47 protein-coding genes and 5 pseudogenes (2 of these 52 cut by a window edge) are annotated in these 57,671 nt (G+C 63.5%); 24 read left to right on the top strand and 28 right to left on the bottom strand.

Annotated elements, in window-relative coordinates:
* The 6 genes from ETW23_RS23575 to ETW23_RS23550 all read left to right on the top strand — a co-directional run.
* Positions 1 to 1,025: the 3' portion of a TRAP transporter substrate-binding protein gene (locus ETW23_RS23575; RefSeq protein ID WP_134831657.1), read on the top strand. It extends 208 nt beyond the left edge of the window; 1,025 of the gene's 1,233 nt are visible here — the last part of the coding sequence; its start codon lies off the left edge, out of view; the stop codon is at positions 1,023 to 1,025.
* A gap of 98 nt (positions 1,026 to 1,123) precedes the next feature.
* Positions 1,124 to 1,792 carry a TRAP transporter small permease gene (locus ETW23_RS23570; protein ID WP_134831656.1) on the top strand — a complete coding sequence of 223 codons (669 nt, stop codon included), beginning with the start codon at positions 1,124 to 1,126 and terminating at the stop codon, positions 1,790 to 1,792.
* On the top strand, positions 1,792 to 3,150 hold the full coding sequence (locus ETW23_RS23565; RefSeq protein WP_134831655.1) for a TRAP transporter large permease: 1,359 nt from the start codon (positions 1,792 to 1,794) through the stop codon (positions 3,148 to 3,150). The genes ETW23_RS23570 and ETW23_RS23565 overlap by 1 nt, the downstream gene beginning before the upstream one ends.
* 13 nt (positions 3,151 to 3,163) lie before the next feature.
* A complete protein-coding gene (locus ETW23_RS23560; protein ID WP_134831654.1) occupies positions 3,164 to 3,937 on the top strand; it encodes an IclR family transcriptional regulator in 774 nt (257 codons plus the stop codon).
* A gap of 294 nt (positions 3,938 to 4,231) precedes the next feature.
* Positions 4,232 to 5,128: a phosphate/phosphite/phosphonate ABC transporter substrate-binding protein gene (locus tag ETW23_RS23555; RefSeq protein ID WP_167738213.1), complete on the top strand. Its 897-nt coding sequence runs from the start codon at positions 4,232 to 4,234 to the stop codon at positions 5,126 to 5,128.
* Positions 5,129 to 5,135: 7 nt separating this feature from the next.
* Positions 5,136 to 6,638: an ATP-binding protein gene (locus tag ETW23_RS23550; RefSeq protein WP_167738212.1), complete on the top strand. Its 1,503-nt coding sequence runs from the start codon at positions 5,136 to 5,138 to the stop codon at positions 6,636 to 6,638.
* Between the two features lie 56 nt (positions 6,639 to 6,694).
* On the opposite strand, the gene repC is transcribed toward ETW23_RS23550, so the two are convergent.
* The 4 genes and pseudogenes from repC to ETW23_RS23530 form a co-directional block, all read right to left on the bottom strand.
* Positions 6,695 to 7,936, bottom strand: a complete 1,242-nt coding sequence (gene repC, locus ETW23_RS23545) for a plasmid replication protein RepC (protein ID WP_302658751.1) — start codon at positions 7,934 to 7,936, stop codon at positions 6,695 to 6,697.
* 181 nt (positions 7,937 to 8,117) lie between these two features.
* Positions 8,118 to 9,134 carry a plasmid partitioning protein RepB gene (gene repB / locus ETW23_RS23540; protein ID WP_134831650.1) on the bottom strand — a complete coding sequence of 339 codons (1,017 nt, stop codon included), beginning with the start codon at positions 9,132 to 9,134 and terminating at the stop codon, positions 8,118 to 8,120.
* A pseudogene (repA, locus tag ETW23_RS23535) lies at positions 9,131 to 10,328 on the bottom strand (plasmid partitioning protein RepA). Before repA ends, repB begins: the two are co-directional and overlap by 4 nt.
* A 244-nt stretch (positions 10,329 to 10,572) precedes the next feature.
* Positions 10,573 to 11,961 carry an O-antigen ligase gene (locus ETW23_RS23530; RefSeq protein ID WP_167738211.1) on the bottom strand — a complete coding sequence of 463 codons (1,389 nt, stop codon included), beginning with the start codon at positions 11,959 to 11,961 and terminating at the stop codon, positions 10,573 to 10,575.
* Between the two features lie 381 nt (positions 11,962 to 12,342).
* Here ETW23_RS23530 and ETW23_RS23525 point away from each other — a divergent pair, with 381 nt between their 5' ends.
* From ETW23_RS23525 to ETW23_RS23495, 7 genes and pseudogenes are all read left to right on the top strand, one after another.
* Positions 12,343 to 13,518 carry a polysaccharide biosynthesis/export family protein gene (locus ETW23_RS23525; protein WP_129373340.1) on the top strand — a complete coding sequence of 392 codons (1,176 nt, stop codon included), beginning with the start codon at positions 12,343 to 12,345 and terminating at the stop codon, positions 13,516 to 13,518.
* Positions 13,519 to 13,529: 11 nt separating this feature from the next.
* Complete coding sequence (locus ETW23_RS23520; protein WP_254695257.1) at positions 13,530 to 14,294, top strand: metallophosphoesterase family protein; 765 nt, start codon at positions 13,530 to 13,532, stop codon at positions 14,292 to 14,294.
* Between the two features lie 195 nt (positions 14,295 to 14,489).
* Positions 14,490 to 15,215 carry a hypothetical protein gene (locus ETW23_RS23515; protein ID WP_134831648.1) on the top strand — a complete coding sequence of 242 codons (726 nt, stop codon included), beginning with the start codon at positions 14,490 to 14,492 and terminating at the stop codon, positions 15,213 to 15,215.
* 71 nt (positions 15,216 to 15,286) lie between these two features.
* Positions 15,287 to 15,616, top strand: a pseudogene (locus tag ETW23_RS26980) (Wzz/FepE/Etk N-terminal domain-containing protein); the annotation flags it as partial.
* Between the two features lie 1,276 nt (positions 15,617 to 16,892).
* Positions 16,893 to 17,600 (top strand): CpsD/CapB family tyrosine-protein kinase, encoded by a 708-nt coding sequence (locus ETW23_RS23505; protein WP_368075913.1) that lies wholly within the window; start codon positions 16,893 to 16,895, stop codon positions 17,598 to 17,600.
* Positions 17,590 to 18,111, top strand: a complete 522-nt coding sequence (locus ETW23_RS23500) for a hypothetical protein (protein ID WP_134831645.1) — start codon at positions 17,590 to 17,592, stop codon at positions 18,109 to 18,111. Before ETW23_RS23505 ends, ETW23_RS23500 begins: the two co-directional genes overlap by 11 nt.
* A gap of 129 nt (positions 18,112 to 18,240) precedes the next feature.
* Positions 18,241 to 18,906 (top strand): sugar transferase, encoded by a 666-nt coding sequence (locus ETW23_RS23495; RefSeq protein WP_134831644.1) that lies wholly within the window; start codon positions 18,241 to 18,243, stop codon positions 18,904 to 18,906.
* A 114-nt stretch (positions 18,907 to 19,020) separates the two neighbouring features.
* Here ETW23_RS23495 and ETW23_RS26975 read toward each other — a convergent pair.
* Positions 19,021 to 19,368 (bottom strand): annotated as a pseudogene (locus tag ETW23_RS26975) (transglutaminase-like cysteine peptidase); the annotation flags it as partial.
* Between ETW23_RS26975 and ETW23_RS26445 the strand changes: the two are divergent.
* Positions 19,270 to 19,638: a hypothetical protein gene (locus ETW23_RS26445; protein WP_254695255.1), complete on the top strand. Its 369-nt coding sequence runs from the start codon at positions 19,270 to 19,272 to the stop codon at positions 19,636 to 19,638. The pseudogene ETW23_RS26975 and the gene ETW23_RS26445 sit on opposite strands and share 99 nt — an antisense overlap.
* A 208-nt stretch (positions 19,639 to 19,846) precedes the next feature.
* Here the strand turns inward: ETW23_RS26445 and rfbA are convergent, their stop codons facing one another.
* From rfbA to ETW23_RS23435, 12 genes are all read right to left on the bottom strand, one after another.
* Positions 19,847 to 20,737 carry a glucose-1-phosphate thymidylyltransferase RfbA gene (gene rfbA / locus ETW23_RS23485; RefSeq protein WP_134831643.1) on the bottom strand — a complete coding sequence of 297 codons (891 nt, stop codon included), beginning with the start codon at positions 20,735 to 20,737 and terminating at the stop codon, positions 19,847 to 19,849.
* On the bottom strand, positions 20,734 to 21,582 hold the full coding sequence (gene rfbD, locus ETW23_RS23480) for a dTDP-4-dehydrorhamnose reductase (RefSeq protein ID WP_134831642.1): 849 nt from the start codon (positions 21,580 to 21,582) through the stop codon (positions 20,734 to 20,736). Before rfbD ends, rfbA begins: the two co-directional genes overlap by 4 nt.
* Positions 21,579 to 21,797, bottom strand: coding sequence for a hypothetical protein (locus tag ETW23_RS26440; RefSeq protein WP_254695254.1), 219 nt, complete (start codon positions 21,795 to 21,797; stop codon positions 21,579 to 21,581). Before ETW23_RS26440 ends, rfbD begins: the two co-directional genes overlap by 4 nt.
* A gap of 273 nt (positions 21,798 to 22,070) precedes the next feature.
* The gene (rfbB, locus tag ETW23_RS23470) at positions 22,071 to 23,123 is read right to left on the bottom strand and encodes a dTDP-glucose 4,6-dehydratase (RefSeq protein ID WP_134831641.1); all 1,053 of its coding nucleotides are present in this window, start codon (positions 23,121 to 23,123) and stop codon (positions 22,071 to 22,073) included.
* 32 nt (positions 23,124 to 23,155) lie between these two features.
* Positions 23,156 to 23,710: a dTDP-4-dehydrorhamnose 3,5-epimerase gene (gene rfbC / locus ETW23_RS23465; protein WP_134831640.1), complete on the bottom strand. Its 555-nt coding sequence runs from the start codon at positions 23,708 to 23,710 to the stop codon at positions 23,156 to 23,158.
* A complete protein-coding gene (locus tag ETW23_RS23460) occupies positions 23,701 to 26,004 on the bottom strand; it encodes a glycosyltransferase (protein ID WP_167738210.1) in 2,304 nt (767 codons plus the stop codon). The genes rfbC and ETW23_RS23460 overlap by 10 nt, the downstream gene beginning before the upstream one ends.
* A complete protein-coding gene (locus ETW23_RS25295; RefSeq protein WP_167738209.1) occupies positions 25,913 to 27,286 on the bottom strand; it encodes a hypothetical protein in 1,374 nt (457 codons plus the stop codon). The genes ETW23_RS23460 and ETW23_RS25295 overlap by 92 nt, the downstream gene beginning before the upstream one ends.
* 44 nt (positions 27,287 to 27,330) lie before the next feature.
* The gene (locus tag ETW23_RS23455; RefSeq protein ID WP_134831638.1) at positions 27,331 to 28,398 is read right to left on the bottom strand and encodes an EpsG family protein; all 1,068 of its coding nucleotides are present in this window, start codon (positions 28,396 to 28,398) and stop codon (positions 27,331 to 27,333) included.
* A complete protein-coding gene (locus ETW23_RS23450) occupies positions 28,395 to 29,519 on the bottom strand; it encodes a phosphotransferase (protein WP_167738208.1) in 1,125 nt (374 codons plus the stop codon). The genes ETW23_RS23455 and ETW23_RS23450 overlap by 4 nt, the downstream gene beginning before the upstream one ends.
* Positions 29,520 to 29,527: 8 nt before the next feature.
* Positions 29,528 to 30,799, bottom strand: coding sequence for a lipopolysaccharide biosynthesis protein (locus ETW23_RS23445; RefSeq protein ID WP_302658749.1), 1,272 nt, complete (start codon positions 30,797 to 30,799; stop codon positions 29,528 to 29,530).
* A gap of 86 nt (positions 30,800 to 30,885) precedes the next feature.
* Complete coding sequence (locus ETW23_RS23440; protein WP_167738206.1) at positions 30,886 to 32,121, bottom strand: glycosyltransferase family 4 protein; 1,236 nt, start codon at positions 32,119 to 32,121, stop codon at positions 30,886 to 30,888.
* 389 nt (positions 32,122 to 32,510) lie between these two features.
* A complete protein-coding gene (locus ETW23_RS23435) occupies positions 32,511 to 33,230 on the bottom strand; it encodes a LuxR family transcriptional regulator (protein ID WP_134831634.1) in 720 nt (239 codons plus the stop codon).
* A 210-nt stretch (positions 33,231 to 33,440) separates the two neighbouring features.
* On the opposite strand from ETW23_RS23435, the gene ETW23_RS23430 reads away from it, so the two are divergent.
* The 3 genes from ETW23_RS23430 (at position 33,441) to ETW23_RS23420 (ending at position 36,206) form a co-directional block, all read left to right on the top strand.
* Positions 33,441 to 34,379 carry an alpha/beta fold hydrolase gene (locus tag ETW23_RS23430; RefSeq protein WP_134831633.1) on the top strand — a complete coding sequence of 313 codons (939 nt, stop codon included), beginning with the start codon at positions 33,441 to 33,443 and terminating at the stop codon, positions 34,377 to 34,379.
* Positions 34,380 to 34,524: 145 nt separating this feature from the next.
* Positions 34,525 to 35,097 (top strand): acyl-homoserine-lactone synthase, encoded by a 573-nt coding sequence (locus ETW23_RS23425; RefSeq protein WP_129373358.1) that lies wholly within the window; start codon positions 34,525 to 34,527, stop codon positions 35,095 to 35,097.
* A 50-nt stretch (positions 35,098 to 35,147) separates the two neighbouring features.
* On the top strand, positions 35,148 to 36,206 hold the full coding sequence (locus ETW23_RS23420; protein ID WP_134831632.1) for an NAD-dependent epimerase/dehydratase family protein: 1,059 nt from the start codon (positions 35,148 to 35,150) through the stop codon (positions 36,204 to 36,206).
* Here ETW23_RS23420 and ETW23_RS23415 read toward each other — a convergent pair.
* The 5 genes from ETW23_RS23415 to ETW23_RS23395 are packed head-to-tail and all read right to left on the bottom strand — an operon-like array spanning position 36,203 to position 42,577.
* Positions 36,203 to 37,078, bottom strand: coding sequence for an aminotransferase class IV (locus ETW23_RS23415; RefSeq protein ID WP_134831631.1), 876 nt, complete (start codon positions 37,076 to 37,078; stop codon positions 36,203 to 36,205). The two genes, ETW23_RS23420 and ETW23_RS23415, sit on opposite strands and share 4 nt — an antisense overlap.
* A complete protein-coding gene (locus ETW23_RS23410; RefSeq protein ID WP_134831630.1) occupies positions 37,075 to 38,457 on the bottom strand; it encodes a hypothetical protein in 1,383 nt (460 codons plus the stop codon). The genes ETW23_RS23415 and ETW23_RS23410 overlap by 4 nt, the downstream gene beginning before the upstream one ends.
* Positions 38,450 to 40,156, bottom strand: a complete 1,707-nt coding sequence (locus ETW23_RS23405; protein ID WP_167738205.1) for a class I adenylate-forming enzyme family protein — start codon at positions 40,154 to 40,156, stop codon at positions 38,450 to 38,452. Before ETW23_RS23405 ends, ETW23_RS23410 begins: the two co-directional genes overlap by 8 nt.
* Positions 40,157 to 40,172: 16 nt before the next feature.
* A complete protein-coding gene (locus tag ETW23_RS23400) occupies positions 40,173 to 41,408 on the bottom strand; it encodes a hypothetical protein (protein ID WP_134831628.1) in 1,236 nt (411 codons plus the stop codon).
* Positions 41,409 to 41,410: 2 nt separating this feature from the next.
* Positions 41,411 to 42,577: a 4-hydroxybenzoate 3-monooxygenase gene (locus ETW23_RS23395; protein ID WP_134831627.1), complete on the bottom strand. Its 1,167-nt coding sequence runs from the start codon at positions 42,575 to 42,577 to the stop codon at positions 41,411 to 41,413.
* A gap of 183 nt (positions 42,578 to 42,760) precedes the next feature.
* Here ETW23_RS23395 and ETW23_RS23390 point away from each other — a divergent pair, with 183 nt between their 5' ends.
* The 7 genes and pseudogenes from ETW23_RS23390 (at position 42,761) to ETW23_RS23360 (ending at position 53,166) form a co-directional block, all read left to right on the top strand.
* Positions 42,761 to 44,083: a gamma-glutamyl-gamma-aminobutyrate hydrolase family protein gene (locus ETW23_RS23390; RefSeq protein ID WP_167738204.1), complete on the top strand. Its 1,323-nt coding sequence runs from the start codon at positions 42,761 to 42,763 to the stop codon at positions 44,081 to 44,083.
* Positions 43,996 to 44,882 (top strand): annotated as a pseudogene (locus ETW23_RS26970) (anthranilate synthase component I family protein). Before ETW23_RS23390 ends, ETW23_RS26970 begins: the two are co-directional and overlap by 88 nt.
* A gap of 26 nt (positions 44,883 to 44,908) precedes the next feature.
* Complete coding sequence (locus ETW23_RS23380) at positions 44,909 to 45,709, top strand: outer membrane lipoprotein-sorting protein (protein ID WP_134831624.1); 801 nt, start codon at positions 44,909 to 44,911, stop codon at positions 45,707 to 45,709.
* Positions 45,710 to 45,733: 24 nt separating this feature from the next.
* Complete coding sequence (locus ETW23_RS23375) at positions 45,734 to 46,561, top strand: aminotransferase class III-fold pyridoxal phosphate-dependent enzyme (RefSeq protein ID WP_134831623.1); 828 nt, start codon at positions 45,734 to 45,736, stop codon at positions 46,559 to 46,561.
* A 23-nt stretch (positions 46,562 to 46,584) separates the two neighbouring features.
* Positions 46,585 to 49,920 (top strand): aminotransferase class III-fold pyridoxal phosphate-dependent enzyme, encoded by a 3,336-nt coding sequence (locus ETW23_RS23370; RefSeq protein ID WP_167738203.1) that lies wholly within the window; start codon positions 46,585 to 46,587, stop codon positions 49,918 to 49,920.
* Between the two features lie 5 nt (positions 49,921 to 49,925).
* Positions 49,926 to 52,316 (top strand): RND family transporter, encoded by a 2,391-nt coding sequence (locus tag ETW23_RS23365; RefSeq protein ID WP_134831621.1) that lies wholly within the window; start codon positions 49,926 to 49,928, stop codon positions 52,314 to 52,316.
* A gap of 10 nt (positions 52,317 to 52,326) precedes the next feature.
* Positions 52,327 to 53,166 (top strand): formate/nitrite transporter family protein, encoded by an 840-nt coding sequence (locus ETW23_RS23360; protein ID WP_129373369.1) that lies wholly within the window; start codon positions 52,327 to 52,329, stop codon positions 53,164 to 53,166.
* A 166-nt stretch (positions 53,167 to 53,332) separates the two neighbouring features.
* Here the strand turns inward: ETW23_RS23360 and ETW23_RS23355 are convergent, their stop codons facing one another.
* The 6 genes and pseudogenes from ETW23_RS23355 to ETW23_RS23330 all read right to left on the bottom strand — a co-directional run.
* Entirely contained in the window at positions 53,333 to 53,671 is a 339-nt protein-coding gene (locus ETW23_RS23355) for a RidA family protein (protein ID WP_134831620.1), read from the bottom strand.
* A gap of 9 nt (positions 53,672 to 53,680) precedes the next feature.
* Positions 53,681 to 55,075, bottom strand: a complete 1,395-nt coding sequence (locus ETW23_RS23350) for an NAD(P)/FAD-dependent oxidoreductase (protein WP_134831619.1) — start codon at positions 55,073 to 55,075, stop codon at positions 53,681 to 53,683.
* A pseudogene (locus tag ETW23_RS23345) lies at positions 55,062 to 55,372 on the bottom strand ((2Fe-2S)-binding protein). The gene ETW23_RS23350 and the pseudogene ETW23_RS23345 overlap by 14 nt, the downstream one beginning before the upstream one ends.
* Positions 55,347 to 56,447 (bottom strand): FAD-binding oxidoreductase, encoded by a 1,101-nt coding sequence (locus tag ETW23_RS23340; RefSeq protein WP_134831617.1) that lies wholly within the window; start codon positions 56,445 to 56,447, stop codon positions 55,347 to 55,349. Before ETW23_RS23340 ends, ETW23_RS23345 begins: the two are co-directional and overlap by 26 nt.
* A 69-nt stretch (positions 56,448 to 56,516) precedes the next feature.
* Complete coding sequence (dctP, locus tag ETW23_RS23335) at positions 56,517 to 57,509, bottom strand: TRAP transporter substrate-binding protein DctP (RefSeq protein WP_134831616.1); 993 nt, start codon at positions 57,507 to 57,509, stop codon at positions 56,517 to 56,519.
* Positions 57,510 to 57,555: 46 nt separating this feature from the next.
* Positions 57,556 to 57,671 carry the 3' portion of a TRAP transporter large permease gene (locus ETW23_RS23330; protein WP_129373375.1) on the bottom strand. The gene runs 1,183 nt beyond the window's last position, so 116 of the gene's 1,299 nt are visible here — the last part of the coding sequence; the start codon falls outside the window, past its right edge; the stop codon is at positions 57,556 to 57,558.

Raw genomic sequence — 57,671 nt, 5'->3', positions numbered from 1 at the left:
TTAACGCCCGCAACCTGCTGATCGAACGGGCCGGTGCGCTGGAGTTCGCCCGGGATCTGGAAGCCCGCACTGATGGCGAGATCCGGATCGAGTTCATCGGCGACAACCAGATCTGCGGCCAGCTGAGCTGTGTTGAGAAAACTCAGCAGGGCATCGTCGATATCTACGCGGCATCCACCCAGAACTCGGCCGGCGGCGCGCCTTACCTGAACGTGCTGGACTATGCCTTCATGTTCCCCGGCCGCGCCTCGCAGTATCATTTCCTCTATCACCCAAAGAGCCAGGAAATTCTGCGCGATCCGCTGGAGAAGCGGCACGGGCTGAAGTTCCTGTTCAGCCACTGCGAGCTGCGCGGCATCCAGCTGGGCCTGAAATACAAGGACGCACCCACCATCACCAAGCTGGAGCAGCTGTTCGGCACCAAGAACCGTGTGACCGGCACCCAGCTGGGCCGCATCGCCATGAAGGCGCTGAACCTGAACCCGGTCCCCGTGGCCTGGGAGGAAACCCTGGACGGATTGAAACAGGGTCTGATCGACGGCGCCGAAACCTGGGCCTCTGCCGTGGCCTATGCCAATATGTCGCCGGTCGTAAGTCAGTCCGTCGACCTCAAGTTCTTCTGCGGCACCGAGCATACCTCGATGTCGGCCAAGGTCTTTGACGGGCTTGAAGGCTACCTGCAGGATGCGGTGATGGAGAGCGCCTATTGGGCCCAGGCCCATGTGCAGGCCGCGAACGAGGCAGCACTGGTCAAGACCGTCGGCTTTAGTGATCCGCAACTGCCGGGCACCATGTTTGTCGAACACGGCGTGCGCCCCGCTTTCCTGCCGGACAGCGAAATCCGCATGGCTGAGGAAATGTGTTCACCCGAGTTCCAGCCGCAGCTGTGGGAGCAGTGGCGCGACCGTCTGAATGGCTGGGCCGGCGGCATCGACACCTATCAGGAAATCTACAATATCGCGCGCGAAGTCGACAAAGACATGAAGCCTGAAAACGTGGAGCCGCGCCGCTGGTGGAAAGGCTGACCGCAGCCTAGGCTGAATTAATCCGTTCCCCGGCGTTGCAACAGGCGCCGGGGAATACCCCTCTGGATGGGAGACCGGAGGTTTCATGGGAGGAACGAATGACGCTCTGGTCCGAAATCAGTGCGATTTTCAGCGCATTTGCATCGCAGGATAGCTGGGAAATCCGCAACGCATTGGAAAGCAACGCCGCCTGGGTGCTGGGCACCGCCGCTGCGGCAACCGGTGGCTTGCTGGTAATGCTGATCTACCGGCTGGTGCCGCTGCTGGACCGGCATCTGGAGCGCACCATCATGGTGTGGAGCTATCTGGCCATCGCGTTCATCATCTTCTGGGGCGTGATTGACCGCTTCGTCTTCAAGAACCAGCAGCCCTGGTCCACCACCATTCCGCCCTTGCTGTTTATGGTAATGGCCTGGTTCGGCGCCGCCTTCAACGTCCGGCTGCGCACGCATCTGAGTTTCAACGAATTCCGCACCATCATGCCCCGCTGGGCGCAGCTGGGCTGCCTGACTTTGGATGCGGTGCTGTGGTTCGGCTTTGCCGTCATTGTTTTTGTCACCACTACCCGGCTGACCGCGCTGTCGGCCTCGAACTTCCAGATTGTGCTGGGCACCGACAGCGTGCTGCAATGGTGGTTCCTGATCACCGCGCCCATGTCATTTATCCTGATGATCGCGCGGGTGTTTGAAAACCTGGCTGACGACATCCGCAATTTCCGCAGCGGCGCGCCGCTGATCAAACAGGCCGTGATCGGAGGAGACGTGTAATGGATACCGGAACCTGGGTCACGCTGATCTCGCTGGGGGTCACCTTCCTGTTCATGCTGGGCGTGCCGGTGCTGCTGGTGATCGGCTATTGGGTCATTGGCTGCTCTTTCGTGCTGGGGCTGACGCTCGACAATATGGGCGCCGAGCTCTTGAATGTGTTCAACAAGGGCTTTGCCCTTCTGGCGATGCCGCTGTTCATCCTCACCGGCGACCTGATCAACCAGTCCGGCATCGCCCGCCGCCTGTCCGACTTCGCCTATGCCTGCCTCGGCTGGATGCGCGGCGGGCTGGCGATGGCCTCGCTGGGCGCCTGCGGGTTGTTTGCCGCCATATCAGGCTCTAACTCGGCCACAACGGCCACAATCGGCTCGATGCTGCACCCGGAAATGGTCAAAGGCGGCTATGACGAACGCTTCTCTGCCGCCACCGCCGCCGCGGGCGGCACGGTGGGCATCATCATCCCGCCGTCGATCATTTTCATCGTCTACGGCTTCCTGATGAACCTGCCGATCTCGGACCTGTTTGTGGCCGGCATCCTGCCCGGCGCGATGATGGTCGTCGGCATGCAATTCGCCTGCTGGATTATCTGCCGCCGCAATGGCTGGGGCTTCCTGATCCCGCTGCAGCTGACCCGCGTCCTGAAAACCGCCTTTGGCGCCTGGCTCGGCTTCTTTGCCATCGGGCTGGTGCTCTGGGGTATCTACACCGGCAAGTTCTCCCCCACCGAGGCCGCAGGCGTCACCGTCGGCTTCTGTGTCATCGCAGGCGTGCTGTCCTGGGTGGCGACCAAACTCACCGGCGCCGGCAGCGGCAAATCATGGGAGGAGAAATCCTATGCCGAGATGCTGGTGGTCGAAGGCTTCACCATCCCGCAGATCCCCTCAATCGTCGTGCGCTCGGCGCAGATCACCGGCATCCTGGCGCCGCTGATCGCAATCTCCGTGGTGATGCAGCAGATCCTGTCGCTGCTGGGCGCCCAGCAGACCATCGGCGATTTTGTCACCTCGATGGGCGGCTACCACGCGGTGCTGTTCACCTCGATGGTGATTGTGTTCTTCTCCGGCATGGTGCTGGAAAGCCTGCCGGTCACCATCATCCTGGCCCCGATCCTCGCCCCCATCGCGGCCTCGGTCGGGGTCGATCCGATCCACTTCTCGGTGATCTTCCTGGTCGGCGCCTCCATCGGTTTCATCACCCCGCCCTACGGTCTCAACCTCTATGTCGCATCCGGCGTCACCGGTGTTCCGTATTTCCGCCTGCTTCGCTATACAGTCCCTTACCTTGCAGCCCTGATCGGGGTCTGGGTGCTGGTCTCGCTGGTTCCCGATTTCGCGCTGGTGCTGCTGCCGGGCAAATAGGGATAAGGCGGTGATGGCAGACGACGCGTCCGATAAGAAAGAGGGGCAGATCCCCACCAACCTGCGCCTGCTGGTGCTGCTGGAGGAGATCGCCCGCCGCGGCACCGCCGTCAAACCGGCCGAGATGATCGAGGCGATGGGCCTGCCCAAGCCCACCGTTCACCGGCTGATGCAAACCGCCGAGGCCGAAGGGTTTTTGCAGCGCGACCTTGACGGGCGCGCCTATGGTCCCGGTCCCCGCCTGCGCCGGATGGCGCTGGACACCATGTCATCCGAACATCTGCGCACCGCCCGGCTCAGCATCCTGAAAGGCGTGGCCGAGGAACTGGGCGAGACCTGCAATCTCGCCACCCCCGACCGCGAAGGCATGACCTACCTCGACCGGGTGGAAACCAAATGGCCGCTGCGCATCCAGCTGCCGATCGGCACCCAGGTGCCGTTCCATTGCACCGCTAGCGGCAAGATGTATCTGTCATCGCTGAAGCCCAGCACGCTGCAGGCGGTGCTGCACGCCCGCCCGCTGGAGGCGGTGACCGGGCAAAGCTGCACCGACCCGGATGCCCTCGGCACTGAATTGGCCGCCATCCGCAGCCGCGGCTATTCCACCGACGCCGAGGAGTTCATCTCCGGCATGGTTGCCGTCGCCGTGCCGGTGCGGGACGCGCACAGCCGGCTCCTGGCCACGCTGTCCGTGCACGCCCCGGTGCAGCGCCGCAGCCTGCAGGATCTGACAGATTTCCTGCCCGCTCTGCAAAAAGCCGCTGCAGGCCTGTCTGATCTGGCCTAGGCGCCCTGCCTGTCCCCTCAGCGCAGCCGTTTCCCCGTTTCCTGCGGCTCCGGCTGATTTGAACGGCGGGCGGCGCAACTCCCGTGCCGCCCGCCCTGCCCTCGTTTCTGCCCCCGTCCCGGTCCTTGCCCCGGCCTGTCCGCGCGCGCCGCCGCAGCCGCCTGGATTTAGAATAACCCCCTCCAGGCAGCGGCCGCAGACAAGTTAAAAATCGACCTTTTATCTTTTTGTACGCAATTTGTGCGGTAAAGAAGCACTCATCAGTCGCGCTGTTTTTCAAGAATGAGGCCAGCCATGCATTTCAAAAAACCGGTGTTTCTGCTTTGCCTGTGCCTTGGCCTGTTGACCGGCCAGACCGCCGCTGCCCGGATGCTGGTGATCGGCACCATCAGCGACGAACCGGTCAAGGAAACCCGCACCTTCCTTCCCTTTGCCCGCCACCTCGCAGCGCAGCTGCAGGATCAGGGCATCACCGGCGCCAGTGTGACAATCGCACGGGACATCAGCGAAATGTCCGACCTCCTGCGCACAGGTGCCGTCGACATTTACATAGACAGCCCGCTTGTATCACTGGCGGTCCGCGCCGAATGCGGCAGCCGCCTGCTGGCCCGCCGCTGGAAAAAGGGAATTGCCCAATATCAATCCGTGATCTTTGCCCGCCAGGACAGCGGCATTCAAGCGCTCGCAGACCTCAAGGGCAAGGTTGTCGCCTTTGAGGAACCGTTTTCCTCCAGCGGATACATCCTGCCGCGGCTGGCCATCGGGGACCAGATCGTGCCGTTGGCCGCCCTTCCGAACCTCCGGGCTGAACGTCCGGACAGCGGCACAGCCTATGTCTTTTCCGGCGACGACGGAAACACCCTCGAATGGGTGCTGCGCGGTCTGGTGGATGCCGGCGCCATGTCGCTGCGCGGCCTCAAGATGCACGCCGGCGGCGATTTTGAAGATCTGTCAATCCTACTGGAAACCAATGCCATTCCGCGCCATGTCGTCAGCGTCTCGCCTGATGCCTCCGCCGCATTTTCCCAGACGCTGCTGGCCGTGCTGACCGGCATGGATCAATCCGGCCCCGGCCGCAACGTATTGCAGGACTTTGAAGGCACCACCAAGTTTGATGCCATCCCGGCCTCAACCCAGGAGCTGCTGGACCAATTCCAAGCCCCGGTTGCAATTCTCATCAGCGGAGACTGATTTGTTTGTGTCCAGCCTCAGAACCAAACTGGTTGTCTACACTGTATTGATTGTTCTGGCGGTGGCCGCAGCCATTTCGGGCATTTCTCTGACCCTTGCCTACAAAAACTCCGCTGATGCCTACGAACGGCATGTGACCGATCTCGCCAAAACCTTGGGAGAAGCTATACTTGAACCGCTTTATGAATTTGATATCAAACAGTTAAGGCAACAGGCGGGGTCTGCACTGGCCAGCGAGGGCGCAATAGGCGCGCTGATTCTGGACGCCGGCACCCGGGTGCTGACAGATGGCACCGAGGCCAATCCTCTGCGCGGCCGGCGGTTCGCCGATCCGCTCCTGCGCCCTGCTATTGACCACAAGCAGTGGTCGGTCTCAACCGGCGACGGCCGGATCACAGCCGCAGGCCCGGTTCTGGCAACGGCGGACACCCGGCTTGGCTATGTGGTGCTGGAGTTTTCAACGGCCCGTCTGGACCAGGAATGGATGGCCCATGTCAGCCGGATCCTGCTGCTGTCGGGTCTCTGCGCGCTGTTTGCATCACTTGCTGCCATCATCATGGCCAACAGGATCACCAGACCGGTCAAGCGGCTGACGGACTTCGCGGACAGCATCCGCCAGGGCAGCCTTCCTCAGAACGTCCCCGATTGCGGCCGGGACGAAATCGGCCGTTTGGCACTGGCTTTCGCCGAGGTGCTGACCCATCTTGACCGTAGCAATGCAGATTTGACGGAACTTACGGCCTCGCTTGAGGAAAAGGTAAAAGAACGAACCCGCGCCGCAGAGGCCGGGAACAAGGCTAAATCCGAGTTTCTCGCCACCATGAGTCACGAGATCAGAACCCCGATGAACGGTGTATTGGGAATGGCGTCATTGCTGGAGGAAACGGACTTGGACGAGGACCAGGCGCTTTATGCCCGGACCATTTCGGAGTCCGGTGAAGCCTTGCTGGAAATCATCAACGAGATACTCGATTTCTCTAAGATCGAGTCCGGCAAGCTGGAGCTTAGAAGCCAGCCGCTTGATATTCGCGACCTGCTTTCGGGCGTTGTCCGTATGCTGGAAGCCAATGCGGCAGAAAGCCGGGTGGCCTTGCGGCTGGATTATGAAACGGGTTTGCCTTCTGCCATTCTGGGCGACGAGGGCCGGATCCGGCAGATCATCGTCAACCTGGTCGGCAACGCGGTGAAATTCACTGAGAACGGGGCCGTGACAGTCAAAGTCACCGGAACCGGAATGGCCTCTCAGACCCGGTTTAACATCGCTGTCGAAGACACCGGCATCGGTATACCCGAAGACAAGCTGGCCAGCGTCTTCAACGCGTTTTCCCAGGTCAACAGTTCCGCAACCCGGGATTTCGGCGGAACCGGCCTGGGGCTGGGTATTGCCTCCCGTCTGGCGCATCTGATGGGCGGCGAAATTGATGTGCGTTCCGAACCCGGAAAAGGCTCCACGTTTACATTCAGCTGTACATTCTCCACGGCCAGGGATTTTGTTTCCGGGTCGAGTTGAAACCCGTTTCCGGAGTTCTTCAGAGCAGACAATTGAGGAGTTCACAGCTGTGAACTTTAAGCGGCTTCGCGGCGGGTCAGTGCGATGATCATCGGGCTGCTGGTAAAATGACCAGAAGCTGCCTTGGCGCTGAGGTGCCGCAGATATCCGCCGGGAGAACGGATATCGCCGAAACGCTCCAGCATTGCTGCAATCACCACGGAAGCTTCGGCGGCTCCCATGGCGGTTTTGGCTTCTTCCCAGACAGCGCTGGAAACCCCCATCATCGGGCGCACGGTGTCAGCGGCGCGCAGCAGGTCGGCCCAGTGACGGATGGCGCCATCGGCATAGCCTTGGATTTCGCCGCAGGCGGCGAGGATCAGACGAAGCGGCAGGCTTGGGCCGCACGGGGCAGGGGCCTCAGCCGGTTGGGGAGGTGTTTCACGGTGGGCCGGCCTTTCTGCTGAAGCTTTCTCAGCATAGCCGGGTCCGTCTTTCGATTCCGTATTTGCTGCGTGCGCTGGCTTAACGGCTTGTTCAGATTCAAATGAGTCTTTCTTTGAATTCTGATAGTGGTGCTCAATTTGGGCGTCACTGGTGCTCAGTTTCTGTGCAAATACAGGCTCTAAATGTGTTTGCAGGTCACTGAGAGCTGTGCCGAGCTGGTCCTGAATCCGCTCCAATTCGCCAAGATCAAGTTTACGCCGCAGGCTGCGGGCGGTGAGCTGGGCGAGGTCCTGATACTGGTCCCAGATGCTGAGATCTGACCTTTCCGCCGCACCGCAAAGGGCGAGGTTCAGAAGGTCGCGGCGCATCAGGCTGACGGTCTCGCGCAGTTGCTTGATACGGGCCTGTTGCACGCGCTCTGCCTCGGCAGCCTGAGAGAATTCAGCATAGCGCAGAGCGAGGGGGGAGAGGTCGAAGCCATAGGCAACACGGTCGCCCTGGTAGCGGCGCACGTAGCGTTTGCCGTTGGGGCTGTCACGGCGGATCAGGATGCCGGCCTGCACCAGCTTGGCCATGTGGCGGCGCATGGTGGAGTTGGGCATGCCGTTGAGACGCTCGCAGATCACCCGGTTGGACGGGTGCACCACCGGGGTGCCGGGCTGCGGTTCGATCATCTTGCCGGGCAGGAAGCTGAGAAGCGCCTGCAGTACCGACACATCACGGTCGCTGAGCCCGTAGAGTTTGCGGGCGGCGGCCAGTTCGCGCAGCGCGTCCCATTTGCTGACAGCGCTGGTCAAACCAGCCTGTTCGGCGGCAGCCTGCTGTTTCACCAGCACAGCATCCACCGTTCGCCCAAAAGGCGTGAGGGGCATATATCCCATGTGTTCATCACGAAAGACAAAAAAAGAGCGGCCCGCGAATCACATTGGACTTGCGGAAAACGGCTCCTGCCACTAACTTGAAGGTGCTAGAAACAAGTAGGTCTCGTGGAGCTTCGTCTTTGCGGGGCCTTCTTTTTAGTCTGCTCTGTGCCTCCTAAGTTATTGTTATTAATTAACCTTCCGACCGATTTTGCCAACGGTCGTGAAGTTCTTGGATCAGGGTTTGGGCCTCGGACTCGAACCAGTCGGCAAAATCGCCGCCAGCCAGTTCCAGGTTTACGCCCTTGGCGGAACGGCGCAGGGTTGCGCTGCGTTTGCCGCCGATTGTCAGTTTCTGCGCGGCCGGCGCGGCTTTGGCCGGTGGTTTGGCAGGCTGCGGGGCAGGGGCGGGGACCGCGGCCTTGAACACCGCCTCAAACGCCATCACCGAAGGGTCGGCGGCGGCGCTGTTTGTGCCATCGTCAGTCACCGCGGATATGGCAAAGTCGGTGTAGACCCGCTCGGCGGTTTGGGCCAGCGCGGTGCGGTCCGCACCGGTTTCGTCAATCGCCCTGGCCAGTGCGTCCCAGCGGGGGCGGCCGATGCCCTGGGCCGGGCCGATGGCGCGGGCAAGACCGGGGGTGATGGCCTCGGCAATGGCGATGGCCATAGAGACAGAGGATTTGGTGACGGTCAGAACCTCGGCCACCTGCGATTGGTTGCCAAAGCCGTTTTCGACCAGCTCCAGCGCAAACAGCGCCTTTTCAATGAATGTGAGGTCGCGGCGGGCCATGTTTTCGGAGATCTGCGCCCGGACGGCGGCGTCATCGTCCAGATTGGCCACCAGTGCGCGCACTTTGGCAACCTTGTCCGACGAGCGGATCGCCTCCAGCCGGCGGCGGCCATAGACCAGCAGATAGCGGTCCGGTTCCGTCGGATGGCGGCGCACCAGGACGGGCACGGTCTGGCCGTTGGTCTCAATCGCGTCGCGCAGGTCGACTATGTCTTCGGGATCAAGCCGGTCGGCGATCCGCGTGTCTTCGATCTGATGCGGTTCCAGATCCCAGACCCGGTGCGAATCCACCGCGTCGCGGGCCGAGCGCAGGGCGCGGTTGCTGGTCATCATCGACGACGCCGGGGCAGGGGAGGGCGCTCCGGCTGCGGCGAGGCTGTCGAGCATCGACAGGCGGGATTTCTTGCTGCTGGTCATTTGCGCCCCCATGTTTCCTGAATGAGCTGGCTGATTTCGTCGTTGACGGCGTTGAGGCTTTCGACGGCGCGGTCATAGGTCGAGCGGGTGAAAGCACTGCGTTCGACTTCGTACAGGGTCTGTTTGGTGAGGCCCGCGTCGGAAACCGCGGTGGATTTCAGCATCTGCGCGTTCAGCACCTTTTCGCCGTACATGGTGCGCAGGAAGGCGACGATGCGGTTCTGCGGCGCGTCCGAGGGTTCATAGCGGGTGAGCAGGTAGCGCATCCAGTCGTGCGACATATCGGCGCCGGACTGGGCGATGACATCCATCAGGTCGGCGGTCATGCGCAGGAATTGCGACATCGACATCACGTCGAGCATTTCCGGGTGGATCGTCACCAGCACACCGGTGGCGGCAGAGAGCGCCGACATGGTGAGGAACCCCAGCTGCGGCGGGCAGTCGATGACCACCACGTCATAGTCGGAATCGACCTGCGTCAGCGCCTCTTTGACCCGGAAAAAGAACAATCCGGCATTGCCCTGCGCCAGGGCGCGGGGGTGTCGTGCTCAAACTCCATCAGTTCGAGATTGCCGGGGATCAGGTCGAGGTTCGGAATATAGGTCTTGCGGATCACCGAGCTGATCGGCGCCGGGTCGTCATAGCGGATGGCATCAAACAGGGTGCCGCCGTCTTTGAGGTCGAATTCCGGCTGCACACCGTGCAGCGCGGTCAGCGAGGCCTGCGGATCGAGGTCGATCGCCAGAACCCGGTAGCCTTTGAGCGCCAGGCGCTGTGCCAGATGGGCGGAAGTGGTGGTTTTGCCGGAGCCGCCCTTGAAATTCATCACGCCGATGATCTGCATATGGTCGGCGTAGCCTGCACCCTCTTCCGGATGGAGGCGGCGGCCGGGCAGGTAATCGCCCGGCTTGCGGGCGGTTTTCTCCAGCAGCACCCGCAGTTCCTGGATGTCCTCGGCAGTGTATTGGCGGCGGTTGCCGGCGGTCAGTTCGGGCGAGGGGCCCTTGCCGTCGAGATGCAGCTTGCGCAGGTAGGAATCATTGACCCCCAGCAGGGCCGCGGCCTCACCGGAGGTGAATTTGCGCATCGATTTGGTGGCATTCGGGGGAACAGGCTCTCGCGCTGCGCATGCAGCTGGGCGGCGATCCATTCGGAATGCTGGCGGATGACCGCGTTGAGATCCTCGGGGTGTATGTATGATCCATCTGCCCTATATGCCTGCTGTGCGCTGCCGCTCTGCCGTTTTGATCCGCGCCTGCCCCCGTGTTTTCAGGTGGGGCCGTGTTCACGGAATTTGGCGTTTGCCGCCGCTTTTCCGTGACTATTGGCCAAAGCACGGGATTCGCGCAAGTGTTTTCTATATCTGGCGGGGCAGGGGGCATGAACCGCAAGGCATTGCGGGCAGGCGCAGATTCCCTTGTGCGGGGGAAGCGCGGGGTCAGCGGCGGTGCGGGGTTTCCAGCAGCGAGATTGCGCAGCCGGCACCCAGCAGGGCGGCGCAGTAATAGGCGATGCCGGGGATTTGCAGCGGGAAATCCACCAGCGAATGGGCTGAGACAAAAGCCAGCGCCCCCAGGGTCAGCACCGGTATGGCGCGCAGACTGCGACGCCGCCGCAGGCCGGTGAGGCAGGTTTTCAGCAGCAGCCGGACGCTGAGGCCCAGCAGCAGCAGGGCGGCAGGCAGGCCGAATCCCAGCACCAGCTCAAGATAGGCGTTATGGGCCCGGTGCCAGCTGCCTTCGGTGCCAAGGCAGACCGGATCCCGGTAGCCGGGGAAAACATCCGCGAAGGTGCCAAAGCCGGTGCCGGTCCACAGGTTGTCCCGGATTGCGGCCAATGTGGCGGCCCAGGCGCACCAGCGCGGATCGCCGGCCGCGCCGCCAAGCCGCGAGAACACCGGCTCGCCGAACAGGAGCAGCAGCAGGCCGCCGCCGCCCAGCACCAGCAGCACCCGGGCGGTGCGTCCGTTGCGGTGCGCGTGGGCAGAGACAATTGCCAGGCACAGAACCAGCAGCGGCAGGCTGAGCAGGGCGCCGGCTCGCGACCGGGTTGCGATTATGGCAATCAGCGCCGCAAACAGCAGCAGCCAAAGCGCCGGCTGCACCAGGCTGACACGGGCAGGGGAGGGGGCCGGGCCGGCATGATGCCCGGTTCGCTGCAGCCGATGCGCAGGTTTCAGGATCTGGAGACTGCCGGCCAGGGCAAATGCGGTGAGACCAAAAAATGAAGCGGCAACGTTGCGGTTCACAAACACGCCGGAGAAGCTGCCGTAGCTGACCGGGTAGCTGGTAAAGACCCGTGCCTGGGGAAAAAACACCTCAAGCACTATGGACAAGAGCACAATTGCAGCCCCGGTCAGCGACAGGGCAACCCAGACGCGTTTGGCGGAGCGGGGGGATTGGCACAGGACCAGGGTGCAAAGAAACACCAGCCCCGGCAGGATCAGCGCCGGCAGCGCCGCCAGGGTGCGCAGCGGGCGGACGGAGAGATAGCCTGCGCTAAGGTCCAGCGCGGCACCGGCCTGCTGCCAGACCGGGTGGGTCAGAGGGCCGATGGGCAGAGGAATGATCTGCAGCCCGCCCCAAATCGCCGCCAGAATCAGGATCAGCGCGGTGGATCGCACCAGGCGGCGAAGGCCGGAGGAGGTGGTTCTGACCAGCAGGCAGAACAAGGCCAGCAGGGCCGCCAGGCCTCCGGTCAGTTGTGTGTAGGGCGGCGAAACGGAGCCGTTGAACAGCGCCGCCAGAAACAGGAAAGCTGCCAGACCGGCGCGGCAGAGATCCCGGTAACGGTGTGAAAGAAGCGCAAGGGGTGGTCTATGCAGCACGTTTGTTTCGCCCAGAGTTTGGCCAAGTGTTTCGTCCAGTGTTTCCCCCGGTGTTTCCCCGGTCAGCCGGCAGTTGGATCAGCCTGTAGTCCCGGACCGGCAGGAGGGTTGCCGCCGGGCAGCTGCCTGTCAGGGCGGCTTTGACGGAGAGTGCGGGTTCCGGCAGATCGCATAGAGAACGCTTTGAAGAATACAGTGGTTTTTGATTTCAATTAATTACCGGATCAAATGCCCGTATTCGGATTATACAACCTGATCCGCAAAGGGATCATAAAATTTTATTAGAACTCTTTTTTTCCGGTAAATTCTGCTAGAAAGGCCATTGATGCGGTATGTTTCAGCCTGTGTAAAACGCTTTGGACGAGTGGAATTGAAAACCCGATGATTTGCAAACGGCCCCTTGGTCTTCTGTTTGTGCTGCTTCTTGCGGGGGCGTGCGGTTTTTTACCCCGCAACGGCCCGGATGAGACCGCGATCCTGGAAAAATCCGCCAGCCATCTGCAGGCTGATGAGGCGACGCTGGGTTATGAATATGTGGTTGTTGATGTGAACCGCGAGGTGATCCCGTTTGTCACCAAGGACGACAGCAGCTCGTTTTCGACCTTTGGCGCCAGCAGCGCCGAGGTGCCGAGCATCCGGCTGGGCGCGGGCGACGTGATTCAGATCACCATTTTCGAGGACCAGTCCGGCGGGCTGTTCATCCCCAAGGAGGCCGGGGTGCGGCCGGGCAATTTTGTCACCCTGCCAGCCCAGGAGATCGGCCGCGACGGCATGATCTCGGTGCCTTATGCGGGCAAGATCCGGGCGGCGGGCAACAGCCCTTCGGCGGTGGAGGATATTATCGAGCGCCAGCTGGAGGAAAAAGCGATCAACCCGGCGGTCACGATCGAGGTGGTCGAGGCGAACTATCCGCGCGCCTCGGTGATTGGCGAGGTAAAGGAGGCCGGCGTGTTCACCCTGCGCAACAGCGGCGACCGGGTGCTGGATCTGGTGGCCCAGGCGGGCGGCATCACCGGCGAGGATCACGAGACCTTTGTCACCCTGTCGCGGGGGCGGCAAAGCGCCAAGATCGCCTATGAGGCGCTGACAGCCAACCCGCGCGAAAACGTTTTTGTGGCGCCGGGGGACAACATCAATATCTCCAGCGAGAGCAAGAAGTTCTACGCCTTCGGCGCCACCGGCACGGTGGGGGAGTTCACGTTCGGCGCGGCGGCGGTGGATCTGAACGGCGCGGTTGCCCAGGCGGTTGGGCTGGACGACAACCAGGCGGACCCGGCGCATGTGTTCATCTACCGCACCGAGCACCGCCATGCGCTGAAGGAGATGGGTGTCGATGTCTCGGGCTTTGAACAGCACGATATTCCAACGGTTTACCGGGCCAATTTCCGCAAGCCTGACAGTTTCTTCATGGCCCGGAATTTCGACGTGCGGGACGGGGATGTGGTTTATGTCTCCAACGCGGATTCCGTAGCGGTCAGCAAATTCTTCGGGCTGGCGACCACCATTTCAGGCGACACCGTGCAGATCGACGGCGATCTGTCGAACCTGTCGAACTAAGGCGCGCACGCATGATGCAGGGGTTTTTCAGCCGGTTCCGCACCACGGCAAACAGGCGCAAGGCCGCAGAATTTGCCGCCCTGGCCCCGGCAGAGGATTTTGTGGCGGTGGGGGACATTCACGGCTGCTATGATCTGATGGGCCGGCTGCTGGACCGGATTGCGCTGCGGCCGGAATGCGGGCGGCTGGTGTTTCTGGGCGATTACATCGACCGGGGCGAAAACAGCGCCCAGGTGCTGCAGGCGCTGCACGGGCTGCAGGTCAGCAACCCTGAGGCGGTCTGCCTGCGCGGCAACCACGAGGACATGCTGCTGGGGTTTCTGGACGATCCGCTGGGCGAAGGGCCGGGCTGGCTGCGGCATGGCGGCCGCCAGACATTGGCAAGTTTTGGCATCGCCGCGGTGCATGCGGGGATGCCGGACCTGAACTGGATTGCAGCGCGCGACAGTCTGCAAAACAGGATGGGTGCCGGGCTGATCAGCTGGATCCGCGCCCTGCCGGCCTATTGGCAGACCGGCAATGTGGCGGCGGTGCATGCGGGGGCTGACCCCGCCCGTCCGCTGGAGGCGCAGGAGGATTACCATCTGGCCTGGGGCCACGGCAGTTTCGGGCGGGTTCCGCGCCAGGACGGGGTGTGGATTGTCCATGGCCACACAATTGCCGAGGAGGTGCGCGCCGAAGGGGGCCGGATCTGCGTGGATACCGGCGCTTTTGCAACCGGAAAGCTGAGTGCGGTTGCGGTGCGCAATGACGGCTTTGAGGTATTGACCGCCTGACCGTCCGGGACAGGCCGGGAAATGGACCGGGAAGAGCGTTGGGAAAGGAGCGGGAGCGCAGTTTATCGGGGATTTAATTAAAAGCGCGCCGATCCAGCAGGCTAAGATAGGTATTTATGCACGCAAGGGGTGCATAATCCGGATATAGGCGCGCGGACCTGTCCGCGCCGTGAGTTGGGTATTTGAGGTCATGACATGAGTTTTGCGTTTTCTTCAAGAACCCGTCAGGTGCTGGCGGCTGGTTTTGTTGCAGCCTTTGCAATGTCCCCGCCGCCCGCATCCGCGCAGACGGCGGAAGGCGCGGCGGGGACAGACGGGGCAGGTGGCGCGGGCCGGGCAGAGGCAAGTCCGGCGGCGCTGGCGCTGTTCCTTGCCGATCCGGCAGCGTTTCTGACCCAAGAGGGCGATCTGGCGATGCTGATTGCCTCGGTCGTCCTGACGGATCCCGGCGCCGCCGCCCGGATTGCCGCCCTGGCCTCAGCGGAGGGAGTCAGCGCAGAGCAGGCCGCGGCCATTGGCGCAGGCCTGGCGCAGGCCGCAAGCCGGATGACGGCGGAAGGGAATTTTCAACAGGGCACGGCCATCCTTTTGGCGGTTGCGCAATCGCCCTCTGCCGGGCTGGCGGCGGGGTTCACCGCCGCCTCGGGGGATTTGCAGACGGCGGCCACAAATCCCGCCGCGCCGGGGGTATCCGGCGCCGGGCTTGAGGCTCCGGATGCGGCGGCGGGCGGCGGTGCTGCGGACATCGGCGGCGGTGCTGCGGCTGCAGGCGGCACGCCTGCCACCGGCGGCGGCGTACCGGTCGGCAACACTGCGGGCGGTGTGACCGGCAGCACCCCGGGCAGCACCCAGGGCGGCGGCAGCTCTGGCGGCGGCAGTGCAGGCGGGGTGCCGGACGGCGCTGTCAGCCCGGCCGGCTAGGTGATGTCCCGGCAACACCTGCGTTTGCGGACAGCTGCTGCGGCCGCTGTTTGCCAGTATTCAGGTGCCAAATGCAGAAGATGACCCACGAACCGATGCGGGTGCCGCAAGTGCCGGACGGCGGCGGGGCGCAGGACGACGGACTTGACCTGATGCGGATCTTTGCGGTGGCGCGGCGGCGCTGGCCGGTGCTGTTGCTGGGGCTGCTGGCCGGGCTGCTGCTGGGGATCGCTTATGCAGCGACCGCAACGCCGGTCTACACCGCCTCGGCCCATATCAGCGTCGGCTCAGCGGATGCTGAAAACGCCCGCGAACTGTCCGGGGTGTCGGGCGTCCGGCTGGACGAGGATCAGATCACCACTGAAATCCAGGTGCTGCGGTCCGAGCAGATTGCGGCGCGGGTGGTTGCGGCGCTGGATCTGGTGCAGGACCCTGCGTTTCTGAGCGAACCCAGGACCGGGCCGGGGCGGGCGGCTGAAGGGGTGAAAGCCCTGCTGCGGCTGGCGGCAGCAGCGGCTGTATCCTGGGTGCAGGACGAACCGCCCGCCATTCCGCTGACGCCGCAGGAACTGGCGGAAGCCGCCCGGCAGGATGCTGTCAGCCTGCTGCGGGACAATGTGTCGGTGCGCCAGGTGCAGCGCAGCCGGGTTTTGCAAATCACTTATACCTCGGTCTCCCCGGCCTTGTCGGCGCGGATCGCCAATGCGGTTGCCAATGCCTATATCGAGGATCAGCTGGCCTCGAAATACGAGGCGACCCAGCGCGCCACCAACTGGCTGAAGGAGCGGTCGGACCAGCTGCGGCTGCAGTCCGGACTGCTGGACAAAGCGGTCGACAGCTTCCGGCGCGAGAACAATCTGGCAGGGGCAGGCGGCGATCTGTCGTCGGATATCGAGCTGGAGCTGCTGAACAAGCAGGTGGCGGATCTGCGGGCGGAGCTGCTGGCGCTGCAGGCCCGCAGCAACCGGCTGCATGAGATTGTCGCGCAGAATGACACCTCGGCCTTTGTCAGCTCCACCGCGAGCCAGTCGATCACTGCAAACCTGCGCAGCCAGTATCTGGAGACCTTGCGGGATTTCAACTATCTGCGCAGCAGCCTGGGTGCGAATCACGCGCAGACCCGGCGGCGCCAGCGCGAGCTGATCCAGCTGGAAGGGCTGATGTTCGAAGAGATCAAACGTTCGGAGGTGGTGGCCCGCAACGATGTGCATGAAGCCCGCGAACGGCTGGCCAGCCTGGAGGCCGCGCAGACGGCTGCCGCCGCGCAGCTGGGGGCGGACAACACAACGCTGGTGGAGCTGCGCGAGATGGAGCGCAATGCCGGGACCGTGCGCAGCCTGTATACCAGTTTCCTGCAGCGCTATCAGCAATCGCTGCAGGAGCAGAGCTTTCCGGTGTCGGACGCGCGGATTTTGAACCCGGCGCGGGTGCCTCAATACCCGAGTTCGCCGCAGCTGGCCAAGGTCACTGCCCTGGCCGGCATTCTGGGGTGCTGCTGGCGGCGGGCTGGAGCGCTGTGCGGGAGGCGGTGGACACCAGGCTGCGCACAGAAGATCAGATCAGAGATATCCTTGGGCTGGAATTTTTGGGCGGGCTGGAGAAGATTTCAGCGCCGCAGCCCCGCCGGAGGCGGCGGATGTGCAGCTTGGCAGGCGGGAAGTGCTGTTTCCCGCCATCATGCGCTATGGCGCGGACAAGCCGCTGTCGGGCTTTGCCGAGACGCTGCGCACCGGCAGGATGAGCCTGACGCTGAAGGCGCCGCAGCGCGGTGCCAGCCAGATCATCGGTGTTGTGTCCTGCTTCCCCGGCGAAGGCAAAACAACCACCGCTGCCAATTTTGCAGCGCTGCTGGCGGCGCAGGGCGCCTCGGTCATGCTGATCGACGGCGATTTGCGCAATCCGGGCCTGACCCGGTCGCTGGCGGGCGGTATTGAGCAGGGCCTGGCGGATGTGCTGCTGGACGGGGCGGATTGGCAGGATGTGCTGTGTATTGAGCAGGCGACCGGCGCCCATATCCTGCCGAACCGGCCGGGCCGGGCGGTGCATACCGGCGAACTGCTGGGCGGCCCGGCGATGGAACATCTTCTGAGCACCTGTGCGGCGGTCTATGACTGCGTGATCCTTGATCTGCCGCCGCTGGGTCCGGTGGTCGATGGGCGCGCGGTTCTGCACAATCTGGACGGGCTGTTTTTTGTGGCCAAATGGGGCGCTGCCGATGTGAACCACGCCGCCGCCATCCTGGGCAGCGACCCGCGGCTGCGCGGCAAGTGCTATGGTGCCTTTTTGAATATGTTCGACGCGAAAAAGGCCGCTGCCTATGGCAGTTGCGAGGGGTCGTCTTATGGCTGCGGGAGGGCCTACGGCCGCTATTACGATGACAGCTAAAGCCCTGCTTCTGGCGTTGGCGGCCTTGTGCGCAGGGCTGCAATGGCAGGGTTTGCGCAGCCATCTGGCCCACCAGGCGCATCACCGCCTGGCCGCAGAGGCCGGGGCCGGACGGCTGGAGACGGCGGACAGCGGGTTGGTGGCGGCGCTGCTGGCCGCGCCAGCCGGTGCGGCAGCGCTGTTTGATCCGCATCTGCACCGCAGCAGGGCGGTTTTACATCAATACGCGGCGGATCTGATAGCAGCGGCAAACGGCCTGGACCCGCTGCGGCCTGCGCCGGACCCGGAGGCAGTTGCGGCCCGCAAAGCCGCCCTGCGCCAGCTTGAGGCGGCGGCGGCCCGGCAGCCGCTTGACGGGGATCTTTGGCTGCGCCTGGCTGTGACGGGGCGGACACTCGGCCTGCCGGAACGGCAGCTGGAACGCTATTTGGAACGCTCGCGGCTTTCAGCCCCTTATGAGGGCTGGATTCTGAGGCGGCGGGAAGCGTTTCATTTATTAAACAACTTATGAATGTTTAACTGTTCTCACTTTGAGAATCAATTGACACAATTTTGACATAATAGATAATTGCCTGATGTTTACCCGCCTGATTGCGGCGGATGGTTAAAATTTCCATTAAACCTTGGGTGTTAAAGTTAAATGTTCGACTTTGAAGTCCCGGAACGGGATCTGCCTTGTAATTCAGTTGGTCCGCCGCCCCGCAGCACCCTGTCCGGATTTGTGTTTGCCGGGGTAAAGCGCACGTTTGATCTGGTTGTCAGTTGCGCGATCCTGCTGCCGCTGGCACTGATGTGCGCCGCGGGTCTGCTGCTTCTCAATCCGTTTTGGAACCGGGGGCCGCTGCTCTATTCGCAGCGGCGCATGGGGCGGGACTGCCGCCCGTTCACCGCCTATAAATTCCGGACAATGCGCCCCGCGCCGGAAATCCGCCGCACCGCTGATTGCCCGCTGGAAGAAGAGCGGATCACCCCGCTCGGGCGGTTTCTGCGCCGCGCCCGGTTGGATGAGCTGCCGCAGATAATCAATGTTTTTAAGGGGGAAATGAGTCTGATCGGGCCGCGCCCGGACTATATAGGCCATGCGCGCCGGTTTCTGTCTGACGTGCCGGGATATCAGGAGCGGCACGCGGTGCGCCCCGGCATCAGCGGCTGGGCCCAGGTGGAGCTGGGGTATATCGAAGGCGTTGATGCCACCCGGAACAAGGTGCGCGCCGATCTGCATTATATCGCCAATGCGGGCTTTGCCATGGAAGCCCGCATTGTGTGGCGCACCCTCAGCGTGATTGCGCGGCGCGGCGGCGCCTGACGCGGATGCAGTCTTGCGGCAACGGGGCTCAGGACAACCCGCCCCGGTTTGCGGTGCGGCTACTGAATACCAGGCTTTTGGATCTGTTTCCGATTGGATCTTCAAGAACCGATATCCGGTTTCCCGCCAGGGCCGGATTTCATTTGTGAGATTATCCAAGGCAAAATCGCCACCGCGAAAACGTATAATCAATATGGCGTGGCCGGTGCCGGCCGGTGTCAGCACCGTTGCCAGCCGCAGCGATGCGGACGGCCAGCCCAAATCCATTAACTTTTTACGCTTTAAAAGTGCATAATCTTCGCAATCACCGCGCACCGTATTCAGCCGCCATTCATCGGCAATCTCCTGCAGGGTGCCGTCCGCTTGCGGGGTGATGTCCCGGTTGACCGCCAGATTAACCGCCACCACCCCGGCCAATTGCGCCTGAGCGGAGCCGGCAGGCTGCGGGCTGCCGCCGCGCACGGCGCATTGACCGGGGTGGCGCAGACAGAAACGGGCATGGGCCAGGGGCGGCAGCACTTGCCGGGACACCGGCACCTGAACGGCTGCCGTTTGCGCAGGCGGCAGCGGCTGAACGGCGGCGGCGGACGCGGCTGTCACCACTGCCATCAGGCCGGCGGCCAGCACTGCATGGATGCCGGGCAGCACCCGCTGCCGCATGCGGCGGCCAAAGCCCTGCCCAGTGCGGGTTTCCGTTTGCTGCTGTGCCATTGCGTGCTCCTCGCAGAATGAATCCGGTCGAGGGCAGGTCTATTGGCGCAATCGAGAATGGTTGCGGGACTGCTGTGGCTAGAAAGTGGCTCTTGTTTTCAATTTGTTAGGAATTGCTATCAAACCGTTACCCATACATCCGCAAGCCGCGCCCCGCGCCGCGCAGCGGCGCCGGGCCCAACCGGAAGAGGCTATCTGTGATAGCGGATGACGGGCGGGAGCCTGCCGCCTACTTCAGGAGCCCTTCGAGATAGGCACCATAGGCGTTTTTGGCGAATTTCGCGGCCCGTGCCTTCAACTGGGCCGCATCAATCCAGCCCTGGCTATAGGCGATCTCCTCCAGGCAGCCGGTCTGCAGCCCCTGGCGTTCCTGCAGGGTGCGCACGAAATTACCCGCATCCAGCAGTGAGCCATGGGTGCCGGTATCCAGCCAGGCATAGCCGCGGCCCATGGTTTCAACCCGCAACGACCCTTCCTCCAGATACATCTGCAAAAGGTCGGTGATCTCCAGCTCGCCGCGCGGCGACGGCGCGACCTGCCGGGCCCGTTCCGGCGCCGTGCCATCCAGGAAATAAAGGCCCGTCACCGCATAGTTCGAGGGCGGCACCGCAGGTTTTTCGATGATCTCGCGGGCGCGGCCCTCATCGTCGAACCCGACCACGCCATAGCGTTCCGGATCTGCCACGTGATAGCCGAACACGGTGCCGCCGACGGATTGCGCATCGGCGGCGGCCAGCAGGTCCGGCAAACCATGGCCAAAGAAGATATTGTCGCCCAGAACCAGCGCCGAAGGGGCGCCGGCCAGGAAATCCTCGGCCAGGATAAACGCCTGCGCCAACCCGTCGGGCGAGGGCTGCACCACATAGGTGAGCGACACCCCCCACTGGCTGCCGTCGCCAAGGAGGCGGGTGAACTGCTCCTGATCCTGCGGCGTGGTGATCACACAGATCTCGCGGATGCCCGCCAGCATCAGCACGCTGAGCGGGTAATAGATCATCGGCTTGTCATACAAGGGCAGCAGCTGTTTCGAGACCGCCATGGTGATCGGATAAAGCCGGGTGCCCGAGCCGCCCGCCAGAATGATGCCTTTGCGACCCGCGCCGGGCTTGCCGTCAGTCATGCCAATTCTCCCAAATCTTTCAGAATCTCAGTCAGCCCCATCGGCCAATCCGGCTGCGGGATGCCGAAAACCGTCTCCAGCGATGTGCAGTCGAGACGTGAATTCAAGGGGCGTGCCGCAGGCGTGGGATAGGCGGAAGCGGGAATGTCCTCCACCTCGCAGGCAATCCCGGCCCGGGCAAAAATCGCGCGCGCGAATTCCGCCCAGCTGGTCCAGGGCTCGCCTGCCAGATGATAAATGCCTGATTTGCCCGGATCCTCAGCCAGTTGCCGCGCCATGGCAAGGCAGGCCGCCGCAATGTCCCGCGCCGGTGTCGGCGCGCCGATCTGGTCGGCAACGATCATGAGGCGCTCGCGCTCCTTGCCCAAACGCAGCATGGTTTTCACGAAGTTGCTGCCATGCGCCGAGACCACCCAGGAGGTGCGCAGGATGGCATATGCGCCGCCCGCCCCGCGCACCATCTCCTCGCCTGCCAGCTTGGAGCGGCCATAGGCGTTGAGGGGACTTACCGCATCGGCAGGTTTCCAAGGAGCATCGCCGCTGCCGTCAAAGACATAATCGGTGGAGACGGTGACAAAGGGAATGTTCAGCGCGGCGCAGGCCCGTGCCATGGCGCCGGGAGCATCGCCGTTTATGACAGCGGCCAGTGCCTCTTCGTCTTCTGCCTTGTCGACGGCGGTATAGGCCGCGGCATTGATTACGGCGGCAGGGGCATGGGCGCGAATGGCCGCCGCGCAGGCTTCGGGGTCGCTCAGGTCTGCCTCATCGCGGCCCAGGCAGGTTATACCCTGATGTGCCGCCAGTTCGCGGGCCAGCTGGCCGGTCTTGCCGAAAACTAAGATCATGCGCGCCTCCCTTTGCGCCACAGATACAAGGCCCACCCCCAGATGCCCAGCTCCAGCAGGAAGGTCCAATGCAGCAGGAAGGACAGCACCCAATGGGGCTGGCTGGCGGGCACTTCCACCAGCGCAAAAAGATGACCGCTGAAAGGCGCGCCCCACAGGATGCCGCCGCCAATGCTGTCCAGCACCATGTGCAGGAAGAGAGCCGCAAAAAACACCAGCCCCGGGCCAGCAGGGCGCGGGCCCACAGAGCCAGAACAGGCAATACAAGAGCCGCGACCACGGCCCAGAAGACTGGCACATGCACCCAGTAACGGTGATGATGAATGCTGCCCTGGTCAATGAGATAAAACCACAGCATGTCGAAATCCGGCAGCACCGCGCCAATCAGGGCGGCCGGCAGCAAGAACCGGTGCCCCTCAGGCGCCAGCCGCGCCAGCACATAGCCAGACGGCAGATGCGCAGTCAGCATGGCAGCCGGCCCGGCCGGCTCACTTGCCGGTGCCCAGCCGCTGGCCGACGCCGTCGCGGTCCTGCAGGGCGCGCCACCAGGCCTCATTGTCCAGATACCATTGCACGGTGCGCTCCAGGCCTTCCTCGACCGTCACCGAAGGGCGCCAGCCGAGTTCGTCGCGGATGCGGCTGGGATCGATGGCATAGCGCGCGTCATGGCCGGGACGGTCGGTGACAAAGGTGATCTGATCTTTGTAAGATCCGCCATCGGCACGGGGCCGCTTTTGATCCAGAATCGAACACAGCGTCTGTACCAGCTCCAGGTTCGAACGCTCATTCTCGCCGCCGATATTGTAGCTGCGCCCCAGCGCGCCCTTTTGCACCACCAGCAGCAGGGCGTCGGCGTGATCCTCGACATAAAGCCAGTCGCGCACGTTGGAGCCGTCGCCGTAGATCGGCAGCGGCTTGCCGGCCAGCGCGTTCAGGATCACCACCGGGATCAGTTTTTCCGGAAAGTGATAGGGGCCGTAATTGTTGGAGCAATTGGTCAGCACCACCGGCAAGCCATAGGTTTCGGCCCAGGCGCGCACCAGATGGTCGCTGGCGGCCTTGGAGGCGGAATAGGGCGAGCGCGGATCATAGGCGGTGTCTTCGGTGAACATCACATCGGGGTCGGCGGGCAGGCTCCCGTAGACCTCATCGGTCGAGATGTGATGGAAGCGGAAAGCCTCCGGCTTGCCGGCCGCGGTCCAGTATTTCCTGGCGGCTTCCAGCATCTGATAGGTGCCGGTGATATTGGTCTCGACAAAATCGCCCGGCCCGTCGATCGAGCGGTCGACGTGGGATTCCGCCGCCAGATGCATCACCGCATCGGGTTTATGGGTTTCAAATGCGCGGTCCAATGCGGCGCGGTCGCGGATGTCGGCCTGTTCAAACGCATAAAGCGGGCTTTGTGCAGCCTCGGCCACATTCGCCAGGCAGGCGGCATAGGTCAGCGCATCCAGGTTCACCACCTGATGGCCGCGCGCCACCGCCAGCCGCACCACTGCCGAGCCGATAAAACCGGCCCCGCCGGTTACCAGAATTTTCATGCCGCGCCTCCGGCTGCGAGTATCTTCATCACTTATCCTTCCCAGGCAAAGGGGCTGTCGAAATCCGCCAGCGCCGGTGCGCTTTTGTCTTTGTCCGACAGGACGGGCGTGCCGTCAAATGCCCAATCGATGCCGCAGCTGTCCCAGGCCACCGCGCCGTCGCACTCGGGCGCGTAGTAATCGGTGCATTTATAAATCACCTCGGTGTCCGGCGCACGGGTCAGGAAGCCGTGCAGGAACCCTTTGGGCACCAACAGCTGCCTGCCGTTCTCAGCGCTCAGTTCAATACCGAACCATTTGCCGTAAGCGGGCGAGCCTTTGCGGATATCCACAGCCACGTCGAACAGAACCCCCTGGCCGCAGCGCACCAGCTTGTCCTGGGCATGGGGCGGGGATTGGAAATGCAGGCCCCGCAGGGTGCCGGTTTGGGCCGAAACAGAATGGTTGTCCTGCACAAAGTCCAGATCGATGCCCTGGGCGGCCAGCCGCTGCCGGTTCCAGCTTTCGCTGAAAAAGCCGCGCGCGTCGCCGAACCGTGCCGGTGTCAGCACCTTCAGCCCAGGCAGCCCTGTTTCGTCTATCTGCATCGCCTCTGACCTCTTGTCTTCTGTGTTTCCGCCTGCATCAGGCCGAAGTACTGCTGCCCGATCCGGTCCCATCTGTAGCGCCGCCGGGCAACGTCGCACAGGGCTGCTGCTGCGGCGGTATCGTCAAATCCGCTGGATATCAACTCTGCCAGCGCCGCGGAGGAGGTGAAAAAGGCGGCCTGCTGTTCGGTGGTGAAGCGGTTGAAGCTGCAATCATAGGCCAGAATCGGCAGGTTGAAATGCATCATCTCGACCAAGGCGGGATTGGTGCCGCCGGCCGAGTGGCCATGCACATAAAGCGATGCGTTCGAGCGCAAACGGCAAAGCGCGCCGGGATCGTAAACCGGGTCCAGCAGATGCAATGCGGGATGGCCGCCGAACTGCGCCCGCAGCCTGCGCCCGAAGGCGCTGTTGTTCCAATTGCCGGCAAAGACCAGCGGCTGCCCGGCCTGCGCAAAAGCTGTCAGGATCATTTCGGGATTGTTCTCAGGCTCAATCCGGCACAGCGCCAAGGCGTAGCGGGCGGGCAGCGCTGTATCATCATCTGGGGAGACGCCAGAACCGGCAAGCGCGTGATCGCCGCCATAGGCGATGACTTCGGCGGTGACGCCGTAGGTTTCACGCAAGTAATCGGCAATGCCCTGGTTGTCGGCAATGACCTGATGCGACCAGTGCACCGCAAGCCCTTCGGACCAGCGCAGGAAACGGCGCGCGGGTCCTTGCCATTTTGCCCGCTGCCATTCGATCCCGTCGACATTGGTGATGATCCGCGCGCGGGACACCAAGCGGATCAGCGGCAGCACACAGGCGCCCGAAACCCCCAGCAGCAGCAGCACGTTATGGCCGCGCCGCACCGCATCCAGCGCTGTCATGGCATCATAAAGGATGCTTTGAATGCCGTTGGCGTTCAGCCGCGAATAGCGCAGCCGGGCGTTCAGGAACCGGGCCGGGCGGCCGGGGTAGGCGCGGGCGCTGCAATAGACGGTCAGATCCGCCTCCTTGCGGTGTTGCGCCATGGAATAGCGCACCAGGTTTTCCGCCAGCGTTTCAAACCCGCCATAGCGTCCCGGCACCCCGACGGTGCCGAGAATGGCGGCTTTCATCTGCGGGGCAGGGCGTGTTTGCAGCGGCGCGAGGCCTGCCAGAAACCGTGCCTTGAAACCCTGCAGGGTAAAGCGGGCCTCGTATTGCGCCCGGTTCTGGCGGGCGCCGTCCGGGTCTGTCCCGGCCAGTTTGGCGGCCAGCGCCTGTGCCAGCGCTTTGGCATTGCCCGGTGCCACCAGCGTGCTGGCGGTGCCCTGCAGTGCCTCGGGCAGACCGCCGGTATCGGAGGCCGCGACCAGGCAACCCGCGCGCAGCGCCTCCAGCGCGGTGGTCGGGAAGGGGTCGGCAAACAGCGACGGGATGCAGGCCACTTTGCTTTGCGCGAAGAAAGCCGCGGCGTCGGGGCGTTCGCCCAGATAATCCAGCTGCAGATGGGTAAAGCCTGCAAATGTGCCGGGCGGCAGGGTCTCGCCGGGCAGGCAGCCGCCCAGGATCAGGATTTTGGCGCCCCGGTGCCGGGGCGTGTCCAGCAGGCGCAGGGCGTTCAGAAAGACGTGAAACCCCTTCTGCGCCGTCAACCGCCCGGCAAAGGCGATGTCCCAGGGGCGGCTGTCGCCGGTGGCGGCGTAGCTTTTGTCCAGATCGGGGATGCCATTGTGAATGACCTGCACCTGCGCGGCGGTTTCCAGCCCCCAGGAATCTTTGATGGCTTGTGAGACGGCTATGACCTGCAGGCCGGACAGCTGTATGGCCGCCTTCAGCACCGCTGCCGCCGCCGGGCCGGGGGCAGTTTCATGCAGATGCAGAATGCAGCGGCGGCGCAACATGCGGCCAATCAGGGCGGCGGGCAAGGTCGCGAAAGTGTTGCAATAGAGGGTCCGGTGGCGGGGAAAACCTCTGCGCAGCAGGGCGGCAAAACGGGCGGAGTTGCGGATCACCTTGGCCAAGCTTTTGAACGGCGCCTGCCGGAAGTCCCGCATCACCAGGACCGGCAGATCCGCCCGTGCGGCATAGCGGGCGGCGGGGTCGTTGCGTTCCACCGCGACCAGCGCATCCACACTATATCCGGCGTCTTCCAGAAAGGTGATGATAAAGCGCGCGATGCGGGACGATCCGTACATGTCGGAGACCGAGTCCAGAAACAGGACCGGCGCGGTGTTATCTGCCTGAGGGGCTGCGCCGGGTGTGGTTTCTTGCGTGGTTGCCGCCGTTCTCCGCGCAAGCCGCCAGGAGGGTTTCAATGATCTCATCAACAATGTGTTCAATATCCCTATCAACTTGGACCGCCGCAAAATGGCGGTTCCCGCGGGCCATCTGCTGCAGCAGATCCACCTGTCTGGCGGTTTCCTGAAGCTCGAGTTCCGGTTTTCTGCCGTGCAGCACCTCTGGCGGGCCATGCAGCGCAAAGATGATGTCCGGTCTGGGTGCCAGACGCTCGATCAGCCGCAGCAGCCGCGCCGGAACAGCCATGCGGTAGCGCAGCTGGTCAAGGCGGATGTCGTTCAGGAAGCGGTCGAAAACCACCAGATCCTTGCGGATCATCCGGGGCAGGACCACCAGGAAATGCCCCAGGATGTAATCGCAGGAAAAATACAGCAGCCGCGCCAGCGACACCGCCCGCCCGTGCGGCACCACATCGTGGGGGTTGGGGTTTTCCTGTTTCTCAGGCGCCGGGTTCCAGAATTTGAGCCGCCCCGGCGTTGGCAGCAGCCGGGGCCGCCAGTAGAGAAGAGTGACGCCGTGAAAAACCGGTGACAGCCTTTTGTGCAGTGCGGCGATCAGGGTGGATTTGCCGGAACCGTCCGGCCCCAGAAACGCAATGCTGCAGCCCACCGGGTGGCGGATCCGCTGCAGGTGCCGGCGGGTTTCCTGCACCGCGGCAATCAGGCGGCGGCGGTGCCCCATGCGCGCCTTGCCATAGCGGGCCAGCTGCCGCCGCAGCGCCGCGCCCTGTTCCGGCAGCCGGCGGGCTGCTGCGGCCTCGGCAGCGTCCAGAATGACAGGGGGAAAGGCGGATTTGAAGGCGTGCATGTCCACGGTGGCGTGCAGGTCCCCGATCCGGGCGGCGCGATAGGCCCGGTTGTCGTTCTTCAGCACATGCCGGACCGCCAGATAGGCCAGCTCGGATTGCGGCGACAGGGTCCAGAACATGCCATTATAGACCCTGTTGCGGGCAAGTTCCGCGTGGCGCAGCACCTCGCCGGTGCGGAAGGAGCCGTAACCCGCCATGATGTCCAGCTTCAGCATCACCCGCCCGGCGCTGCCGCGCTGGACCAGCGTATAGGCACGGCTGCAGGTGCCGGACCAGATATCAAACAGCAGCAGCAGTCCGTTATCCTGCGCGAACTGCCGCACCAGCCTGGCAATCAGTGCCCGGTCGCCGGGGGCGGCTGAGATATCCACGTCCAGATCATATTCCGGGTTCTCGGCCGCGAGGCCGGACAGCACGCAATAAGAGACACCGTGCTCATCAAGGCAAGCAAAGAACCGGAGCAGAAGCTGGTCGCGCTGCGGCAGGCTGAGGCCGTTCATGTCAGCTCCTGTTTGTTGGTTTGCGGCGGCAGTCAGGCCCCGGTTCAGTAGACTTGCAGCACATTGCGCGGCCCCCAGATCAGGATTGTCCCGGCTGCCAGCATCAGGAAAAAGGCAAAGCCGCCGACAGCAAACAGCACGTCCTCGCGCAGCACCCGGCGCAGGAACAGCGCCAGGAACAGCGGCTCCATCATCTGGGCGGGCAGGTAGATCCGGTCGCGGAACAGCACATTGCCCCAGAACAGCGCCGCCAGGATCAGCAGCGCCAGATAGTAGCGCAGCAGCAGTTTTTCGCTGTTTTGCAGCCGCCGCCATTGCAGCAGCGCGCCGAGCAGCACCAGAAGCGGGATTGCATGCTGCGGCTTCAGCGATGCGTTTTCATAGGCGAACTGTCCGGAGGCGGCGTAATGCTGGTAATCCTCGAACCGTTCGATCCAGGGGGCGGCACTGGCGGACACATAGGGGAAGACCAGCAGCAGGGCCGCGGCAGTGCAGATCAGGACGCCCGCGGACAGGGCCGTGCGCCGTGCGGTGGTCAGATCGGCGGCGGACAGGAACAGCGCATGACCCAGTGCGGAATAGTGAAAGCCGCCGCCCGCCAGCGCCAGGGCGAAAAAGCTGCGTCTGCGCCCCGCAGTAACCAGGATCAGCGTGGCATGCAGGATCAGCGCCGCCGCCAGGCCGTTGCGCAGGATCAGGATGTTCACGGTCCAGAACACCGGCGAGGCGCAATACAGCGCAAAGGCAAACCCGGCCAGCCGGGGGTTGAAGCGCGCAAAGCCCAGGTAGACAATCAGGTTGGCGGCAAAGGCGCTGGCGAACAAGTAGAACGTGCCATCGGTGCTGAAGTGGCGCAGCAGGCGGAGCGCGGCGATATAGGCGGTCTCGACAAAGCGCTCGAACCGTTCGGGGTGGCTGTACATTTCCAGATAGATCCGGGTGTCGGCGCCAAGCTGGACATCGCGCCAGCTGACCGCCAGCGAAACCAGGGCAACAACCGGCAGGCCGGCCAGCAGCTGCCCCGGCCGGCCTTTGACTTGCAGCGCCGCCAGGGATGCGAGGCCCGCAGCCAGGACAATGGCAAAATAGATCAGATGCACCGGCGCGATCATGCGGCGTCCTGCGCGGGTGCTGCCAGCAGGCGCTGCAGCATTACCGGGCCGGCAGGGCAGGCATTGCCCCGGAAAATCCGGTCCAGAAGATAGGCGATCAGCAGGAAGCGGGCCCCCTCGGGCGATCCGCGGTGCCAGCGGGCCTGCATCAGGCGCAGCAGTGGCGCCGGATCGCCCGAGGGCGGCGCGGCACCGGTGCTGAGCAGGAAATGCAAATGGTCCCAGCCCAGCGGGCGGCGGGCCGACAGCTCCCAGTCGAAGACATAAAGGCGGGCGCCGGTTGCGGTGCAGTTCCAGGGGGTGAAGTCGCCATGCGCCAGGGCGGCAGGCACCGTGCTGCGGGCAAGGATACGGCGCAGGGTTTCCAGCCCGCGGGCGGCCAGATCGGTTGACGCCGGCAGCAGGGATTTTGCTGCCGCGGCCTGCTGCTGCTGCAGACCGTAAAGGTATTGCCCGCTGAGAGGGGCTGCCGTTTTCGCCGCCATTTCGTCCAGAAAGCCGGAATGGCCTTGGCCCAGGGTGCGGGCGGGTTTGAAATCCGGGCGGGTCTCGTCGCTGCAGATATACGCCCGGCGGGGGCCGAACCGGGTATATCCCAGCACGGACGGCAGCAGCGCCGAGGACAGGTCCAGCTTGCGCACGGATCGCAGCGCCCGCACCTCATTTGCGATCAGCGTGTTGGCAAGCGGCGAGCAGGCCAGTTTCAGATAGGCGTTTTCGCGGCTGTGCGCGCCGCGCAGCTGCACCGTTATCTTGCGCTCAGGCCCCGGTGTGCCCGAGAAGAAAGCCGCCGATGGCCAGCTGTGCAGGCAGGAAGCGTGGGCGCGCGCCTTCAGATAGATGCGGTTGCGGGCCCAGACCGGGCGCAGCCCCGCGCCGTTGAGGGCCAGCACGGCGGATTTCGCCAGCCGCGCGCGGCGCGACATCGGGGTCAGCATCCGCAAGGCATCGGCCACAGCCGCGCGCCCCAGAAGCGGCACCAGCAGCCAGCGCTGGACGCTGGCGGCCCTCAGCACGGCAAAGGCGGTGGCGCCGGGATCAGCAGCGGCGCAATGTTCAATGCCCAGCAGGTCCAGTTCTTCGATGAAGCCGGGGAAGCCGGGCTGCGTGACGGGAAACATGCAAGGATTCATAGCAACGGCAGCCGCAGGCCAAGGGTCCGGTATCCGCCGGCCGCCAGCGGCAGATAGGCTGCCAGAACACCGGCCGTGGCGGCCATGCCTGCGCCCTGCAACCCGTAGTGCGGCACCAGCAGCCAAGTGGCGGTGGCAAGAACCGCCGCGCCGGTCAGCTGGCTGGCCACGCAATAGGCCTGATGGCCGGTCATCAGCAACATCACCGTCACCGGCCCGAAGGCTGCGCGCACCAGCTGCGCAGCAAGCAGCAGCAGCATCACCGGGTAGATGCCGCCGGCATAGGTTTGGCCCAGCAGCAGGCGGATGATCTCTTCGCCAAAGACATACAGCGGCGCGGCAATCAGCAGGGCCGCTGCAAACCCGGCCAGCGTCAGGGTCAGGTACAGCTTCCGGAGGCCGTCAAAATTGCCCTGCGAGTACAGGCTGACAACCCGGGTGGCCATCAGCAGCTCCAGGATGCCGACCGGCAGTGCGGCAAACTGCGCCGCCTTATCCGCCAGATTGTAATAGGAGACGTGCTCCTCCTGCAGCAGGACGCCAACCAGAAGCAGGTTCAGCTGCAGGCCCAGGATCATCAGCACCGCATAGGCGATGTAGGTTTTGCTTTGCGCGGCGACCGGGCGGACCAGGGCGGGGGCGCGGGCGGTATCGGCGGTGCCGCGAAACCCTGCGGTCAGCCGTCTGAGCCGCCATTGCGACAGCACCGCGCCCAGCCCATAGCCGGCGGCCATTGCGGCCAGCGCAGCCCAGGCGGTCCGGCTGCCGGTGAGGGAAATCATCAGCAGCAGGGCAGCAGCCGAGGCTGCCGGGGCCAGGATCAGGAGGCAGAGCTGCCCTTCGGCGGCCCGCTCAAGCCCGCGCAGCGCGGCACTGCCGATGTTGATCACCCCGATAAAGGCGGCAACCAGAAAGATCAGCGCAACGGTGCCGCCGGTGAGCGGCAGCGGCAGGGCGCGGGCGCTCCAGCCGGCGGCGAGCAGCAGCAGGTACAAGAGCGCCGCAAGGCTGACCAGCAGCATCGCGGCGGCAATGTGCGGCCGGATTTCAGGCTGCCGGCCGCTCTTGTGAAGCTCTGCCACCCGACGGGTCAGAAATTGCGACACCCCGCCGGAGGCCGCCGCGGCGCCGATCGCGGCCAGCGACCAGGCGATGGCATAGACGCCGTATTCCTGCGGCCCCAGCCAGCGCGCCAGCAGCACCGAGATCGACAGCACCAGCGGCACCGACGCCAGTTTGATGATCCCGACAACAGCGCCGTTGCGCAGATAAAAGGAAAGAGTGCCTGCCGGGCGGGGCTTGGGCCGGGTCTTGGGCCGGGGACGGGGCGGGCTGTGGAAATCATTCCGGTAGCTCAGACAGATCCGGCTGCCGTGCCGGACTGCGCCAAAAGGGAGCAGTAAACGTCTGAGTGCCGTGCCGTGATTGCATCATAATTATACCTGTACAAAGCCAGATCCATTGCAACCCTGGCTTTTAACTGCCGCAGACCCTCATCCCCGGCCAGCGTCAATAATGCCTGCGCCAGCACTCCGGCAGCATCGCCGGAGTGCGGCGGCGGCAGGGTTATGCCGGCCTCCTGACCCACCGCCCGGCCAATGGCGTCCCCCTCCAGGCAGACGGTGGGCAGGCCGGTCAGCATGGCCTGCAGCAGAATGGTCGCCAGCCCGTGGTGGTAGCTGGGGTAAAGAAAGACATCAGCGCGGTTCAGCTCGCCCAGCAGCGTCTCCATCGGCAATTTCCCGGTCAGGGTTACCGCGGCATCCAGGTTGTTGCGGGTGATCACCTTGCGGATCGCAGTCTCCTGGTTGCCAGCGCCAACCATCGTGAGCCGGGATTGCGGATAGGCGGCATGAAATGCGGCAAAGGCGCGGACTGCCAAAAGCGCGCCTTTCCAATCAACAAATTCACCTGCATAGATAATCCGGATCACCCTGCCGCGCTGCGGCTTGGATTTCCGCAGCGCCATCCGCGGCGCAGGTTCAATCCCGGTCTGCACAAAAGGCACCACTTTGTTCTGCAGTCCAGCGGGGAAATTGCCCGGCGTGTGCGACAGGATCACATCCGCCCTGGCGCGGGTGCGGCGGACGGCGGGGTCCAGATTGCGCAGGCAAAAGCGCAGCGCAGAGCGGGCGGTATCCTTGAGCCGGGCGCGCCAGGGCATCTGCCTGCGGATCAGAGGATGGGTGTTTTCACTGCCCACCGGTCCCCAGACAAACGGCTTTTTCTGAAAGGCGGCACCGGAGGGCATCCAGTCCATGCCGCCGGTCAGATGGTGGATGACATCAAAGCCGTATTGCCGGTCAAACCGGCGGATTGCGGCGGCAGAGCCAAGCTGCCAGAGGTAGTAATACAGCAAAAAGTTCTTTTTTCCGCGGCCCTTCAGGGCGGTGAACAGGGGCGGCAGGTCGTAATAGAGGAGCTTTAAATCCGGGTTCCGGTTTGCCGCGGCCAGGGCAGGCTGGTTGTTGCTGCGGGTCAGCACCCAGACCTGATGCGCGCCTGCCAGCCGGTTTGCCAGCGCCCAGCCGATTTCGCCTTCACCGCCTTTGCCCGGCTCGCAGGCATATGCCAGAATGAGTACTCTCAAAATTCCCTCAGCAAAATGGCGGGTGGCGGCACCCACCCCTGTTTCAGAGGCGGAGCGCATCCCTTCCGATCGGTTGCGGGTCAGGGCGGGCCGCCGGGGCGGCGGCATAAAACTGCGTTTATTGATACTGCAATACCGCTCAATCTGCTATGCAAGCATGGCGCGAGTAATCATTTATTATGGATTTTTAATAAATTAGTCAAAATGGATACTGCCTGAGGGCCTCCAGCCGGAAAAGCGTATTCCTCAGCTCTGGGTAAAGGACCTGGAGCAGGCTCAGGACCCGTTCCTGTTTGATAACCGGAACATGACGGTTGCAGCGAAAGCGGCGCCCGCCAAGAACACCGTTGGGCGGTGGCCGTATCAGGTTGCAACCCGGCGCACCGCTGTCAGCATGGAAGGATCAAGCCCTGCTGCACCGCCCGGACCACTGCAAAGGTCCGGGTGTTCACGCCCAGGGCAGCCATCGCATTTCTGATGTGAAAGTCGACTGTGTGGCGGCTGATGTTGAGGATGATCTCGATTTCCGCTGAAGATTTCCCCAAGGCTGCAAGCTGCAGGCATTCCAGTGCCCGCGGAGAAATGCCGCCGGCTGACTGGGCTTCGCCTTCAGAGGGAACGGTGTCGCTTACCGCCTGGCCGATCAGCTGCCCGTAATAGGTCGCACGGGACAAGTCCTTGTCTGAATATGCTTTTTTCCGCGAGCTGGAGAAGGACACGATCTGAATGCTGCCATCGAACTGCCGCGAGGACAGCAGCACCCCGGAATGAATGCCGAAATCGCCGGCCGCCTTGTAAACCTGATCATGTTTTTTCTGAAACGAGGCGCAATTCCGCACGGTTTGCCAGCAAATGGCCCGGCTGGTGCGGGGGGCGAACTGAATGACCGGGTCAGAGCCGATCAGGCCGGTGCTGCGGTAATGCGCCGTCCACTCCTTGGGGAAGTTTGTTTTCATGCTCTGCTGCGCTGCAGTGATGCCGCGGGTGGTTTCCGCGGTTATGTGGCAGGCGGCGAAATACTCAAAATCCGTGTTTTCCTGAAGTTCGCTGAACAGGCTGTCCACAATGGAGCCGCGCGCGTTGCATCCGCTAGAAACAGCATTCTGCATCACCAAATCCTAAAAAATTAACCTAACGTAAGGTTATTTCAGGTCCGCCCTGGGCGCAACTTATAATTGTGGCTCAGCCCTGCGCGAATCTGCTATGCGGGATGTCGGAAAGAACACGCCGATACAGGCTCTTTTCCTCACTCAGGGTTGCATTTCCAGACCATAACCACACTTGTGGGTGAAGCATCCCTAGCAGAGACCCGACTTCAGATGGCCAAGAAATTTATCACTTTCGCAATCGCCCTTTTACTGGCCGGTCTGGCCGTCACAGCCGCCTTGCGGGTCTGGCCCGCGCAGAGCGCCCGGGCGATGATCTCTGCCTTTGTCTATGTCTCCGGATTGGCGGCGAAACAGGCTGAAACCAAGGTTGGCACTGTGCATTATCTTGAGGGCGGCGAGGGAGAAACGGTTGTCCTGCTGCACGGTATATTTGCGCGCAAGGAACATTGGATCGACATGTCCCGGCAGCTGAGCGGCGGCTACCGCGTTATCGCGCTGGATCTGCCTGGGTTCGGGGACAATTCCGTGCTGCCGGAAGGGGAGTATGATTATGCCGGGCAGGCGCAGAACCTCATGGCGGTGCTTGATACGATTGGGGTGGAGCGCTTTCATCTGGCGGCAAATTCGATGGGCGGGCAGATTGCCGGCCTGGTGGCCACGCAGTTTCCTGACCGGGTCGCCAGTGTTGCCTTTATCGGCAGCCCCGTCGGCGTGAATTCGCCGCAGGAAAGCAAGTTTGAAGCAGCAATGCGGACAGAGCAGAAAACCCTGGTGGTCGACAGCCGGGAGTCCTTTGAGAAGCGCAACGCCTTGTTGTTCCCGGAAAAACCATATGTGCCTGCAGTGATTGAAAACCTGTGGGCGGGTCAGGAAATTGCCAATGCGCAGGCAAACCGGCGGATTTGGCAGGAGGTCAACGGCTCGGATACGGTTCCCCTGCAGAGGCTTGCCACCCGTATCACCCAGCCGAGCCTGATTGTCTGGTGCCGGGAGGACCGGATTTTCGATCCCAGCGGCGCGGCGGTACTGGCCGAGGCCCTGCCGGATTCCGAACTGGTCTGGCTGGATCAATGCGGCCATGTGCCGATGCTGGACCAGCCGGCCGGGTCGGGCCGGGCGCTGCGCGCCTTTCTGGATGCGCAGCACTAGGGCCGGACGAATCCCGGCACTCCCGGCCGGGGCAGCGGGGCCGGGGCCGGCCGGAGTGCACGCAACTATCAGGTTACAGTGTTTACCGCTGCCGGGATCATCCTGACACTGCCACTCAAATTCAGCGAAGCGGGGCTTGGGTGACATGCGGACTATCATCGTGAACAATCAGAATATCGGGAAATACGCGCATTACTGGCGCGCGCATTTCAAGCTGCGGCACCAGATATTCGTTGAACGTCTGGGCTGGGACCTGAACAGCTACGACGGCATGGAGTTCGATGAATTCGACACGCCGGCAACCGAATATGTCCTGTGCATCAACAACGCCGATCAGGTGGTCGGCGTCTCGCGGCTGCTGCCGACATCCTGCACCTATATGATCGAAAAGAGTTTTTCGCAGGAATATGACGGACCGCTGCCCAAAAGCGACCGCGTCTGGGAAGCAACACGGTTCGGCGTTTGCCGGTCGCTGAACGGCGCCGAGCGGTCTGAGGCAATCGACGCCATCACCAGCCGGATCTACAATTTCGGCCAGCAGCAGGGCCTGTCAGAGTTTCTGCTGCTGATGCCGTTGTTCATCTATTCACGGATCCTGATCCCGCGCGGATACGATCTGAAGGTTCTGGGTAAGCCCTGGCGCTGCGGCAATATGACCATCGCCGTTGCCCGCGTCCGGGTTGAGCAGGCCGAAAGCACAATCCGCCTGACAGCCTGACGGCCCGTCCGGCGTGCGGACAGCGTTTATCACAAAAAGGAAGTTCGATTATGCCTGAGGATACCCTCGAGGAGTTTTCAATCGCGCCCGGAGACCGCATTTGCGTCACCGGCGGCGGCGGCTATCTGGGCCGCCATGTGGCCGCGGCCCTGCTGGCCCGGGGATTGCGGGTGGTGATTACCCTGCGCGACATTCAAAAGGCCGGCCCGGTCCGCGCCTCGCTGCAGGACTACCTGGGCAAGGACAGCCTGCCGCTGGAATTCATCGAGGCCGATCTGACCTCTGACAACGGCTGGGATCTGGCGGCGCAATCAAGCCGGGCGATCATCCACACGGCCTCGCCCTTTCCTGACCGCCCGCCCAAGAACCCGCAGCATCTGGTGAAACTGGCGGCAGAAGGCACCGAACGGGTGCTGCGCGCCGCCGCCGCCCATGGCACCCGCCGCGTTGTGGTGACGTCTTCCATCGCCGCGGTCACGATGAAACCGCTGGAGCCGGGCCGCCTGTGTTACGACGAAAGCGACTGGAGCGACCCGGAGGATCCCCGCACCGATGCTTATGCGTTGTCGAAACTGAACGCCGAGCGCCGGGCCTGGGAACTGGCGGAGGAACTGGGGCTGGAGATGACTGTCATCAACCCCGGCCTTGCCTTCGGGCCGCCCATCGGCAGCAGCGGCGCAACGTCCATCGGCGTCATCCAGCGGTTCCTGAAGGGCCGCGATCCGGCGCTTCCCAATGCGGGTTTCCCCTGTGTCGATGTCCGCGATGCGGCCGAAGCCCATGTGCAGGCACTGCTGCGCAACGGCGCCTGCGGGCAGCGGATCATTGCCGCCAGTGAAACCCGGACGATGGTTGAAATTGCCAGGGTGATTGCCAAGCAGTTCCCGAGCCGGGCCATCAAGACCGGTGCCGCCCCGGATTCGATGGTGCGGGCTGCGGCGAAATTCGACCCGGTTCTGCAGAATGTCCTGCCGCATCTGGGCGTGGCGCCGGAAGTATCCTGCGACCGCGCAAAGACGCTGCTGGAGCTCAGCTTCCGCCCGATTGATAACAGCATCGCGGAAACCAGCCGGGTGCTGATGCAGCAGGAACTGGCCGCCGCGGATTAATCCGCGGCCCAGTCCGGCGGGGCCGGCATAATACCGGTTTCCTGGGCGATCCTGTCCCGCAGCAAGCGGGCCAGGGCGCTCCGGAACCGCAGCGAGGTCCCGCCCATATTGGTCACCGGCATGATCAGCCGCAGGCTGTTGCAGGCAAAAACCTCATCCGCGGACTGCAGCTCAGTAGCGGTGAGCGAGGCTTCTTCGGCGGTCAGCCCTGCGTCTGCCGCCAGACACAACAGAAGCCCCCGCGTAACCCCCGGCAAGACCCCGTCGTGCACCGGCGGGGTGATCAGCCTGCGGCCTTTGATGGCAAAGATGTTTGCCATCGTGGTGCAGGCGGCAAACCCGCGGGTGTTCAGGAACAGCGCATCACCCAGCCCTTTCTGGCGGGCGGTGCCTGTGGCCAGGATCGCATCGAGATAAGATGCGGCGGTTTTCCACTGGCTGAGAGGCGAGGTCTCGTTTCTGGCGGCTTCGGCAATATCCAGCGCAACCGGCTGGAATTGCAGCGACGGCGGCAACGGCGACAGCGTGGCGGTCACCCGGCTGTAGTGCGACAGATCGGTTGCCAGCCCGCGTGCCCCTGCACCGCGGCTGATGGACACCCGCAGGATCGCAGCTGCGTCCGTTTCGGCGCAGATGCCGTAAGCGGCTGAAATCAGGCGGCAGTCCGCACGATGGGCAAAGAAATCCGCCGTATGTTCCAGCCGCCGCTGGTGGGCCTGCCGCAGCACTGCCTTGCCGCCCAGGCAGAGCACCGTGTCAAACACCGCATCGCCAAGCGTGGCGCCGCGTTCGGATGCCGCATAGACCGGGCTGCCGGGCGGGTGGAATTCGCCGTCCGACCACAGCAGCGGCAGCGCCTTACCGCCGGTCATTCCGCAGCCTGCGGCTGGCTGCCCGCAGCCCCAAGCCCGATGGAGCGCGCCAGCGCGTCCTTGAAGGCAGGGATCATTTCATTTTCCATTTCGGCACAGGACACCGCGTCTTCGTCCCACAGGAAGACAGCGCGCAGGCTGTCCGGAGTTGTGGTGATCAGAAGCATGATCTTGCCCGGCGGAAACAGCTGCGGAAAGCTGAAGTACCTGCGGGTCTGCAATGCCGAGGCGTTCAGTATCTGCGGCGGTACAGGGCCGATGTTGGACAGGATAAACGGCGATTTCACCACCAGCATCAGCACCAGTTTGGTCGCCAGCACCTTGGGCAGAAAGGCGATCACCTTGTGGTAAAAGGCATAGCGGGTGAGGTCATCCAGCACCTTGCCCGCGCGCAGGGTCTCAACCGTTTCAAAAATCCGCTCGCGCTGGGTCCGGGTTGACGGGCCGGAGGGAACCTCGATCGCATAGGGCACGGCGCAGATGTCATAGTAGCCGTCCAGATCCTGGTCCGAAAACGGCCTGAGCGAGAAATTGTCGATCAGCTTGACCTTGCCCTTGGGCTTTTGCCCCCTGGCGGCATTGAAGGCGGTGATCGTTTCAACCCAGGCCGCAAGGTAGAAAGGGTGCCGGCTGATCTGTTCGGAGCGGGCAAACTGGCGCAGGTGCTGCCAGACATCGGGGCCAAGATCCTCAAAACGCACCCGGGTCCGTCCGCGCTGCAGCTTGCTGCTGGTGTTGCCCGCCAGCGCCACCGGGGCGGTCACCGTTTCGCGCAGCATGTCCAGCATTGTCGCCGCGAATGATCGCAGATGCCGCCAGGCGGACCATTTGGGCATGAACAGTTTGGCATTTGCCCTGTCCGGAACGCCGGCCGGGCTTTCAACGGGGACCTCGCCGCGCATCAGCGCCTCATAGGCGCTGACCAGCTGAACCGAGATCAGGTTGGCGGATTTTCCGCAGGTGTAGATATGGCTGGTGACGCTTTGCAGGATGGTCAGGTCGTCATATTCGGTGACAAAGATCCGCCACGGCGGGCCATTGGCGTGGTCCAGCGGCTCACCCCAGACATTTTGCGGCACCAGCTGGTCGGCGGCCTGTTCCGGGCAGCGTCCCCGCGTGCGCACATAGCGGATGTCGGGTTGCGCCTGCGGGTTGCGGGTCCAGCCCCACCCGGTCAGCCCGGCAAAAGAGCCGGCCGCCTGCAGGGCCGCATGGCGCCGCGACACCGAGGCCGCGGCCTGGCGCAGGACATCCAGATCCGGTGCGTTTTCCAGTTCGAACCAGTCGCAGGAATTGCCGTTCAGCCCCTGACGGGCAAGCATCTTTTCATAATAGATGTAGATGCGGTTCAGCGTCGTCATCGGGTTGCGTTCAGGCATTGGCCAGTTCCTTGGCCGCTGCGGGCTTGCCTGCCGGTGTTTGCGGCTGTGCGGCCTCCGCTGCGGGCTGCTGCCGCAACTGTTCGCGGATTTCGCGTTTCAGCACTTTGCCAGTCAGCCCGCGCGGCGGTTTGACGCCCTCCGGCAGGATGATCACCTCCGACAGGTGCTGCGCCCAGCTGCAGTTTGCTTTCACCGCTGCCAGCAAATCCGCAGGGCTGCCCGCATGTCCCGGCGCCATCTGCAGCAGCAGCACTGCCTCGTCCGGGCCAGAGGCCGGGCGGGCCGCGAGAGCGGCTTCTTGCACAAATGGCAATTTCAGCGCTTCTTCTTCAACCGGCAGACCGTAGACCGGGCCCTGGGCAGTGTTCACCGTGTCGACATCGCGGTCGATCTGGTAGAACCGCCCGAAATTGTCGCGGAAGCCGACATCCCCGGTCCACCACCAGCCGTCGCGGACCACATCATGGGTGCGGTCATGCTGGTTCCAGTAGCCTTTGAACAGCGTCGGCCCTTTGACCATCATCCGCCCGACCTTGTGGGCTGGCAGACGGCGGCCTTCGGCATCGGCAATTTTCACCGCCGGGCTGGCCGGTGTCGGCCGCCCCACCATCCGGCCGAAATTCCGGGTCCGCCGTTCGCTGATCTTCACCAGCGCCGCAAAGCCGATTTCGGAGGTCCCGAAGAACTCCATGAACAGGGAGCTGACCAGCGGTTTGCCGAACAGCCGCAAAAAGGCGCCCTTGGCCGTCAGCTGCCGGATGTAATGTTCGTGCATGGCGTCGCCGCTGGACATCCACATGCGGACCGACGACAGGTTGTAACCGTCCAGGCCGGTCTGGCACATGTTCTGGTAGATGTCGGGAAAGGCAAAGAACAGGCGCGGCTGCCAGTCGCTGATGGACTGCAGGATGTGCCTGGCGCTTAGGTCCGTCACCACATGGGTCCGCACCCCGGCCGCAAGCGAGGTGATGCAGCCGGCCTGGCTGATGTGATGGTTCATCCAGCCTGCGAACATCACCGGGTTGCGGCGGGTAATGAACTGGATCCGCATCTGGCCCTGGGCCGCCAGAATGAAACTGTCCGACCCGTGCAGAACCCCCTTGGGGAAACCGGTGGTGCCGGATGTGTGGCAGATCATGACATGCTGATCGCGGTCCATATGCGGCGGGGTGTATTCCACCGCTGCCCGGGCAAAGGCGTCCGGTACCGGGATCACCTCGACACCCGGGGCGGCCAGGCTGCCATTGGTCAAAAAGACCCGCTCAATCCCGTCCAGCGGCAGGCCGCTGTCCAGCAGGCTCTGCAGTCCGGCGCAATCGGTTACAACTGTCCTGGCACCGCTGTGGCGGATGAAGTTCAGGAAATTCTGCACCGGCATCCGGCCATTGACCGGAACCGAGATGGCGCCCCGGCGCATCGCCGCATAGCTCCACAGAAAATAATCCAGCGAGTTGCCTTTCCAGATTGCCACCCGGTCGAACCGGCGGACGCCATGGCTGTGCAGCATGTGGCACAGCCGGTTGACGGTACGCCGCAGCCCGCCCCCGGTCAGCCCGTCATCCGGGATGCCGTACTGCGGCAGCTGCTCATCGGTGGTGAAAAAGATCTCATGCTCGCGTCCCGCGATTGCGGTGTCCATCAGGGTTGCGATATTGACAGTGCGGTCGAGAATGAATTGCAGACGTTTCGGAAACACGGTTAAGCCCCTTCCTTTAAAAGAATATCCGGTATTCGATGCCGATGTTGGAGCTGTCCTCCAAGGTGCCGTAGGGCGACCCCGCGGGGCCATCCAGCCAATCGGCATAGAGGTAAATCACGCTTTGGGAGCCGAGCCGGTACTTGCCCCGCAGCCGCACATAAAGGTCGTCTTCAAACCAGCTGGAAACAGTGGCTTCGGCGGACCGGCGGGTATCGTCGCTTTCCCAGGTGTAGGACAGGCTGGACCCCGTTTGCCGGTCTTCATACTGCCCGTAGACGGTCCTGACGCCGGCCGCCAAGGGTGCCAGCGGACCGGCACCGGTGCTGCGGCTGGTCTGCAGGTCGCGCCAGAACAGCTGAACGGCCAGCCTGCTGGTGCCGGCCAGCTCGCGCTCGGCACCCAGGACGGCCTGAACCTCATCTTCGGGCAGCAGCGCTGCGGGAATGGCGAAACTGCCGGACTTATACTCATGCAGCGCGGCCTCGCCGTAGAACCGCCAGGCGCCGCGGACCAGGTCGAAATCCGCGCCCGCCATGAACAGATGCGGCACCACCGGCTGCACGCCGGTTCCATTCGCCGACAGATAGGGCAGGTTGGCCGGGCCTGAATAAACGCTGATCCCAAGATCGCCGAACCCTGCGGCCCAGGCGATCCGCCCGCCATAGGCCTGATCGTCGCTTTCGACCGGTTCGTCCGGCAGCGACAAAGCACCGGGGTAAATCCCCTGCGGCAGAACGCTGCTGCGGGTGTTGGTATAGGCATAGGCGGACGCCGTGACGTCGGATCCGAGAAACACCGTGCCCCAGATCCCGTCGGACCCGAACCGGTTGCCCTGTTCCTCATAGACGGCAAAGCGGAAGTTGCGCGGCGAGACGACGTCGGTCGGGATGAACCCGTCAGCGACCCCCTGCACATGCACGTGCCGCCCGGCGCCAAGGGTAAAGCTGCCTGCCTGGTATTCTGCGTATGCTTGGCGCAGGGACTGGGTTTCATTGATGGCCCGGTCCTCCCGGCCGCTGCCCTGCAGGGCACCGCCGGCAAACAGATCCAGCGTGCCGGCGGCCGCGTCCATGCTGTGGGAAAAACGATAATTCAGCCGCCCGAAAACACCGGTGCCGCTGTCGGTGAAATTGGGGTTGCCGCCTTGCACCCCGGTGGCGAAATACCCGTTGAATTCAGCCCGCGCCGGTGCCGCGGCGGCCAAGGCCGCGGACAGGATCAGACCCGGTTTCAAAAGCCTTTGCAGCATGGTCAGGCAGCCTCGGCGCCGGTGTAGTCCCGGCAGAACAGGCTCAGCTGCCCGGGCGAGGCCAGAAGGGTGTCCAGCCGGGTCAGTTTCAGATTGCTCTCAAACGGATCACCCGATGGGGGCGCATGCAGAAGATCCGTCATCTGCCACGAAAACGCCTGCCCGGCCCAGGCCCGCTTCAGCGCCTTTTGCGCATATTCTGCCAAGGCGTCCTGCCGGCCCTCAAACAGCAGCCTGCGGAAGCTTTCGCTCAGCTCGCGGATGTCGGCGATGGCCAGGTTCAGGCCCTTGGCCGCCGAGGGCGGTACAGTATGGCCCGCATCGCCGGCCAGAACCACATTTCCAAGCTGCATCCGGTCCGCGACATAGCCCTGCATCCGGACCATCAGCCGTTCTGTCACCTTGCCGGGGCTGAAGGTCACATCCGGCCCCAGGCGGCGCTGCATCTCGCTCCAGAAGCGGTCATCGGACCAGTCTTCGGCCTGGTCGTCCGCGCCGCATTGCAGGTAGGTGCGGCTGACCGTGTCCGAACGCATCGACCACAGCGCAAACCCGCGCGGGTGATAGGCATAGGTCAGCTCGGGCGAGACCGGAGGGGTTTCGCTCAGCACGCCGACCCAGGAAAACGGCAGCCGCTTGCTGCTGCCGCCCCCGGCGCCGTTCACCAGCCGGCGGGCCGGGCCGTGCGCCCCGTCGCAGCCGGCGACAAAGCGGCATTCCAGCCGGTGTTCAGCGCCGTCCTTGCGATAGGTGATGACATGCGGCTCCGCTTCCGGATCCGACAGCCGGATATCTTCGGCGCCGTAGACCGGGCTGCGGCCGCTTGCGGCCAGCGCATTGGTCAGATCGCAGGTCAGCGCCGACTGGCCGTAAACCGTGCAGGAATGCCCGCCGCTCAAGGCTTCAAGGTCGATACGCCGCGTCTGATCGCGCCAGCGCAGGTTCATGCCCCGCTGCGGCAGGCCCAGCCGGTCCAGACGCCCGGCCAGCCCGGCCTGGCGCAGGAAGGCAACGCTGGCGTGATCCAGCTGCCCGGCCCGCACCCGGCGCTGCACATGCGCGCGGCTGCGGTGTTCCAGCACCTGATTGTCGATTCCCAGACGGTCCAGAAGAATCGAAAGAAGCAGCCCGGACGGGCCGCCGCCAATAATACCAACCGTCGTACGCATGGGGATTTCCGCTCCGCTTTGCTGTTTCGCGCCGACGCTAGATAGCCGCGGCGGATACCGGAACTCTCAAAGTCGATAGGTGACAGGCGGGCCGTAATTCCCGCCTTATCCGGGCAATTCATTTCAGCCTGACGGCGTTTCCAGCCGGTTGATGAGCCTATGGCAGTAAAGGGATACAGAGCCTTGAAACTTCTCCTCGTCGACAATTTTGACAGCTTTACCAATAATATAGCCGACTTTTTGCGCGGTCAGCGCGACGGTCTTTGCATCGATGTCATCCGCAATGACTGCTACGGTTTTCTGCAGAGCCCGGAATTTCTGAGCTATGATGGAATCATCATCTCTCCGGGGCCGGGCAACACCGGCGTCGCCAAGGATCTTGGCATTTCCCTGGAAATTCTGCGCCGCGACAGCCGCCCTGTGCTGGGGGTCTGCCTGGGACATCAGGCGATGATCGTCGAGGGTGGCGGCGTGGTTGAGCTGGCGCCGCAACCGATGCACGGGCGGGTCAGTCAGATCACCTGCAGCGGCGAGGGGCTGTTTGCCGGCCTGCCCAAGACACAGAAAGTGATGCGTTATCATTCCTGGACCGTGAACCCGGAGCTGCCGCAGGGCTTTGTTTGCGATGCCTGGACCGAGGATGGCATTGTGATGGGCATCCGCAGCACCGAATCCCCGCGCTGGGGCGTGCAGTTCCATCCGGAATCGATTGCCACCGAATACGGCCGGGCGATTCTCGGCAACTTTCTGAATCTGGTCGAGACGCATCAGGGCCGGACCGCGGCCAAGGCCCGCAGCAATGCCGCAGGCGCGGCGCCCGCCCGCAGCCTTTACTGGCACAAGCTGGGCGCCGCCATCGACCCGGCGGCGCTGGTCGAAGCGCAGGGCCTGGTCAATGGCCGCCGTCCGCAGCTGCTGGAAAGCAGCCTCGCGCAGGAGGGGCTGTCGCGCTATTCCATTGTTGAGGCGCCCGCGGACCCGGACCGCAGCATGACCTATTGCGTGCAAACGCAGACCATTCGCGAATACGAGGGAACCGCACTTGCCGCCGAGCGGCAGATGCCGGTGCTGGACTATCTCAGCAGTTGCCTGGGTGTTGTATCCTGTCCCGGCGGGCATCCGCCGTTCCCGTTCCTCGGCGGCCTTATCGGCTGGCTGGGCTATGAGCTGAAATCGGAATTCCTGGGTGTTTCCTCGCCGCCCTCGAAAACCGAAGACGCCGCCTTTCGCCATGTGCCGCAGTTCTTTGTGATCGACCATCTTGAAGATGCGGCCTATGCGGCGGTCTGCTTGCCGCAGGACGCCGAGGAAGCCCAATTCGACAACGCCCTGTCAGCGCTGCAGACAACGTTCGCCAAGGCGGCCAGGATGCAGGTCGCCCTGGCCCCGCCAAATCCCGCCCGCCGCTTGAATTCACCATGCGGCACGACCCCCAGGCCTATCTGGACCGGATTATCAAATGCCAGGAGCAGATCCGCGCCGGCGAAAGCTATGAGCTGTGCCTGACCAACCAGATCACTGCCGAGCTGGAAGAGCTGGATGCCTGGGAGTTTTACAAGGTTCTCCGCCAGCGCAACCCGGCGACCTACAGCGGCTTTCTGAATATCGGCGGCACCGAGGTTGTGTCTTCCTCGCCGGAACGTTTTCTGCGCGCGGATCAGTCCGGCCTGCTGGAAAGCAAACCGATCAAGGGCACCGTCAAACGGGGGCCACGCCGCAAGAGGATGCAGAGCTGGCCCGCCGTCTGCAGAGCACCGAGAAAGAACGCGCCGAAAACCTGATGATCGTCGATCTGGTGCGGCATGACTTTGCCGCCACTTCGATCCCCGGTTCCGTCGATGTGCCCAAGCTGTGCGCGATTGAGACCTATAAAACCGTGCATCAGATGGTCTCGACCATCCGCGGGCGGCTGAAACCGGGCCTGACCAGCGTTGATGCCATCCGCTCCTGTTTCCCCGGCGGCTCTATGACCGGAGCGCCCAAAATCCGCTCGGTTGAAATTCTCGATCAGCTCGAGGAGGGCCCGCGCGGGGTCTATTCCGGAGCGATCGGCTGGATCGGCTACAATGGGCAATCGGATCTTTCGATTGTCATCCGCACGGTGGTGAAGCAGGGCGCGTCCGTCTCCATCGGTTGCGGCGGCGCCATCACCTATCTGTCGGACCCCAAGGCCGAACTGGATGAGATCATGCTGAAAAGCCAGGCCCTGGTGCGGGCCTTGGCGGAACATCTTACCGGCCATTCAGAACACTACCGGATTTCCAACGGTCTGCAGGCGGCGCCGGCAGGCACCTTTGCAAAGTGAAGCAGGACTTCGAAAAGGATACCCTCATGCCCGATTCAATTTCACGGCTTCCCCGCCGCGGTTTTCTTGCCCTTGGCGGCGGCAGTCTGGCCACCGCCATGCTGGCGCCCGGCCTGGTGCTGGCGGCCCCTGATGCGCTGGAGGTTGCCACCGCGGTCAACAATATCGAGCTGACCGGATCAATGGCGGCAATGGCCAAGGTCGAGCTGCGCCGCACCGGCGCCCCGGTGCGCACCCGCGATCTGGAAGTCTCCACGGCCCGGCAGGGCGGCAAGGATCTTAGCGACCGCCGCTATGTCTTTCTGGCCCCTGCGGATGTGCGCGACACCAAACTGCTGGTGCACGAGCAAGGCAGAAAGGACAATGATCTTTGGCTGATGCTGCCCAGCCTTGGCAAAGTGCGCCGCATTTCCGCCTCTAAGCAGGCCAATGCCTTTGCCGGAACGGATTTCAGCTATGCCAACCTGATGGCGATGCGGCTGGAAAACTTCACCCATGCGATCACCGCCGGCAACGGCAGCAGCATCACATTGGAAAGCACCGTGCGCAGCGCCGGCTACGGGCGCAGCATCGGCTATGCGCGCGCGGTGACCCAGGCCAGGGCCGGGTCGATGGTGCCGTTCCAGATTGATTACTTCGATCAGAAGGGGCGCCATCTGAAGACACAGAAAATGTCTAAGGCGGCCCAGGCGCCGGATGGCAAACACATCCTGCGCTCGCGCCACATGATTGTGCACGGCAAAGGACGGGAAACCCTGATCAGCCTGAGCAAAATCGATTTCAGCCCAAATTTCGGCGGCGGTCATTTCAGATCCCAAAGCCTTTGACGCCCCATCAGGAGAACTAAGCCTATGCCTCTGGAACATTTCGGACACCTCAATGAGCCGAACCCCATCAACCCGCTGCTTGACCGCAAGCTCAAGACCTGCGGCCTTTACACCCAGGTCGTCGGCGCCAACGGAAACCAGCTGCACTGCGGCGACAACAAGCTGGTGCTGGACTTTGTGCCCGGCCATGGCTGTCTGCCGCTGGGCCATGGCCCGAATCCTGTTGCGGAAACGGTTGCAGAAACCCTGAAACTGCCGCTTACCAATCTGGTCCAGCCCTATTTTTCAGAAGCAACCGAAGTGCTGGCCCGGCGTTTGATGTCGCTGTCGCCGATCATCACCGAGCGTGTCAACTTTGCCACCACCGGCACCGAAGCGATTGAAATCGCGCTGAACTCTGCCCGTCTGGCGACCGGGCGGCTGCGCTTTATCGCGGCGGTCAATGGCACCCATGGCAAATCCATCGGCGGTCTTTCTGTCACCCATACCGACCCTGTCAATGAATTTGCCGAACTGGCGGGCACGGTTTTTGTGCCCTTTGGCGACATTGATGCGATGGACCGCGCCCTGGCGGCCGAGGGTGACTCGATGGCGGCGGTCATCCTTGAGCCGGTGCAATCCGAGGGCGGTGTCAAACTGGCCTCCAAGGCCTATTTCGAAGCTGTGCGTGCCCTGTGCTACAAACACAGTGTTCTGCTGATCCATGATGAGATCATGACCGGCACCGGCCGCACCGGGCATTTCTTTGCCACCGAATGGACCGGCGGCAATCCGGATATCATTGTTCTGGGCAAGGCGCTTGGCGGCGGTGTGATGCCGATCTCGGCCTGTCTGCTTGGCCCCGTGCGGTGACCAAGTCGCTGGATTTTCAGCAGATGTCCAGTTTTGCCGGCAGCGCCTATGCCGCAACCGCCGCCAACGCGATGCTTGACGTGCTGCTGGAAAACGACAGCGAGCTGCTGCGCAGCATCCGCGCCTGCGGCAATACCCTGGACGGCATTCACCAGCGGCTGCAGCGCGCCTATCCGGAGCTGATCGCAGACACCCGCGGCTGCGGGCTGCTGCATGGCATCGAATTCAGCCGTCAAACCAATGTGGTCGCAGGGTCGGAGGGCGCGTTCCTGGGCCTGGCAGGTTCCAGCCAGCAGTATCCGGCGCTGACGGCGGGGCATATGCTGTCAAACGGCGTCCGGGTCACTCCGGCGGCGAACTGCAAGGGCGTGCTGCGGATCATGCCCAGCTATCTGACCACCGACGAGGAATGTGAAACCTACGCAGCCGCGCTGGAGGAATGCCTGGATGCGCTGGCGGCGCAGGACACGGTGCGCGCCACCAAGCATATCACCGGCACCGCCAAGGCAGGGGAACGGGAATCCGCGGTTGAATTCCTGGGCGCGGATCCGGTCGGTGAAATCGGCCCGGACGAAGGCCGCTTCGGCTTTATCGTGCATCAGCTGGAAACCGACGATCTGCAGAACCTCGATCCGCTGCTGCGGCAGGTGACCCGCAGCCAGCGCGACGTGCTGACCAATCTTCTGGGCGAGTTCGACGAGCCCATCCTGCTGAGCCGCGCCCGGATCAAGGGCAAGGACGGCTCCAGCGCGGTTGGCGACTTTATCCTGCTGCCCCGCAGTGCCCGGCAGCTTTTGGCCATGCCGCAGGACGACGCCTGCGAGCTGGTGCAGAAATGTGTGAACCTGGCCGTCAAACGCGGTGCGCGGATTGTCGGTCTGGGCGGCTATACCTCGATTGTGACACGGGGCGGCTCCCGGATTGATCCGCTGGGCCAGGCGGTGACCACCGGCAACGGCTTCACCATCGAAGCAGCCCTGATGGCCGCGGACCGCGCCACCACCACGCTGGGCCGCAGCCAAAGCGACGCCACCGCGGCGATTATCGGCGCGGCAGGATCAATCGGCAGCGGCATGGTGCAGATGATCTCGGCCCGGGCCCGCCGCCTGTATCTGTTTGTGAACCCGGCGACCCCGCTGGAAAAATCCTTCCTGCGGCTCAAGCGGTCGCTGGCTGCGGGGCTGAAAGCGTCCCGCGACGGCGAGCTTCCGGCCCGTGCCGGCTCTGTTCTGGACCGCGCGATGAAGCTGATGGACGGCCAAACCGACCCTGCGGCACTGGCGGAACAGCTGCTGCGCGATCCCGAATATTTCGTGATTTCCGACAATTGCAGCCGCGATCTGCGCAATGCCGACATCATTTACTCGGCCACCAGCTCCACCGATAAGCTGATCACGCCTGAGGATCTGCGCCCGCAAAGCGTGGTCTGCGATCTGTCCCGGCCCGGCAACATCAGCTATCGCTGCCGCGAAGAACGCGATGATGTGCTGATCATGGACGGCGGTGTCATTGCCTATCCTGGCCGCCCGCAGCTGGCGCTTGGCATTCCGATGCCCAAAGGGGTCGCTTTTGCCTGTATCGCCGAAACCGTCATGCTGGCGCTGCGCAAACACTATGAAAACACTTCAGTCGGGGCTGCGCCGTCGCACCGCGAAGTCAGCATGCTGCGCGAAATCGCCGCCGATACCGGGTTTGAACTGGCAGACCTGCGCGCCTTCGACAAGCCCATCGGCCGGGTCGATTGGGGCAGCCTGATCGGCGACGGCAGCCCGGAAGCCGCCGGAAGTGACGACGCACTGTCGCAGGCCAGCGCTGCTGCGGACCCGCACTCGCTGACCAGTGATGACAGCATTGACTACTATCACCGCATGATCGGCCAGCGTGCGGAAGGCATCAGTGCAAGCGATCCGGCGATCAAGGAGATGGACGGCGGGATTTTCACCTGGAAGGATCTGGATCATGCGGCCGGCGTGTCAGCTGCCCGCTTCCTGACGCTGGGCATTGATCGCGGCGCGCGGGTGTTTGTGGCGGGGGCAGGCAATTTTGCCCATATCGCCGCGGTTGCAGGCCTGTGGCGCATTGGCGCCGTGCCGGTCACCCTGGACAGCTCGCTGCCGCAGGACCGCCTGCGCGCCATGATGCAGGTCGCCGCACCGGTGCATGCGCTGTGCAGCCCCGGCATGGAGGCGGGCCTGGCGGATCTGCTGCCGGTGGCACTGCTTGAAAGCAACGCCCAGCTGCTGGGCCAGACCGCAGCCGGCCCGCAATCCGCAGCCGCAAGCGCCGGGGACGAAGCCGTTGTGATCTTCACTTCGGGGTCCACCGGATTGCCCAAGGCGGTGCCGCATTCCTTCCTCGACCTGGTCAACATGGCCGAGAACTATGGCCGCCACAACGTCGGGCTGTCGCCGAAGGACAACGTTATCGTCACCTCCAAGCTCAGCTATTCCTATGGCTTTTCGGTGTCGATGACCGCGCTGTATCACGGTGCCGCCCTGTTGCTGGGCAACGGCCGGTTCGATCCCGCCGCCATTCTGGACCAAATCGAACAGCAGAAGGCGACGGTGCTGTTCTCGGTGCCGACCGTCTACAGCATTCTGGTCAAGCAGCCGCCGCGCGATTTGTCGACGCTGCGCCAGTGCATCGCCGCCGGCGAGGCCCGCTCGCCCTTTGTCGATGACGCCTGGGAACAGATCAGCGGCATCAGCATTCAGGATGGTCTTGGCGCCACTGAAATCATGTCCTTTGCCCTGGCCACCCCCAAGGGTGAAGCTGGCGGCAGAAGCATCGGCACCATCGTTCCGGGTTTCAGCATCGAAATCCGCAATGCGCACGGGCAGGTGACCCGCACCGGCGAGGCCGGCGTGGCCTGGGTGCGCGGCAATTCGGTGGCGACGGGCTATCTTGGCAATCCGGAAGCAAGCGCCCAGGCGTTTCAGGATGGCTGGTACCGGACCGATGACATCATGCGGATGGATAAGGATGGCCGCTTCCACTATCTGGGCCGGGCAACCGACCTGACCAAGGTCGGCGGCGTCTGGGTGTCGCCTGCGGAAACCCAGAACTTCCTCAACGCGCATCCGCTGGTCGCCGAATGCGCAGTGGTCCTGCGCGAGCATCCCGAACCCCTGGTGCGGCCCTATGCCTTTGTGGTTCCCGCCGCTGGTGCCACCGCCGGCCCCGGGCTGGAGCAGACCCTGAAGGCTGCCATCAGCGGGATGTTTGCCAAGTCCCAGGTCCCGCACAAGATCTTCTTCCTCGACGCGCTGCCGCGCACCGGCAACGGCAAGGTGCAGCGCTTCGCCCTCTCGGACATGGTCCAGGACAAAATCAACCTTGAATCCATCAGGCTGCAGTAAGATCCATGACACATTCAAAACCCCTTCTCGCCAGGTTCATGCGGCGTTTCGCATCCTTTGTTCTGGCACAGCGCATATTGGCCGTCGTCTTTATGCTGGCGGTCTCCGCTACCCTCATGAGCGGCCTTGCCCGCGTTGGCTTTGACACCTCTCCGGAAAGCTTTTTCCTGGAGGGGGCCGAAGTCATCGAAGACTGGTACGCCTTCAAGGAGAAATACCAGTCGGATGAGTTTTCCTTTATCGTGCTGACCCCGCCAGAGGCCAATGCGGCTTTTGTCAAAGAGCTGGAGGGATTTGCGACCCAGCTGGAAGACATCGACGGTGTCGACCGGGTGACTGCGCTGCACAATGTCCGCTCCATCTCGGGCGAGGATGATGTCCTTGATGTCGGTGACTATCTGCATGCCGGCCTGTCGCAGGCCGAAGTCACCGAACGGCTGGAAAAGGCAGCCGCCCACCCCTATTACCGCGGGCTGTTCGTAAACGATCGCGGCAGCCAATTCGGTGTGCTGGTGGAAACCGTCAGCACCTTCTCCAATGCTGACAAAGAGGGTTTCACCCAGGCGGTGCGCGCCATTCTTGCGCAGCCGGACTATGCGGAATGGAACGGCACAGCCATCGGCGCGCCGATCCTTGATGCAGACGTGCAGCGCATTGTCGGCATGGAAAGCGGCATTTTCGGCAGCATCACCTTTACCCTGGTGATGGCGGGCTTCTTCATCGCCTTCCGCCACCGGCTGGCCTTGGCGCTGCCGCCGCTGGTTGCCTGTCTCTCCATCGGTTGCGCCCTTGGCGCAATGGGGCTTTGGGGCGCGGACGCGGGCCTGCTTACGCCGATTGTCCCTTCTTTCCTGATTTCGGTCGGACTGGGCACCGCGGCCTATCTGCTGTCGGATTTCACCACTGCCCGGCGCAAGGGCGAACCGGTGCAGGCGGCCATTCTGGACACCATGGAAGAGGCCGGCGGCCCGGCGCTGCTGGCAAATATCACCACCGCCGGCGCGCTGTTTGCCTTCTCCGGCTCGCGCGTGCTGCCGGTGCGTGATGTGGGCCTGACTCTGGGCATCGGCCTGATGACAGCCTGCATCTTCACACTGATCCTGTTCCCGCTGCTGGCTAATCTGTGGGGCCACCGTATCCGGCAGCAGCCGGGCCGCAGCACGCACAGCCCGGCGCTTGCCGCGATGGCAAATTTCGCCATCGGCGCGCCGCGGCTGATTGTGGCCGTGTTTGCTGTCCTGGTGGCGGTCGCCGTCGCCGGTGTCAGCAAGCTGGAAACGGATTACTACTATCTGGGCACCTTCAAGAAGGACTCGGATCTGTTTCAGGCGCATCAGGCCGCCAATGCGGCAATTCCGGTCTCCAACTCGATCGAGGTGCTGATCTCGCTTGGCAAGACCGACGCCTTGAAAGAGCCCGCCGCCCTGCGCGCTGTTGATGCCATCACGCAAAAGGCACTGGCAGCGGTGGATCAGGATGTGCCGGTCAAATCCTACACTCTGGCTGATGTGGTCAAGGAACTGTCGGAACAGACCCTGGGCAGCTACGCCATCCCTGACAACCGCAATGCCATTGCCCAGCTGATCCTGCTGTTCGAAAGCTCCGGCCATGACGAGATGGAGCGGGTCGCCAGTGCCGGCTTTGACGAAGCCCGGCTGACCTTCCTGGTGCCGTCGCGCGCCTACAGCGCCTATACGCCGCTGGTCGAAACCATCAAGGCCGAGGCCGCTGCCGTGATGGCCGAAGCGGGTTATCCGGATGCCGGGGTTGTGGTCACCGGCGTGGTTCCGATGTGGCTGGAAATCAGCACCTTCCTGACGGAAACGCAGATTTCCTCCTTTCTGATGGCAACCGCGATTGTGGCGCTGGTGATGATGCTGATCGCCCGGTCGGTGGTGATCGGCCTGACAATGGCGGCAATCAACGTCTGCTGCGTGCTGCTGGTCCTGGGCTTCATGGGCCACATGGGGATTATCCTGGATCCCTTCACCATCTTGATCGGCGCGATTGCATTGGGCATTCTGGATGACGACACAATCCATTTCGCCCGCAACTTCCTGGACCGCCGCAAGCAGGGCGCGGATCTGGACACCGCCCTGCACCGCACCTTCCAAAGCGCGGGCAAGGCGATGGGCATACAGACCCTGATCCTGGTGGTGGCCTTCATCGTCTACACAACCGGTTCCGTGCAAAGCCTTGCCACCTTCGGGTTTGTCACCACGGCAACGATCTTTCTGGGGCTGCTGGTTGAATTCACCGTCACCCCGGCGCTGCTGATCCTGCTGTCGCGCGGCAGCGCGCACAGAACCGCCAAAGACCCGGTGCCGGATGCCGATCCGGATGGCTACCGCCCGGTGCTGGAAATGCCTGATCCCATGCGCCCGTCGCAAAGCTGAGGGATGCCGGATGTCATATCTCAAACCGCATGAACTTGCCGAGGCGATGGTCGAAGCCGGCGCCTCCAAGGTCGGCCTGTCCGCAAAGGACACGTTGATCCGGGCCTATATGGCAGGGGCGATCCTGGCCCTGGCCGCCGGGTTTGCAGTAACCGTCACCGTCAACACCGGCAACCCGCTGATCGGTGCGCTGCTGTTCCCGGTTGGTTTCTGCATGCTCAGCCTGCTGGGGTTCGATCTGCTGACCGGCGTCTTTACCCTGGTGCCCTTTGCAGTGCTGACCAACCGTCCGGGCTGCACCCCGCGCGCCATGCTGCGCACCTGGGCACTGGTCTTTGCCGGAAACTTTCTGGGTGCCATGACAACAGCCATCTTCATGGCGACGATCCTGACCATGGGTTTCACCCAGGAAGCCGGCGACGTCGGGCAGAAACTGCGCACCATCGGTGAAGCCCGGACACTGGGCTATGCCGAGGCCGGGCTGGGCGGCATGACAACCCTGTTTATCCGGGCCGTGATGTGCAACTGGATGGTCTCGACCGGAGTGGTTGCCGCCATCATGTCGACCAGCGTATCGGGCAAGGTGATCGCGATGTGGATGCCGATCCTGATATTCTTCTATCTCGGGTTTGAGCATTCGGTGGTGAACATGTTCCTGTTTCCCGCCGGGCTGCTGCTGGGGGCCGGTTTCACCTGGGCTGATTACCTGCTCTACAATGAGATCCCCACCGTGCTGGGCAATCTTGCCGGGGGCATCACCTTTGTCGGGGCAACGATCTATTCGACCTACTACCGCCACAACGGAACCAGCCCCGAAACGGCAGTGGATGCCCCGCTGGAGAATGTCTGAAAACACCGCCTGCGGACTGTCATGGCAGCGGTACTGAAAAACGGAAAACGGCTTTGGCTCCGTTACAATCCAGGCTCCGGCATCACAGGATGCCGGAGCCTTTGGTCTCCAAAGCTGATCTGAAATCACGCGGATCCACAAATGCGCGGCACAGATCCGGATCTGGTCAGCAGGCGGCAGTCACGATGATTTCCACCTTCAGATCCGGCCGCGCCAGCTGCGCCTCGCCGCAGGCCCGGGCCGGGGCGTGGCCTTGCGGCACCCAGGCGTCCCAGACCGCATTCATCCCGGCAAAGTCCTTGATGTCGGCGAGCCAGACAATCGCCTGCAGGATCTGCTGCGGCGAGGAGCCCGCTTTTGCCAGCAGCGCCTCGACCCGGGACAGGCAGTCGCGGGTCTGTTCGGCCACGTCTGCGCCGTCCCCGACCTGACCGCAAAGATAGGCCACGCCGTTGTGCTTCACGATCTTGCTCATGCGGGGGCCGGTTTCAATCCGTTCGATCACTTTTCTCTCCTATTCAGCGGCAGTGGCGGATGGGTCGTCCATCGCAGCCAATTCGCCCAGTGTTACGGGTTTGATCGGCGGGCGGATGCGGTAGTAACCCGTTTCATCCGGGGTCTGCCCGTTGGCCTCGGCCAGAAGCGCGGTCACGGCCGGCCCGCAATAGCGGCCTTGGCACGGCCCCATACCGGCGCGGCCAAAGGCCTTGGCCTGGTTTGGTCCAAGACAGCCAAGCTTGGCATAGCTGCGGATGTCACCTGCCGTGACTTCCTCGCAGCGGCAGACAATGGTGCTGTCCGCAGGCTGCAAAGCCGCACCGTAGGGCGGATAGGCCGCATCCAGAAACGGCCGCACCGCGGTCTCCCGGCTGCGCCGGCTGAGCAGCGGCGCGGCAAGCCTGTCGCGCTCCTGCGCGGTGATCCGGCCCAGTTCCTCTGCCGCTTTCAGGGCTGCGGTACGGCCCGCGAATTCAGCGGCCAGGGCGCCGCCGATGCCGGCGCCGTCGCCGGCGATCAGCACGCCTTCCTTGGCGGACTCGCCCCATGTCCCGACCTCGGGCACAAAACACTGCTGCGCTTGCGACCAGACATGCGGCACATTGATCGAGCGCGCGGCCTGGGTGTTCGGCACCACCCCGTGATGCAGCAGGGCTGTGTCGCAGGCGATGCGGTGATCGCGCCCTTTACTGCGGAAGGCCACCGCCTCGGCCTGGGTGCTGCCCTGCACCGTGATCCCGGTTGCGCCGGTATAGCGGGGCACGCCCGCACGCTTGATCTCTGCCAGCATTTTCAAGCCTTTGACCAAGTACCGCCAGCCGCGCAGCGCTCCGGGAAGATGGCGGGCTGATGCCATCGGGCTGATGCCAGTCTGGGTTTCGACCAGCGCCAGCGGCGGCATGCCTGCGCGCACCATCTGCGCCGCGATCAGGTAGAGCAGCGGGCCGCTGCCGGCGAGCACGGCGCGGCGCGGCAGAACGCCGGATTGCTTCAGCAGGATCTGCGCGGCGCCTGCGGTCATCACCCCCGGCAGGGTCCAACCGGGGATGGGCATCGGACGCTCCAGCGCGCCGGTGGCCAGGATCACACGGTCTGCTTGGATCTGATCGCCGCGCCCCTGGCGGGTGAAAGAAATGCGCAAGCCGTCCTCGATGGCCCAGACGATGGCGCCGGAGATATGGCTGATCCCCGATTGGCCAAGGCCCGCCGTCAGGGTAGCCCCATGCAGATACTCCTGCCCCAGGATGGCGCCGCGCGGGCCCGCAGCGCGGTCGACGTCGCGGTAGATCTGCCCGCCGGGGCGGTTCTGCTCGTCCAGCAGGATTACACTCAGGCCCCGCTGCGCGGCCTCGGCAGCTGCAGCCATACCGGCAGGGCCGGCGCCGATGATTGCCAGGTCACAGTGTTGCATCGCCAGCCTCCGCTTCATGCGGGCGGGAAATTTTCATTCCCTCTTCCACTTCCAGCATGCAGGCCTGGCGCACGCCGCCGCCGGTCTCTACCAGGCATTCGAAACAGGCGCCCATCATGCAGAACGGCGCCCGAGGCGCGCCCGAAACGGGTGTATGGCGGAACACCCGCACGCCGGCGGCCAGCAGCGCGGCGGCCAGATTGGCGCCTGCGGGCAGGTCCAAAGGCTGGCCGTCGAACCAGACCCGCACGCGGGGGCGTTGTCCTGCAGCTCAAGAAACGGGGAATCGGTCTTCACTGAACACCTCCAGATCAAGGGCGGCTGCGGTGCCTTCCAGCCAGTCGGGCAAGAACAGCGCATGGGCCGCGGCCAGGGTAATGCCGCTGTGGCAGGTAACCAGGTAGGCACCCGGCAGTTCGGGGCTTTGCTGATAGATCGGCAGGCCGTCAGGCGACAGGATGCGCAGTGCGCCCCAGCTGCGCACCAGCTGCGCGCGGGCCAGCGCCGGATAGGCGGCAATGGCCTTGGCAGCGAGGCCCGACAGGCCCGGCTGGGTTACGCCGTCGTCCAGCCCGACCTCCTCGTTGGTGGCGCCGATCTGAATGCCGCCCTCATCCACCTGGCGGGCAATCAGCGACGGACGGTTGATCAGTTTCGGCAATTTCTCGGTGATCAGAACTTGGCCGCGTTGCGGGCGAACGGGCGCCTTGAAGCCCAGCTTGGGACCCAGCTCCATCGCGCCGAGACCGGCGGAGAGCACAACCTTGCCCGCCGGAACCCTGGTGCCGTCGCTGCACTGAACCTGAAAGGCATCCGGTTTGGAGACTGCGGTGACGGTCTTGCCGTTCAGGACCGTGCCGCCCAGCCGCCGCACATCGTCGGCCAGCGATACCAGCAGCCGCAGCGGATTTGCGTGCCCGTCCTGGTGATGCAGGATCGCGCCTGCCACCTTGGGGCCGATATGCGGCTCCTCGCGGCTGAGCGCGTTGCGGCCCAAAACCTCGTAAGGGTAGTTGCCGCCCAGCTTGTCCTTCAGCGCATCGTACTGCGCCACGGTGGCATAAAGCGTCTCTTCGGAGAAATGCAGATCGTAACCGCCGTTCTGCTTCAACCCGACTGAACGGCCGGTGCTGTCTTCCAGCTCGGCGGCAAACCCAGCCCAGGCGGCTGCGGACTGCTGGCTCCAGCTGGCATAGCGCGGCTGCTTCATGCCCTTGGACTGCACCCAGACCAGGCCGAAGTTGCCGCGGCTGGCCCGGAACGATCCGTCATCGCCGTCCAGCACCGTGACACGCTTGCCGCGCCTCAGCAGCCCCCAGGCCACCGACAGGCCGACAACGCCGCCGCCGATCACTGCATAATCTGCTTCCATCCTGCCGTATCCCAAAGGTTTGCAGCACTTGCGGGGCGGCACGCGGCCGCCCCGGTCCTTCATGCGGGCTTACTTGCCGATCTGGTCAAGAATGCCCTGGCCCCAGTCGGCGCCGACATCTTCCAGAACCACCGGCCAGACGTCGCTGCGCACTTTTGCAGCCATCGCACCCAGCTCCTCGTCGCTCAGGTCGACGATCTTGGCGCCAAGGTCATCTGCCAGCCGCTGTTCCCATTTGCCCTGATCCTCTTCGGCGACGGTCCAGCGCTGCGCCTCGAAACCGGCAGCAGCCGCTTTCAGCGCCTCCTGATCCTCAGCATCCAATTCAGCCAGCGAGCCGTTGGAGATGATCATATACCAGACTTCAAAGTGGGTGTTGGCGGGCACATAGGCCTTGGTCACATCGCGGAACGACGCATAGTAGCCTTCGGCGCCGGAACCGATGACGCCGTCAACCACGCCGGTCTGGATCGCGGTGAAGGCTTCGGAGAAGGGGATCGGTGACGGGATATAGCCCAAGGCCTCGCCGGTCAGCTGGAAGCTTTTGATGCCGGGCACCCGGACCTTGATGCCGTTGGACTGCGACGGGTCGCCCGGGCTGACCGGATCGGTGTTCAGAGCAACACCGCCGAAATACACCGGGTAGGCCGCCAGCATGGTGATGTCCTGCTTGGCGTAAAGCTCGGCCATCACATTGCGCACCGGGCCGTCGGGGCCATAGATCGCACGCGCCTCAGCCCAGTTGCCGGCCAGATAGGGAAAGGAGCTGATCTGCATCCGGCGGTCCACCGCGGCAGCCGCAGGCTGGGTGGCCATGTCGATGGCGCCGACGCTGATGCGTTCCTGCACGGTGGTGTAATCGCCCAGAGCAGAAGCCGGGAAGATGCTGACCGACACGTCGCCGCCGGTGGCCTCGTCCACTTGGGCTGCAAAGGCGCGCAGTTCCTTGTCGATGGTGGTGTCTTGCGGGCGCACGTGGCTCATCTTGAGGTCGGCGGCCTGGGCAAACCCCGCCAGCGACATCAGGGCAGCGGCGGCGGTGCCGGTCAGAAAGTGTTTCATGGGTAGTCTCCTCCGTAGGGTGTCAGGTGTAATTCTCGGGGTGTGATCAGTAGCCGAAGAAACGCGGCAGAAAGAGCGACAGATCGGGCCACAGCGAGGTCAGGAAGACCACCGGCACATAGCCTGTCAGGATCAGGATCATTGCGGGCGGGATCACCTTGG

This window comes from Leisingera sp. NJS201, from assembly GCF_004535885.1.
Lineage (GTDB): Bacteria > Pseudomonadota > Alphaproteobacteria > Rhodobacterales > Rhodobacteraceae > Leisingera.
This window is presented reverse-complemented; position numbering and strand designations above follow the sequence as displayed.

Bases quoted from the DNA above. Each gene is read 5' to 3' on its own strand.
- rfbD (WP_134831642.1), bottom strand. From the start codon at position 21,582: ATGATCTTAGTTTTCGGCAAGACCGGCCAGCTGGCCCGCGAACTGGCG.
- ETW23_RS23435 (WP_134831634.1), bottom strand. From the start codon at position 33,230: ATGCAGAATGCTGTTTCTAGCGGATGCAACGCGCGCGGCTCCATTGTG.
- ETW23_RS23360 (WP_129373369.1), top strand. From the start codon at position 52,327: ATGTCATATCTCAAACCGCATGAACTTGCCGAGGCGATGGTCGAAGCC.
- ETW23_RS23430 (WP_134831633.1), top strand. From the start codon at position 33,441: ATGGCCAAGAAATTTATCACTTTCGCAATCGCCCTTTTACTGGCCGGT.
- ETW23_RS23365 (WP_134831621.1), top strand. From the start codon at position 49,926: ATGACACATTCAAAACCCCTTCTCGCCAGGTTCATGCGGCGTTTCGCA.
- ETW23_RS23460 (WP_167738210.1), bottom strand. From the start codon at position 26,004: ATGAGATCATTGAAACCCTCCTGGCGGCTTGCGCGGAGAACGGCGGCA.
- ETW23_RS25295 (WP_167738209.1), bottom strand. From the start codon at position 27,286: ATGAACGGCCTCAGCCTGCCGCAGCGCGACCAGCTTCTGCTCCGGTTC.
- ETW23_RS23450 (WP_167738208.1), bottom strand. From the start codon at position 29,519: ATGTTTCCCGTCACGCAGCCCGGCTTCCCCGGCTTCATCGAAGAACTG.
- ETW23_RS23410 (WP_134831630.1), bottom strand. From the start codon at position 38,457: ATGCCTGAACGCAACCCGATGACGACGCTGAACCGCATCTACATCTAT.
- ETW23_RS23400 (WP_134831628.1), bottom strand. From the start codon at position 41,408: ATGCTGCAAAGGCTTTTGAAACCGGGTCTGATCCTGTCCGCGGCCTTG.
- ETW23_RS23380 (WP_134831624.1), top strand. From the start codon at position 44,909: ATGCCCGATTCAATTTCACGGCTTCCCCGCCGCGGTTTTCTTGCCCTT.
- repC (WP_302658751.1), bottom strand. From the start codon at position 7,936: ATGCCCCTCACGCCTTTTGGGCGAACGGTGGATGCTGTGCTGGTGAAA.
- ETW23_RS23375 (WP_134831623.1), top strand. From the start codon at position 45,734: ATGCCTCTGGAACATTTCGGACACCTCAATGAGCCGAACCCCATCAAC.
- ETW23_RS23515 (WP_134831648.1), top strand. From the start codon at position 14,490: ATGAGTTTTGCGTTTTCTTCAAGAACCCGTCAGGTGCTGGCGGCTGGT.
- ETW23_RS23505 (WP_368075913.1), top strand. From the start codon at position 16,893: ATGCGCTATGGCGCGGACAAGCCGCTGTCGGGCTTTGCCGAGACGCTG.
- ETW23_RS23415 (WP_134831631.1), bottom strand. From the start codon at position 37,078: ATGACCGGCGGTAAGGCGCTGCCGCTGCTGTGGTCGGACGGCGAATTC.
- ETW23_RS23525 (WP_129373340.1), top strand. From the start codon at position 12,343: ATGATTTGCAAACGGCCCCTTGGTCTTCTGTTTGTGCTGCTTCTTGCG.
- ETW23_RS23420 (WP_134831632.1), top strand. From the start codon at position 35,148: ATGCCTGAGGATACCCTCGAGGAGTTTTCAATCGCGCCCGGAGACCGC.
- ETW23_RS23560 (WP_134831654.1), top strand. From the start codon at position 3,164: ATGGCAGACGACGCGTCCGATAAGAAAGAGGGGCAGATCCCCACCAAC.
- ETW23_RS23570 (WP_134831656.1), top strand. From the start codon at position 1,124: ATGACGCTCTGGTCCGAAATCAGTGCGATTTTCAGCGCATTTGCATCG.
- ETW23_RS23495 (WP_134831644.1), top strand. From the start codon at position 18,241: ATGTTCGACTTTGAAGTCCCGGAACGGGATCTGCCTTGTAATTCAGTT.
- rfbC (WP_134831640.1), bottom strand. From the start codon at position 23,710: ATGCAGATAGACGAAACAGGGCTGCCTGGGCTGAAGGTGCTGACACCG.
- dctP (WP_134831616.1), bottom strand. From the start codon at position 57,509: ATGAAACACTTTCTGACCGGCACCGCCGCCGCTGCCCTGATGTCGCTG.
- rfbB (WP_134831641.1), bottom strand. From the start codon at position 23,123: ATGAAAATTCTGGTAACCGGCGGGGCCGGTTTTATCGGCTCGGCAGTG.
- rfbA (WP_134831643.1), bottom strand. From the start codon at position 20,737: ATGACTGACGGCAAGCCCGGCGCGGGTCGCAAAGGCATCATTCTGGCG.
- ETW23_RS23395 (WP_134831627.1), bottom strand. From the start codon at position 42,577: ATGCGTACGACGGTTGGTATTATTGGCGGCGGCCCGTCCGGGCTGCTT.
- ETW23_RS23455 (WP_134831638.1), bottom strand. From the start codon at position 28,398: ATGATCGCGCCGGTGCATCTGATCTATTTTGCCATTGTCCTGGCTGCG.
- ETW23_RS23425 (WP_129373358.1), top strand. From the start codon at position 34,525: ATGCGGACTATCATCGTGAACAATCAGAATATCGGGAAATACGCGCAT.
- ETW23_RS23370 (WP_167738203.1), top strand. From the start codon at position 46,585: ATGTCCAGTTTTGCCGGCAGCGCCTATGCCGCAACCGCCGCCAACGCG.
- ETW23_RS23350 (WP_134831619.1), bottom strand. From the start codon at position 55,075: ATGCAACACTGTGACCTGGCAATCATCGGCGCCGGCCCTGCCGGTATG.
- ETW23_RS23340 (WP_134831617.1), bottom strand. From the start codon at position 56,447: ATGGAAGCAGATTATGCAGTGATCGGCGGCGGCGTTGTCGGCCTGTCG.
- repB (WP_134831650.1), bottom strand. From the start codon at position 9,134: ATGACCAGCAGCAAGAAATCCCGCCTGTCGATGCTCGACAGCCTCGCC.
- ETW23_RS23565 (WP_134831655.1), top strand. From the start codon at position 1,792: ATGGATACCGGAACCTGGGTCACGCTGATCTCGCTGGGGGTCACCTTC.
- ETW23_RS23500 (WP_134831645.1), top strand. From the start codon at position 17,590: ATGACAGCTAAAGCCCTGCTTCTGGCGTTGGCGGCCTTGTGCGCAGGG.
- ETW23_RS23520 (WP_254695257.1), top strand. From the start codon at position 13,530: ATGATGCAGGGGTTTTTCAGCCGGTTCCGCACCACGGCAAACAGGCGC.
- ETW23_RS23555 (WP_167738213.1), top strand. From the start codon at position 4,232: ATGCATTTCAAAAAACCGGTGTTTCTGCTTTGCCTGTGCCTTGGCCTG.